The organism is Micromonospora sp. URMC 105, assembly GCF_051386295.1.
Taxonomy (GTDB): domain Bacteria; phylum Actinomycetota; class Actinomycetes; order Mycobacteriales; family Micromonosporaceae; genus Micromonospora.
Genome location: NZ_JBPQTL010000036.1, coordinates 1 through 53098, shown reverse-complemented (window position 1 = coordinate 53098; position 53098 = coordinate 1). Strand labels below are relative to the sequence as shown.

Here is a 53098-nt window from a genome sequence, read left to right as displayed (position 1 = left end):
CCCCCCCCCCCCCCCCCCCCCCACGTCCGTTTCCGGGACCTTCCTCCCCCCGTCGGTGTCGCCCACCGCGCAACTCGCCCACCGACGGGTGGACACGCAGGAATAACCCGCGCCAGCCGGGTATCCGTGCGGTCCAACGTCAACGGGGAGGAAACATGTTGGGAATCAAACGCCTCGGCCTGCTGGCCGCGCTGGTGCTGGTCGGGCTGGCGCCTGCCGCGGCCGTGCAGGCCGCGGCACAGCCGTCGACGCAGGACACCCAGTACCTGCAGGCGGTGCACCAGTCGAACCTGTTCGAGATCCGGGCGGGGGACCTGGCGGAGGAGAAGGGCCAGAACCAGGAGGTCAAGCGACTCGGCCAGATGTTCAAGACCGACCACACCCAGTTGGACCAGACGGTCCGGCAGACCGCCTCCCAGCTCGGTGTGCAACTGCCGGACGAGCCGACCGCCGACCAGCGGCAGATCCTCGACCAGCTGCGGAACGCCAGTGGCGAGGAGTTCGACCGCCAGTGGGTGACCGCGCAGCTCAACGCGCACGTCCAGGCGATCCAGGCCACCCAGACGGAGATCTCGCAGGGGCAGGAGCAGTCGGTGATCCAGCTGGCGCAGAACGCGCTGCCGGTGCTCCAGGCGCACTACGACGAGCTGGTGAACCTGGCCCAGCAGCTGGGTGTCCCGGTTCCGCAGGCCAGTGTGACCGGCACTCCCGGCCCGGGCGGCACCACGCCGCCGGCCCCGGCTCCGGGCGGCACGAACGGGTCCCCGGCTCCGGGCAACACCGGGACGCCGGCTCCGGGTACCAGCTGACGCGTCCGCACGGCTGACAGTGGCCGGTCCGTCCTCCGGGACGGGCCGGCCACCGCGCGTACGCCGATCAGTCGGCGCCGCCCAGCCCGATCGCGAACGCCTCCTCCAGGTCGTGCTGGGAGTACGCGCGGAACGCGATGTGCGACTCGGTGTTGAGCACGCCGGGCACCTTCGAGATGCTGCCGGCGATGACCTGGGCGATCTGCTCGAACTCCCGGACCCGGACCATGGCGATCAGGTCGACGTGCCCGGCCACCGAGTAGACCTCGCTGACGCCGGGCAGGTTGGCCAGGGTCTCGGCCACCTCGGGAATCGAGTCGGTGGCGCAGTCGATCAGGACGATCGCGGTGATCACTGGACGATTCTCCGTTCGTCGTGCCCGGCGCGACGCCGCGTGGCGTCGATGACCATGCTAGAGGCCCGCCGGATCACCCGGAGTGGGACTGCGGCGCGGGCTCGGACGGCCCCGCCCGGTGCGCCGGGTCAGCCGATGGCCGCCGGCACGGTGCGCCCGTCGTCGGCCCGGACCACGTCGCGCAGCCGTTCGCCCTCCTCGACGGTCGCACCCGGCCAGACCACCGCGCGCTCCACGTCGCCGCGGACCACCGCGCCCGCCCCGACCACCGACCGGCGCACCCGGCCGGTCACGGTGGCGCCAGGGTCCACCAGTTCGCCGTCGCCGGCCGCGTGCAGGTTCGCCGCCAGGTAGTCGGCGGGCGTGCCGGTGTCGTAGAACGTGCCCGGATAGGGGATCACCTCCAGCGCGCCCGCCGCCTCCGCCGGCCGCCACATCGCGCGGACCAGATCGCCGAAGGTGGCCGGCAGCTCGCGGACCAGCCGCCAGGGCAGCAACGAGAACCCGACGAAGCCGTGCCCGTCGAACGTGCCGGGAGCCGCCGGGTCCGCCGCGGGCTGGCCGAGCAGGCGTACGCTCCGCCCGTCCCAGCCGTCCAGCAGCGCGGCGACGTCCGGCCCCGGGGCCGCGGCCGGGTCGGCGAGGTACGCGTCGGCGTTGCCCACCAGCACGCCGCGCCCGGCGATCCAGTCCCGCAGGTTGCCCACGCCCCCGGCGGTGCCCAACGGGTCGCCCGGCTCGACGGAGAGGTGGGCCCGCCCGCCGACGTGGGCGACCACCTGGTCGGCGAGGTAGCAGGCGTTGACCGCGACCCGCTCCGGGCCGGTGAGGCCCAGCCCGGCGAGCCGGGCCAGCGCCCGGTCCAGCAGCGGCACGTTGCCGACCGGGCAGAGCGCCTTGGGCACCCGCTCGGTGAGCGGCCGCAGCCGGGTCCCCTCGCCGGCGGCGAGCACCACGGCGCAGATCCCCTCCGGCGGGACCGGTGCCGGGCCGCCCGGCGGCGGGGGCGCGCTCACGCCGGCCGGCCGGGGGGCGGGACCTTCCCGGCCAGCGGCCCGATGCCGTAGTGGCCGAGCAGGAAGGCGGTCGCCCGGCTGAGCCGGGGCAGGTCGTCGAGGGGGTGCCAGGCGGCCTCGAACACCTCCGCGCCGTCCACCGTCAGCGCGGTGGTCGACGCCGGCACCTCCGTCTCGAAGACCATGTCGACCCAGCCCTTGGCGTGCACCAGGGCGTTCGGCACGGCCGGGCGGAGCCGGTCGGGGGAGAGCCGGATGCCCGACTCCTCGTACAGCTCGCGGGCCGCGCCGACGACCGGGGGCTCGGCGCGGTTGAGCAGGCCGGCGGGGAGCGTCCAGCTGTAGCCGGGCGGCTGGCGCAGCAGCAGGAGCCGGCCGGTCCCCTCGGCCTCGCTGTCCCGGACCAGGGTGACCGCGCCGACGACGTACTTCGGCACGGCGAGCCGGACCAGGCGGCGGCGCATCCCCACCGGAAGCCGGTAGAAGACCTTGTAGGCGACGGCCCGGCCGGTGGCGCGCGAGCGGGGGATCATGGGTCCAGGCTAGGCCCTCGGCCCTCCGGCCGCCCTCCGGCCCCGCCATCGGCGAGGCGGGCGGGCGGCGCCGGTCACTGGCGGTGGTCGACCAGGTCGATGAGTTGTTGGACGACGGCGTCCGGCTCGACCGCCCGGTCGAAGACCGCCACCAGCAGGGTCTCCAGGTCGGGGTAGCCGAGTTCCTCGGAGAGGCGCAGCAACGGCAGGTCGCTGGCGAGCCCCCGGTCGTGCTTGCGCAGCGCCAAGCCGATGGTGGCCCGGCCGAGGCGTACCTTGTCGGCGATCGAGATGCCCGGCTCGGTGTGCTCGGCGAACCAGCGGCTGATCTGCATCTGCGCGTGCGGCGACTTGACGAAGCCGAGCCACTCCCGGCGCGGGCCGCGCGGCGCGGCGTCGGCCTCGAAGCCGCTCTCCGCGTCGTTCTCGGTGAAGATCTCCACCACGTCGCCCTCGTCCAGTTCGGACGAGAGCGGGGCCAGCCGGCCGTTGATCCGCGCGGCCAGACAGTGGTCCCCGCGCTCGGTGCCCAGTTCGTACGCCAGGTCGACCGGGGTGGCCCCGGCCGGGAGGACGACCTGCCGGCCGTCGGCCACCACCTGGATCTGGGTCTCGGCCAGGTCGCAGCGCAGCGACTGAAGGAACTGGGCCGGGTCGGGTGCCTCCTGCTCCCAGTCGAGCACCCGGCGCAGCCAGCCCAGTTGCTCGGTGCGCGCGGAGTCGGTGGAGTGCGGGAAGCGGAAGTCGGCGACGACACCGTACTCGGCGGAGCGGTGCATCTCGCGGGTGCGGATCAGCACCTCCACCGTGCGGTCCTGCGGGCCGAGCACGCTGGTGTGCAGCGACCGGTAGAGGTTGTTCTTGGGAGAGGCGATGAAGTCCTTGAAGCGGCCGGGGACGGGCCGCCAGCGGCCGTGCACCGCGCCCAGTGCCGCGTAGCAGTCGGTGGCCGGGCCGTCCACCACGAGCACGATCCGGGGCAGGTCGAACGGGGCGGTGTGGCCGCCGGCGACGGTGTCCTTCCAGATCGAGTACAGGTGCCGGGGCCGGGGGCTCACCTCGGCGTCGACCCGGCTGCGGCGCAGCGCCGTCCTGGTCTGGGCGACCACGTCGTCCAGGTAGGCGTCCCAGCCGGGCCGGTCGTGCACGTGCCGGGCGATCCGGGCGTGCTCCTCGGGGTGCAGGTGCAGCAGCACCACGTCGTCCAGCTCGCGCTTGAGGGTCTGGATGCCCAGCCGGTCGCAGAGCGGGACGAGCACCTCCTGGGTCTTGCCGGCGATCCGCTCGCGCGACGCCGCCGAGCGCACGCCGAGGGTGCGCATGTTGTGCAGCCGGTCGGCCAGCTTGATGATCAGCACCCGGACGTCCTTGCCCGCCGCGATGATCATCTTGCGGATCGTCTCCGCCTCGGCGGCCTTGCCGTAGAACTCCTTGTCGAACTTGGTCACCCCGTCGACCAGGTGGGCCACCGCGTGGCCGAAGTCCTCGCTGAGCGCCTGGAGCGTGTAGCGGGTGTCCTCCACCGTGTCGTGCAGCAGCGCCGCCACCAGGGTGGTGGTGTCCATGCCGAGGTCGGCGCAGATCTGGGCGACCGCCAGCGGATGGGTGATGTACGGCTCGCCGCTCTTGCGGAACTGGCCGCGGTGCATGTTCTCCGCGATCGTGTACGCCCGGCGCAGCACCGACGCCTCGGCGCTGGGGTGGATGGTGCGGTGGGTGCGGACCAGCTGGTTGACCGGGTCGGTGTCGTTGGTCGGCCAGGTGAGCAACGACCGCAGCCGGCGGGCCAGCGGCAGCTCCCCGGGCTGGGTCGGGAGCGCGCCCCCCAGGGCGGCGCCGTGTCCGGCGTCGACGTCCACGAGGGACACCTCCTCACCCCGGCTCCGCGATCACCCTCCCAGGTAACCGGAAGCAGGCCCACGAAACGGGCAGGACTGCACTCCCTTAACAGACTAGGTCAGTCACGGTCGTCCGATCGGTCACTTGCTCATGAGCGTTCGGTCGAGAGTTGGTGGGATCCGCCGTTCTCGGCCTTGGCCAGCAGGTCGCGGAAACGCCCCGCGCCGGACACCGGCGACGACCACTCGGAGGACATCTCCACCAGCCGCGTCTCCGGCCGCTCCAACCAGGACAGGATGCGTTCGGTCTCCTCCGCGGAGGCGCGCGGCACCGGCCCGTGGCCGGGCTCCACCGTCTCGGCGGTGGCCCGGATGGCGGTGATCGTCGGTCGCGGGTGGACCCCGGGCGGCGAGACCCCGGCGCCGGCGAGCCGGCCGTGCCGGACCAGGGCCAGCTCCCAGCCGCCGCCGGGGGCGGGCCGGGCCGCGGTCAGCTCGGCGATCCGGGTCAGCCCGGCCAGCCGCTGCATGCGTACGGCCGCCCGGAGCACCGCCGCCAGCCGGGAGCGCACCACCGCCGCCTCCTCGTAGCGCCGGCTCGCCGACAGCGTCTCGATCCGGGCCAGCAGGGCGTCGACCACCACCTGCGGGTCGCTCGCCGTCGCGGTGCGGAACGGGGCGGCGGCGCGGTGGTCGTACTCCTCGGGGGTGATCCGGTGCTCGCAGGGCGCCGGGCAGCGACCGAGCTCGGCCAGCGCGCAGGCCGGCGTGACCGTGCGCAGCGAGAGCCGGTGGGTGCACTGGCGCAGCGGGACGGCGTCGTGAAAGCCGGCGGCGGCCAGCTCGGCGGCCTGTTTGGAGCGGAACGGCCCGAGGTAGGCGGTGTCGCCCGGGGCGAGGCTGCGCACCACCGACAGGCGCGGATAGGGACCGTCGGTCAGCTTCAGCCAGACCATCCGCTCCGGGAACTTGGAGCGGCGGTTGTACGGCGGGGCGTGCGCGGCGATCAGCCGCAGCTCGCGGACCTCGGCCTCCAGCGGATGGGCGCACTCGACCGCCTCCACCCGCTCGGCGGCGGCGAGCATCTCGGAGATCCGGGCCCGCTTCTCCGCCGCGGTGAAGTAGCTGCGCACCCGGGTGGCGATGTCGCCGGAGGTGCCGACGTAGAGCGGCCGGTCGTCGGCGGCCCGGAAGATGTAGACCCCGGGCACCTTGGGCAGCCCCTCGGCGAGGTGCCGTTTGCGCCGCTGGGTGGGGGTGACCGCGCGGGCGAACTCGATCGCCTCGCCGACCGTGTCCACCCGGTGCCCGCCGAGCCGGGCGATCAGCCCGTGCAGCACGTCGACGGTGGCCTTGGCGTCGTCCAGCGCCCGGTGGGTGGGCTGGGTGGCGGTGCGGAAGTAGGCGGCCAGCGTGCCGAGCTTGCGGTTGGGCACCTCGTCGCGGGTGAGCACCCGCCGGGCCAGGGCGGCGGTGTCGAGCACCCGGGGGTTCGGCCAGCGGTAGCCGTGCTTGGCGCAGGCGGCCTTGAGGAAGCCCACGTCGTAGGGGGCGTTGTGGGCCACCAGCACGGCGTCGGAGATGAACTCCAGGAAACTCGGCAGCACCTGCTCGATCGGCGGGGCCGGGAGCAGCATGGCCTGGGTGATGCCGGTCAGCACGGTGATGAACGGCGGGATCGGCACCCCGGGGTTGACCAGGGTGGCCAGCACGCCCAGCTCCTCGCCGCCGCGCACCTTGACCGCGCCGATCTCGGTGATGCCGCCGCCGTCCGGGGCGCCCCCGGTCGTCTCCAGGTCGACCACCACGAAGGTCGTCGCGTAGAGCGGCAGCGCCGGGTCCACCCCGCCGCCCGCTGTCGGATCCAGACCGGCCAGCGTCTGCTGGACGTACTCCCCAGGTGCCACGCGCGGCAGGCTAGCGGGCCGGTCCGACACTCCCGTCGCAGCGGTACCAACCGTCACGCTCCGGTCTAGGATGAGAGATCGGCTCACTCAACCGGCGGTGGGCCCGGTCGCGGTGGGAGACTTGCCCCATGCCCCTCACCGAGCCGTACGACGATCACCTCCCCGAGGAGGGGTCGTCCGCCGCCGCGCCCGAGGCCGGCGCGGGACCGGGTGCGGGGGCGCCCGAGCCGGAGCCCACCCTGCCCGAGCCGGTCCGGCAGCGCATCGTCGCGCTCACCGCGGCGGTGCTGCCCGGGCTGCCCGCCGACGAGGTGCCGGTGCCGCTGCGCCGGGTGGCCAAGTTCGCCCCGAACCGCCGCGCCCGGCTGGGCGCGCCGGTGATCGCCGCCCAGCTCACCGCCGACCCGCTGTTCCGCCAGCGGGTCACCGCCCGGGTGCTGGCCGACGCCGGCGACCTCGGTGCCGCCGTGGTCGAGGGCACCGCCCCGGGCGCCGCCGACCCGGTCGAGGTGGCCGCGCTGGCGTACCTGGCCCGGCCCCGGGGCTGGCGGGAGCTGATCGAGGCCAGCGGGGCGGCAGTGCGCGCCGAGGCGGACAGCGCGGTGGTGGCCGAGCTGGTCCGGGAGGCCGAGCAGCGGGCCGGCCGCGCCGAGCACGACCGGGCGGTGGCCCGGGTCGAGGCCGAGAAGCTCCGCGACGAGCTGTCCCGGGTCCGCGAGGAGCTGGGGCAGCTGCGGGAGGAGAACCGCCAGCTCCAGCGGACGCTGCGGGAGACACAGGCGCGCGAGCGCCGGGCCAACGAGCTGCTCGCCACCGAGCGGGGCCGGGCCGCCCGGGCGGCCGCCGACACCGAAGCCGAGCTGCGCCGCGCCCGCGCCCGGCTGGCCGAGGCCGAGGCGGCGGCCGGAGTGGCCCGGGCCAGTGCGAAGGAGGCCCGCTCGGTCGACGACGCCCGGCTCTGGCTGCTGCTGGAGACCATCGGGCAGGCCGCCGTCGGGCTGCGGCGGGAGCTGGCGCTGGACCCGGTGGAGAAGCTGCCGGCCGACTTCGTGGCCGACGCCTTCGCCGACTCGTCGGCCACCACGCCGGCCGGCGCCGCCGCCCGGGCCCGGGACACCGACGACCCCGCCCGGCTGGATCAGCTGCTCGCCCTGCCCCGGGCGCACCTGGTGGTCGACGGCTACAACGTCACCAAGCGCGGCTTCGGCGAGATGTCCCTGGAACAGCAGCGCAAACGGCTGATCACCGGGCTGGGCGGGATCGCCGCGCAGACCGGCGACGAGGTCACCGTGGTCTTCGACGGCGCCGAGCGGATGCACGGGCTGCCGCCCACCCCGCGCGGGGTGCGGGTGCTCTTCTCCCGCAAGGGGGAGACCGCCGACGAGCTGATCCGCCGCCTGGTCCGGGCCGAACCGGCCGGCCGGCCGGTGGTGGTGGTCTCCTCCGACCGGGAGGTCGCCGACGGGGTACGCCGGCACGGCGCGTACCCGCTGGGCGCGGACTCGCTGCTGCGCCGGCTGGCCCGTTCCTGACTCTTGATCACTGTTGTCCGTTTCTGTCGTACCCGGTGACTAGTGTCCGACCTGACCGACGGTGCCCGGGCGGTGACGTGAGCCTCGCCCCCCGCGCACCGCACTCCGTCAGGGAGGCACGATGCTCATCGACTGCGGCAGGTGCGGGATCCGGGGCGCGGGCTGCGCCGGCTGCCTGGTGACCGCCCTGCTCGACACCGACTCGCCGGCCGCGAGCCTCGGGGACGCCGAGCACCGGGCGCTCGAGGTGTTCGCCCGGGCCGGATTCGAGGTGGAGGTGCTGGCCCACGAGAGCGCCCCGGCCCGTCCCGCCCGCCGGCGCCGGGTGGCCTGACCGGGCACGCGGGGCCGGCCCTCGTGACGGTCGACGTCCGCCGTCCGGCACGCGCCCGGCACCGCGCCGGACCCGGCGGCGGGGGGCACTAGGATGGTCGCTCACGGCGGGAGGAGCGGCGGCATGACGCGGTTACGGCGTGGTGGCGGCGGGCCGGCGGAGGTGCCGGCGTGACCCCCCGCGGGTGGGCGGTGCTGACCCTCGGCGGGCTGGTGCTGGCGCTGCTGGTCGCCGGCGTCGTGCTGGTGCCGTGGAGCCGGCCGCCGGCGCCCCGGGCCGACCAGGTCGCCGCGCTGGGCGACCTCCCCGCCGACCAGGTGGCCCGGGCGCGCGAGTTCCGCGCCGCGCTGCGCCCCGGCGCGTACGGCGGGCTGGCGATCGGGCTGCTGACGGCGCTGCTGCTCGGCCTCACCCCACTCGGCGCCCGCCTGGTCGAGCTGGCCGGGCGCCCCTTCGGCGGCCACTGGACGGCCCGCGCGGTGCTCGGCGGGCTCGCCGTGGTGCTCGTCGCCGACCTGCTCACCCTGCCCTTCGCCGCCTGGCGGCAGTCCGTGCTCACCCGCTACGGGCTGAGCACGCACGGCTGGAGCGGCTGGGCCGTCGACCTGCTCAAGTCGTACGCGGTCAGCGCGGTGATCGGCGCGATCGCGCTGCTCGGCTTCTACACCGTGACCCGGCTGGCTCCGCGCTGGTGGTGGGCGTTCGGTGCGGCCGGGGCGGCCGGGCTGGTCGTGCTGCTGTCGTTCGTGCTGCCGGTGCTGGTGGAGCCGGTGTTCAACCGGTTCACCCCGATGGAACAGGGTCCGCTGCGTACCGAGCTGATGACGATGGCCGCCCGGGACGGGGTGCCGGTGCGCGACGTGCTGGTCGCCGACGCCTCCCGGCGGACGAAGGCGGTCAACGCGTACGTCTCCGGGCTGGGGCCGACCCGGCGGGTGGTGGTCTACGACACCCTGCTGCGCGAGGCGACCCCGGCCGAGGTGACCAGCGTGGTCGCCCACGAGCTGGGGCACGCGAAGGACCGGGACGTCTGGACCGGCACGCTGACCGGCGCGCTCGGCGCCGCCCTGGCGGTGGTCGCGCTCTACCTGCTCGGCTCCTGGGGGCCGCTGCTGCGGCTGGCCGGCGTCGACTCGGTGGCCGAGCCGCGCGCGTTCGCGCTGCTGATCGCCCTGGTGACGGTGGCCGGGTTGATCGCCGCGCCGGCGCAGGCGCTGGTCTCCCGCCGGGTCGAGGCGCGCGCCGACGCGCACGCGCTCGCGCTGACCGGTGACCCGGCCACCTTCGAGGCGATGCAGCGCCGGCTGGCCGGGATCAACCTGGCCGATCCCGACCCGCCGCGCTGGGAGTACCTCTGGTCGGCCTCGCACCCGTCCACCGTGGAGCGGATGGCCGCCGCCCGCGCCTACGCCAGGGAGGCCGGCGGATGAGCCGGACGCTGCTGATCACCAACGACTTCCCGCCCCGTCCCGGTGGCATCCAGTCCTTCGTGCACAACCTGGCCGTGCGCCAGCCCACCGGCTCGGTGGTGGTCTACGCCTCCAGCTGGCGCGGGTCGGCCAAGTTCGACGCCGACCAGCCCTTCGAGGTGGTCCGGGAGCGGACCAGGGTGCTGCTGCCCACCCCGCTGGTGGCCCGCCGGGCCGCCCGGCTGGCCCGCGCGCACGACTGCGACACCGTCTGGTTCGGCGCCGCCGCCCCGCTGGGCCTGCTCGCGGCCGGACTGCGCCGCCGGGCCGGCATCCGCCGGGTGGTCGCGCAGACCCACGGCCACGAGATCGGCTGGGCGGCGCTGCCCGCCGCCCGGGCCGCGCTGCGCCGGATCGGCCGCGGCACCGACGTGATCACCTACCTCGGCGACTACACCCGGGTACGCCTGGAACGGGCGCTGCACGGGGTGACCGACCTGCGCCGCCTGGCGCCCGGCGTCGACGTGGACACCTACCACCCGTCGGTCGACGGCGAGCCGGTCCGCCTGCGGTTGGGCCTGGCCGACCGCCCGGTGGTGGTCTGCGTGTCCCGGCTGGTGCCCCGCAAGGGGCAGGACATGCTGATCCGGGCCATGCCGGAGATCCGCCGCCGGGTGCCCGACGCGGCGCTGCTGGTGGTCGGCGGCGGGCCGTACCGGGCGACGCTGGAGAAGCTGGCCCGGCAGACCGGCGTGGAGCGGGACGTGGTCTTCACCGGCTCGGTGCCCTCGGCGGAGCTGCCCGCGCACTACGCCGCCGGTGACGTGTACGCGATGCCCTGCCGCACCCGCAACCGGGGCCTGGACGTCGAGGGGCTCGGCATCGTCTACCTGGAGGCCTCCGCCACCGGCCTGCCGGTGGTCGCCGGTGACTCGGGGGGCGCGCCGGACGCGGTCCGCGAGGGCGAGACCGGGTACGTGGTGCGCGGCCGGGACGTGGCCCAGCTCGCCGACCGGGTGGCCACCCTGCTCGCCGACCGGGACCTGGCCCGGCAGCTCGGCGCGGCCGGCCGGGCCTGGGTGGAGCGGGAGTGGCGCTGGGAGACCCAGGCGCAGCGGATGGCCGCCCTGCTCGCCGGCTGAAACGACCGACCCGGTCGCGCCGGTCCGGCGGGACACCACCGCGAGCGTGACACCTCGGAGGCATCAGGATGACTCCGAGGTGTCACGCTCGTGCAATTGCCGCCGGCACGACGACCGCGTGGCGGTTCGCCAGGTGCGGTAGCGGTCAGACTCCGGCGGGGACCGGCTCGGCCGGGGCGGCCGGGGCGCTCCCACCGGCCCCGCGGGACAGCTTCCCGGGCCACCAGGTGCGGGCGCCCAGGTCGAGCGCCAGCGCCGGGATGAGCAGGCTGCGGACCAGCAGCGTGTCGAGCAGGATGCCGACGGCCACGATCACCCCGGTCTGCATCGACGGCACCAGCGGCAGCACGCCCAGCGCGCCGAAGGTGGCCGCCAGCACGACGCCCGCGCTGGTGATGACGCCGCCGGTCACGGTCAGCGCGCGCAGCACACCCGGCCGGTGCCCCAGCCGCGCCGTCTCCTCCCGGGCCCGCGTCATCAGGAAGATCGTGTAGTCGACGCCGAGGGCGACGAGGAACAGGAACGCCTGCAACGGGATGCCCACGAAGAGCTTGGTGTAGCCCAGCGCGTCCAGGATCAGGCCGGCGGCCCCCATCGCGGCGGCGTACGACAGGACCACGCTCACCATCAGCAGCAGCGGCGCGACCAGCGCCCGCAGCAGCAGCACCAGGATGACCAGGACGACGGCGAGGATGAGCGGGATGACCACCCGGTTGTCCCGGCCGACGATGCGCTCCTCGTCCACCAGGACCGCCGTCCTGCCGCCGACCAGCGCCTGGGCGCCGGGAACCTCGTGCACCGCCGTGCGGAGCCGCTGCACGGTGGCCAGGGCGGCGTCGCTGTCCGGGGTGTCGGCCAGCACCGCCGGGATCCGCACCCAGGCGCCGTCGGCGGAACGCTCCGGTTCGTCGACCCGGGCGACGCCGGGCACCGCCCGGGCGGCGGTGATCACCTGGTCGGCCGTACCGGCCGTGGCCAGGATCTCGGCCGGGGACGCGGAACCGCTCGGGTAGTGCGCGGCGATCAGCCGCTGGCCGGTCACCGAGCCGACCTCCGAGGTGAAGGACTCCTCGTTGGGCAGACCGATGCTCAGGTTGCCGATGCCGAAGGTCAGCGCGACGAGCGCCGCCGCGGTGCCGATCCAGACCGCGCGGGGCCGGCCCCCGACCAGCGCCGCGATCCGCCGCCAGATCCCGTGGTCGGTGGTCACGTCGGCGGTGACGGCGGTCGGCGTGTAGCGCGGCACGAACGGCCAGAAGAGCCACCGTCCGCACAGGACGAGCACCGCCGGCAGCAGGGTGGTCATGGCGAGCAGGGCGGCGCCGATGCCGACCGCACCGACCGGGCCCAGGCCGCGGGTCGACGGCAGCTCGGCGGCGAGCAGGCAGAGCAGCCCGATCGCGACGGTCGCCGCCGAGGCGCAGATCGCGCCGAACGACCGGCGTAGCGCCACCTGCATCGCCTCGTGCCGGTCGGCGTGCCGGCGCAGCTCCTCCCGGTACCGGGCGATCAGCAGCAGGGCGTAGTCCACGCCGACGCCGAAGACCAGCACGGTCAGGATAGTCTGGCTCTGGAAGTCGACCGTCACCCCGCCGTACCTGGCCATCAGGTAGACGATGCCGCCGGCGAACTGGTTGGCGATGCCGACGGTGATCAGCGGAATCAGCCAGAGCACCGGGCTGCGGTAGGTGACCAGGAGCAGCACCGCGACGGTGGCCGCGGTCGCCAGCAGCAGCGTGACGTCCATCCCGCCGAACGCGTCGAGGACGTCGCTCTCCGCCGCCGCGTCACCGGTCAGTGCGGTGCGCAGGCCGGCCGGCTGGTCGACGGCGAGCCGCTCCTTGACGTCGGTCACCGCCTCCGGGCGCTGGGTGTCGTCGCCGGCGACCGGGAAGGACACCAGCAGCGCCTTGCCGTCCGCACTGGGTACCGGGGGCGACACCGCGCCGCCGTCGGCGTACCGGGCGAACACGGCACGGTCCGCCTCGGCCTTGGCCCGGTCGGTGTCGGTCAGGCCGCTGTCGCGGACGTAGACGGCGATCGCGACCGGCTTCTCCGACTCCGGGAAGGCCGCCTCGGCCCGCGCGACGGCCCGGCTGCTCTCCACGCCGGCGGGGAGCAGGCCGAGGGTGTCGTTGTCCTGCACCTCGCTCAGCTTGATGGAGAGCGGGCCGGCCACCGCGACGAGGACCAGCCAGAAGACGATCAGGGCGTACTTGCTGCGTCGGCCGGATGGCAGACCGGCCAGTCGTTGCCGGGACATGTCGGGTTCCTCCGAGGATCGGGTTCGCTTCCTGCCCTCGATCCTTCTGGCCCACCGGCGCGTAATCAGGAGTGTCACGTCCCCGACGCCGGTGGTCCTAGCACCACCGAACCCGCGGCGGTCGTGCCCGAGAATGGGACTCGTGGACACCCCCGTACGAGAGTTCGCCCGCCAGACGCTCCGGCCCGGCGCGACCGCCGCCCTGCAGGGCCTGGCCGTGGCCGTGCTCTCCCTGACCACCAACCTCGCGCTGTTCGCGCTGTCGCTGGTGTCCCTGCTGCTCATCCCCGCCTTCGGCATCGGCTTCGCGCTGTTCCCGATGGCGACCGCGCTGGTCCGGCTCTCGACCGGCGCGCAGCGCCGGCTCGCCCGGTGGGCCGGCCTGCCCATCGCCACCCCGTACCGGCTGCTGCCGCCGGAGGCACAGTTCGGCACCTGGCGCCGCTTCCGGTGGGTGGTGGGCGACCCGGCCACCTGGCGGGACTTCGCCTGGCTGGTTCCCGGCGCGATCACCGGCGGGGCGTGCCTGCTCGCCTTCGCCCTGCCGCTGTACGGGCTGGAAGGCTCGCTCGGGGTGCCGCTGCTGCTCTACCTGATCGCCGACTCGTACGGCTACGGCCTGTTCTGGCCGATGACCAACCTCGCCGAGGCGCTGGCCGCGCTGCCGCAGGGCTGGCTGCTGCTGCTCGGCGGCCTGGCCGTCGCCCCCTGGCTGGTCTGGCTGCACCTGCGGTTCGCCCGGCTCTTCCTGGCCCCCACCCGCGCGGCGGAGCTGGCGCTGCGGGTCCGCCAGCTCACCGTCACCCGGGCCGACACCGTCGACGCCCAGGCGGCCGAGCTGCGCCGCATCGAGCGGGACCTGCACGACGGAGCGCAGGCCCGCCTGGTCGCGTTGAGCATGAGCATCGGCCTGGCCGAGCAGTTGCTGGCGCAGGACCCGGTCGCCGCCGGGAAGCTGCTCGCCGAGGCGCGGGAGACCAGCGGCCAGGCCCTGGTCGAGCTGCGCGACCTGGTACGCGGCATCCACCCGCCGGTGCTCGCCGAGCGCGGTCTCGACGGCGCGGTCCGCGCGCTCGCGCTGGCCGTGCCGCTGCCGGTGGAGGTCGAGGTCGACCTGCCGGGCCGCCCGGAGGCGCCGGTGGAGTCCGCGGCCTACTTCGCGGTGGCCGAGGGGCTGGCCAACATCACCAAGCACAGCGGCGCCACGCGCGCCTGGATCCACCTGGACCACGACGACGGGCGGCTGACCATCGTGGTGGGTGACGACGGCCGGGGCGGCGCCGATCCGGCGGCGGGCAGCGGACTGGCCGGTATCGGACGACGGCTCGCGGCCTTTGATGGAACGATGGTGGTGACCAGTCCGCCCGGCGGGCCCACAGTCGTGACCATGGAGCTGCCTTGCGAGTTGTCATCGCCGAAGACCTCGCCCTCCTCCGGGACGGGCTGACCCGCATCCTCGAGGCGTTCGGCTTCGAGGTGGTCGCGGCCGTCGACAACGGACCGTCGGTGCTGTCGGCCCTGGTGACCCACCGCCCGGACGTGGCGGTGCTCGACGTCCGGCTCCCGCCCACCTTCACCGACGAGGGGTTGCAGGCGGCCATCGCCGCCCGCACCGAGATCCCCGGCCTGCCGATCCTGGTGCTCTCCCAGCACGTCGAGCAGCTCTACGCCCGGGAGCTGCTCTCCGACCGCGCCGGTGGCGTCGGCTACCTGCTCAAGGACCGGGTCTCCAACGTGGCCCAGTTCGTCGACGCGGTACGCCGGGTGGCCGGCGGCGGCACGGTGATGGACCCGGAGGTGGTCTCCCAGCTGCTGGCCAGCCGCTCCGGGGCCGAGCCGTTGCAGGAGCTGACCGCCCGGGAGCGCGAGGTGCTGGGCCTGATGGCCGAGGGGCGGTCCAACGCGGCGATCGCCGCCCGGCTCTTCGTCACCGAGAAGGCGGTCAGCAAGCACATCAACAACATCTTCAGCAAGCTGCGGATGCCGCCGTCGGACGACGACAACCGGCGGGTGCTGGCGGTGCTGACGTACCTCAACGGGGACGACGGCCAGCTGCCGGTGCCGGGCCGGGCGCCGCGTCGTGCCGCCGCCGGGCCGTCGCTACCCGCCTGAGCCGACCGGCCCGGCGCCGGCCACGGTGGACAGCGCGGGGGAGCGGCCGAGGCAGCGCTCGGCCGGGCCCGGCCGCCCGAAGTACCAGCCCTGGCCGGCGTCGCAGCCGATCGCCCGCAGCCGGTCGGCCTGCCCGGCCGTCTCCACCCCCTCGGCGGTGACGGTCAGGTCCAGCGCGTGGGCCAGCGACACCAGCGAGGCGAGGATCCGCTCGTCGGTACGCCCGGCCGGGTCGACCGCCGGCGCACGCAGCCCGGTGACGAACTCGCCGGCCACCTTCAGCTCGGTCACCGGCAGGTCCCGCAGGTACGCCAGGTTGCAGTAGCCGGTGCCGAAGTCGTCGATGGCGATCCGCACGCCGAGGTCGGCCAGGGCCCGCAGCGCCCGGACGGGCTCCTCCGCGGTGCTCATCATGGTGCTCTCGGTGATCTCCAGCTGGAGCCGTTCCGGCGGCAGGCCGGTGGCGGTCAGCAGGCCCCGCACCTCCTGCACCAGGTCGGGTCGGTGCACCTGGCGGACCGCCAGGTTGACGCTGACGAAGGGGGCCCCCGCGCCCCAGCTCTCCGCCTCGCGGCACGCCTCCGCGAGCACCCAGCCGCCGAGCCGGACGATCAGGCCGGTCTCCTCGGCCAGCCCGATGAAGCTGCCCGGCCGGAGCACCCCCAGCTCCGGGTGGCGCCAGCGGACCAGCGCCTCCACGCCGAGCATCGTGCCGTCGCGCAGCGAGGTCAGCGGCTGGTAGTCGAGGAAGAACTCACCCCGGTCGATCGCGGCGGGGATGGCCGCGGCGAGGGCGTACCGGGCCAGGTCGGCGCGGTGCCGGTCCGGGTCGAACACCGACCAGCGGGCGCCCCCGGCCGCCTTGGCCCAGTGCAGGGTGCTGTCCGCCGCCCGCATCAGCTCACCGGGGGTGGTGCCGGCCACCGGGCGCTCCACGATGCCGATGCTGGCGGTGACGGTCAGCTCGTGCCCGTCGACCGACGCCGGCTCGGCGAGCGCGGCCAGCGCCGCCTCGGCGACCGCGACCGCGTCGTCGACCCGGGCGGTGCGCTCGATCAGGATGACGAACTCGTCGCCGCCGAGGCGGGCCACCAGGTGCTCGCCGAGCGCCGCGCGCAGCCGCCGGCCCACCGACACCAGCAGGGCGTCGCCGACCTGGTGCCCGAGCGAGTCGTTGACCACCTTGAACCGGTCCAGGTCGAGGAAGCAGACGCCCACCCGGTCGGCGCCCCGGCCCGGCGCGCCGATGGCCGCGGTGAGCCGCTCGGTGAACAGGACGCGGTTGGGCAGGCCGGTCAGCGGGTCGTGGGTGGCCTGGTGGCGGAACCGGGCCTCGCTGTCGCGCAGCGCCCGCTCGGCCTGGGCCCGGGCCACCATCGCGGCCCGCCGGATCGACTCCTGCTCGTCGAGCGTCCGGTCGCGCAGCGCCCGGGCGTAGCCGGTGGCGACGGTGGCCAGCAGCCGGGCCATCCGGTCCTCGACGTCGTCGGCGACCAGCCCCAGGTCGCGGATCAGGCGCAGCTGGATGACCTCCACCGTGCGGCCGAGCCCCTCGGCCGAGGCGATGTGCGCGGCGACCAGCTCCGCGCCCACCTGGTGCCCGACCCGCGGGTCGAACGGTTCGGCCCGCAGGGCCCCGGCCAGCCGCTCGGTGAGCTGTTGCAGCAGCAGCTCCAGCTGCGCCTGGGTCATCGGCAGGTAGCTGGTGCCGGAGACCGCCTTGGCCCAGGCGCGGGCGAACGTGCCGGGGCACGACGGGCGGCCCGGCACGTCCGGCGTCTCAGCCACCGAGGCGTCCGACGCCACCGATGAAGACCGCCTGCGCGGCGTCCTCGGCGCTCTCCGGCGACTCCGGCCGCCACTGCGGCACCCAGACCACGCCCGGGTCGAGCAGGGTGAACCCGTCGAAGAGGGCGGTCAGCTCGGCCCGGCTGCGGATCGACAGCGGGTTGTCGGTGCGGCGGTAGACCCGCTCGGCCTCGGCCCGTTCGCCGGTGTGCCCGCGGTCCTCGTCGCTGGCCTGCGACATCACCAGGTAGCTGCCGGGCGCCAGCGTCTCGCGCAGGTACCGCACGACCTCCTCCGGCCGGTCCGAGTCCGGGACGAAGTGCAGCACCGCCACGATCAGCACGGCGACCGGCTGAGAGAAGTCGAGCAGCCGGGTCACCTCGGGGTGGCTGAGGATCGCCTCGGGCCGGCGCAGGTCCTCCTGGACGATCGTGGCGCCGGTGCTGCCCTGCAGGATCTCCCGGCTGTGGGCCACGGCGACCGGGTCGACGTCGACGTAGACCACCCGGGAGTCGGGCGCGGCCCGCTGGGCGATCTCGTGCACGTTGCCGACGGTGGGGATGCCCGAGCCGATGTCGAGGAACTGGCGTACGCCGGAGTCGACCAGGTACTGCACCGCCCGGCGCATGAACGCCCGGTTGGCCTGGGCCATCAGCGGGGCCTCGGGCACCGCCTCCATCATCGCCCGGGCCGCCGCCCGGTCGGCCGCGAAGTTGTGCGAGCCGCCGAGGTAGTAGTCGTACATCCGGGCGACGCTGGGGCGCTCGATGTCGATGTCGTCGGGTGCCCAGTCCGGCCGCTGCATGCCCACCCCTTTGATACGGCAAACGCGAGGATCGTCGCCCGCGCGGGCCACCCGGGTATTCTGCCCCCGCTTCGCCGCAGTGCAAAGACCACCGTCGTTGCGCGACGGCGCGCTCACTCAGGGCGCTCGCGGCGCCGCCGCCGGTGCCCGGACAGGCGAGAGGTCCGCGCCGCAGCGGGCGGGCGCGGACCTCTCGACCAACGGGCGGAAGCCCTCAGAACTTCGGCGCGTCCGGGGCCTCGAGCAGACCCAGCCGCAGCGCCGTCATCAGCGCCTGCGCCCGGTTGGCCGCACCCAGCTTCTCGTAGAGCTTGGAGATGTGGGTCTTGGCGGTGGACTCGCTGACGAAGAGCTGCTTGGCGATGCCGGCCACGCTCATGCCGTCGGCCAGCAGCCGCAGCACCTGCCCCTCGCGGGGGGAGAGCTGCGGACCGGACGGCGCCAGCCGGCGCTTCATCGCCTCGGCCAGGTCGGCCGCGGTGAACGCGCTGGGGGAGGAGGCGGCGTGCCGGGCGGCGGCCACCACCTCGTCGGCCGGTGCGGTCTTCGGCACGAAGGCGCTCGCCCCGGCCTCCAGCGCACCGAAGAGCTGGTCGTCCCCGGCGTACATGGTGAGCACGACGATCCCCATCGACGCGCTGGACTTGCGCAGGGCGCGGGTGGCCTCCAGGCCACTGCCGTCCGGAAGGCGCAGATCCATGATCACGACGTCCGGCTGCAGCGCGCCAGCCTGGCGTACGCCCTCCGCCGCCGTGGCGGCCTCGCCGACGACCTCGAACTGCCGGTCGCGCTCGAAGGCGTGCCGAAGGCCCTTCCGGATCAGGTCGTGATCGTCGACAAGGAGGACCTTGGTACGAGTTGCCGGTGTCGGACTTGTGGTCATCCTCGGGTTACTCCCCTTCTGCTGCTGCGCTGCCACGCACGTTATCGCGCCGGGGCGAGGAACCGACCACCACCGCCACGGTCGTGCCGCTGGGCTGCCGCGGCCTGATCTCCAACCGGCCCCGGATACGTTCCGCCCTCTCGGCCATGATCGCAAGACCGTAGTGCCCGTCGGTGCGCTGGTCACCAATGCCGTGACCGTCATCCGACACTTCGATCTGCGCGTACGGGGGGTCCACCTCGCAGGTGACCCAGAGATTCGAGGCCCCCGCGTGCTTGCGCGCGTTGGTGACCGCCTCCTGCGCGATACGCAGCAACTCCGCCTCGGTGGCCGCGGGGAGCCGGGCGGTCGACTCGTCCAGCGACAGGTGCACCCGCAGGCCGCCGGAGGCGCCGACGGTGCGGGCGTACTCGGCGATCGCGGCGGCCAGGCCGCCGTGCCGGTCCACCTCGCTGCGCAGCTCGAACAGGCTCAGCCGCAGCTCGGTGATCACCCGGGTCACCTCGCCGCGCAGCGTGCGCAGCCCCTCGGCGGTCTCCTCGGCGTCGTCGTAGACGGTGGCCAGGGCGTTGTCGATGCCGTAGCCGACCATCACCAGCTCCTGGGCGACCCCGTCGTGGATCTCCCGGGCCAGCCGCTGCCGCTCCTCGTTGGTGGCCAGCGAGCGCACCTCGTCGAAGAGCAGCGCCGCCTCCAGCCGCAACGCGGCGGGGCCGGTCAGCGCGGTCACCCGGGACACCACCGGCGGCGGGTACGCCTGCGCGGCGTCCGCCTCCAGCACCACCAACCCGACCGTACGCACGCCGGCGACCAGCGGCACGATCAGCGCGGACACCTCCCCGCCCCGGTGCGAGCGGGCCTGCGACCGGGCGGCGGTCTGCGGCTGCTGGCTGGCCCAGGCGTCGGCGATGGCCGAGTCGGCGTCGAGCGTGGTCTCCCAGTCGACCCGGTCCACGCCCACCTGGGCGAGCACCACCAGCCGCCCGCCGCCGCTGGCGGAGAGCACCGCGGCGCGGTTGTTGGGCGCGACCGTGCGCAGCTCCTCCAGCAGGTGCTCGGCGATGCCGCCCGGGTCCAGGGTGGCGCCGGGCAGCTGCCGCGCCACCGTACGGAGCTGGGTCAGCAGCCGGGTCGCCTCCGCGTACGGCTGGGGCTTGCCCTCGCCGCGGACCCGCATCACCTGGTGCAGCGTGCCGGCCGCGTAGAGGCCGAGCCCGGCCAGGATCAGCCACTGCGCGCAGACCGCCAGGTAGCCGGGCTGGCCGAGCTGCCGCCCGCCGTCGGTCTCGGTGAACGCCCCCGCGATCAGCAGGGTGGCCGCGGTGACGCCGAGCAGCGCCGCTCCCTCGCGGAAGCGGCGGCGCAGCGCCGTCACCGTCACCGGCACGGCCAGGTAGGGCAGCACCGCGGAGGCGCCGAGCCCGCCGACCGACCCGCCGAGGGCGGACTCGACGGCGACCTGGCTGGCGGCCAGCCCCAGCACCACCGCCTCGGCGACCCGGCTGAGCGGGCCGAGCAACCGGTGCTCGGGGGCGAGCACCGCCGGCAGCCCGGCGACCGCCAGCAGGGCGATCCACCAGAGCTGGGCGGGATCGCGGGTGGCGATCAGGGTCAGGGCGGCGACCAGCGCCAGCATCACCCCGCGCGCCGCTGCGGCGAGGGGATGCGGCTGGGGCCGGGCAGGTGTGGAGGCGGGCACGTGACGGATCGTAGTCAGCCTCGGTAGATCTCGGCGATCTCGGACGCGTACGTCTTGTGCACGACCTGGCGCTTGACCTTGAGCGAGGGGGTCAGCTCACCGGTGGCCTCGGTGAAGTCCCGGGGCAGGAGCCGGAAGACCTTGATCGCCTCGGCCTTGGAGACCGACTGGTTGGCCAGATCGACCGCGACCTGGATCTCGGTGCGCAGCGCCGCGTGCTCCTGCAGCCGCTCGACCGGGGTGTCCTCCGGCAGGCCCTGCGCGGCCAGCCACTTCGGCAGCGCCTCCTCGTCGACGGTGATCAGGGCGGCGATGAACGGCTGCCGGTCGCCGACCACCACGCACTGGCTGACCAGCGGGTGCGCCCGGACCTGGTCCTCCAGCACGGCCGGGGCGACGTTCTTGCCGCCGGCCGTCACGATGATCTCCTTCTTGCGGCCGGTGATGCTGACGAAGCCGTCGTCGTCGATCCGGCCCAGGTCGCCGGTGCGGAACCAGCCGTCGGCGGTGATCGCCTCGGCGGTGGCCGCCTCGTTGCGCCAGTAGCCCCGGAAGATCAGATCGCCGGAGATCAGGATCTCGCCGTCGTCGTCGATCCGGATGGTGACGCCGGGCAGCGGACGGCCGACCGTGCCGATCCGGGTGGCGCCGGGCAGGTTGGCCGCGGCGGCGGGGGAGGTCTCGGTCAGGCCGTAGCCCTCGCAGATGGTCACCCCGATGCCCCGGAAGAAGTGCCCGAGCCGGGCGCCGAGCGGGGCGCCGCCGGAGATGGCGTCGCGGCAGCGGCCGCCGAGGGCGGCGCGCAGCTTGCGGTAGACCAGCCGGTCGAAGAACGTGTGCTGGGCGCGCAGGCCAAGGCTCGGGCCGTCGGCGGTCTCCAGCGCCTCGCTGTAGGCGATCGCCACCTGCTCGGCCCGGTCGAAGATCTTGCCCTTGCCGGCCGCCTCGGCCTTCTGCCGGGCGCCGTTGTAGACCTTCTCGAAGACCCGCGGCACGGAGAGCACGAAGGTCGGCTTGAACTCCTGGAGCTCGGCGACCAGGTTCTTGGTGTCGGCGCAGTGCGCCATGGTGGCCCGGGCCTGCACGACGCCGATCTGGATGAGCCGGGCGAAGGCGTGCGCCAGTGGCAGGAAGAGCAGGGTCGACGCGCCGGGCCGGAACAGGTTCGGCAGCACCGGGACGGCGTTGGCGATGTCGGCGTACATGTTGCGGTGGGTCAGCACGCAGCCCTTGGGCCGGCCGGTGGTGCCGCTGGTGTAGATGATCGTGGCGACGTCGCCGGCGTGGACCGCCTTGCGGCGCCGCTCGACCTCCGCCGGGTCGACCGACGCGCCGGCCGCGACGATCTCGTCCACCCCGCCCAGCTCGATCTGCCAGACCTGGCGCAGCTCGGGCAGCCGGTCGTGAACGCCGGCGACCAGGGTGGCGTGCGCGTTGGACTCGACCACGACGGCGACCGCGCCGGAGTCGGCGAGGATCCAGGCGGCCTGCTCGGCGCTGGAGGTCTCGTAGATCGGCACGGTCACCGCGCCGGCCGCCCAGATGGCGTAGTCGAGCAGGGTCCACTCGTAGCGGGTGCGGCTCATCAGCCCGACCCGGTCACCCGGGTTGATGCCGGCGCCGACCAGGCCACGGGCCACGGCGACGACCTCGTCGCGGAACTGCCGGCAGGTCACCTGCACCTGCGGCGGGCCTCCGGGGGTGGCGGGCCGGACGAACTGCACCGCGTCCGGCGCGGCCTCGGCGTTGTCCCAGACCGGGTCGGTCAGGTTGGCCGCGTCGCCGACGGTGACGATCGGCGGAACGGAGAACTCGCGCACCTGCACTCCCTCGTGCTCGCACTGGCCGGGCCGGCCGCCGTGGCGGATCGGCTTTGTCGAAACCTACCCGCATGCCCTGGTGGCTGAGGTAGGGAGGTTGCCCGCCCGTCTGGTGGGACGCCACCCCGCCCGCCACCGGCGTCCGCCGCGCCGGGCGGGGGGCGGGGTGGAGCGGCACACGCCGCGGTGGCTCCGGGTAGCCTCCCCCCATGGCGGACTCCTCCACCCAGTCGATCATCATCGGCGCGTCACCGGACCGGGTGGCGGCGGTCATCTGCGACTTCCCGAGCTACCCCGAGTGGACCGAGGCGGTGCGCCGCGTCGAGGTGGTCGAGGAGTACGAGGACGGCTACGCCAGCCAGGTCCACTTCACCATCGACGCCGGCGTGATGGCCGACGAGTACGTGCTGGCGTACGAGTACGCCGAGGACCTGTCCCGGATCGAGTGGCACCTGGTCGCGCCGTCGAAGATGCAGCGGTCCCAGCGCGGGTCGTACGACATCGCCGGCAACCCCGACGGGACGTCGACGGTCACCTACACCCTCGAGGTCGAGCTGTCGGTGGGCATGCTCGGCATGTTTCGCCGCAAGGCCGAGAAAATGATCATGGATACGGCGTTGAAGCAGCTCAAGCGCCGGGTAGAAGCATCCGGTGCGGCACAGTGACGTCGCAGCCGGCGGCACGGTAGAGGAGCCGACCATGGCGGGTACGCAACCGGGTTCCGCCCGGGAAGAGGCCGAGCGGCTGGTCGCCACCCTGCTCGCCACCGCGCGGCTGGCCGACGCCGGGCCCGGCGGCGGACCGTGGGGTCCGCTCGGTGGGATTCTCTCCGGTGTCCTCGGTCACAGTGGCGGCGCTGCCCGCCCCGGCGGCGACGGCCGGGGGGCCGGAGGATTCGCCACCGGATCCCCCGAATGCTGCGTCTGCCCGGTCTGTCGCGGTATCGCGGCGTTGCGCGATCCGAGTCCGGAATTCGCCGAACGCCTCGCCACCGGCGCCGGTGACCTGGCCGCCGGGATCGCCAGCCTGATGCGCGCGTTCGCGCCGGCCGAGGGCGGGGAAGCCCCGGACCGGACGGCCGGACCGGCCGGACCGGCCGGCGCACCCGGGCCCGCCGCCCGGCCGGACGCCGACGCCGACCACGTGTGGCGCGAGGCGACCCGTACCGGGCATGATTCTCCGTCGGCGCCGGAGCGGGACGTCTGGTCCGCCGCCACGCGGGCGGAGGACGCGGTCGTGCCGGCCGCCGCCGCCCCGCCCGGCGACGACGCCGGGCCGGTCGCACCGGCCCAGGTCCGGCCGACGGCCGACCACCCGGTGGTGCCCGCCTCGCGCGTGCCGGCCGATGCGGGCGGGGACGCACCAGGCGACGGGGCCTGAACACCGGACATCCGACAGCGCACGGCCGGTCCGGCCGATGTCGGGCAGCACAGCAGAGGGGAGTGGCAGCGGTGACGCTGACCATCGGAGTCGACGTCGGTGGCACGAAGGTGGCCGGCGGTGTCGTGGACGACACCGGCACGGTTCTCGTGCAGGCCCGACGGGACACCCCCGCGGACGACGTCGGCAAGACCCGGGACGTCATCACCGAGCTGGTCACCGAACTGGCCACCGGGCACGAGATCGGCGCGGTCGGCATCGGCGCGGCCGGCTGGATCGACGCCTCCCGCTCCACCGTGCTCTTCGCCCCCAACCTGGCCTGGCGGGACGAGCCGCTGCGCGAGTACGTCAGCACCGCGACCGGCCTGCCGGTGATCGTGGAGAACGACGGCAACGTGGCCGCCTGGGCCGAGTTCCGCTACGGCGCGGCCCGGGACGCCGACGACTCGATGGTCATGTTCACCATCGGCACCGGCGTCGGCGGCGGCATCGTGCTCGGCGGTGAGCTGCTGCGCGGCGCCAACGGCATCGCGGCCGAGCTGGGCCACATGCTCACCGTCCCGGACGGCCACCAGTGCGGCTGCGGCCGGCTCGGCTGCATCGAGCAGTACGCCAGCGGCAGCGCCCTGGTCCGCTTCGCCCGGGCCGCCGCCCGGCAGGAGCCGCAGCGCGCCACCGCCCTGCTGGAGCTGGCCGGCGGCGACGCCGAGGCGGTCACCGGCCCGATGGTCACCGCCGCCGCGAAGGACGGCGACCCGGTCTCGGCCGAGGCGTTCGCCCAGGTCGGCCGCTGGCTCGGCACCAGCCTCGCCGACATGGCCCAGATCCTCGACCCGCAGGTGCTGGTGGTCGGTGGCGGCGTCGTCGAGGCCGGCGACCTGCTGCTCGGCCCGACCCGGCGCTCGTTCACCGACGCCCTGGCCCAGCGCAGCCGGCTCCCGGTGGCCGAGGTGCGCCCCGCCGAGCTGGGCAACACCGCCGGCGTCATCGGCGCCGCCGACCTCGCCCGCCGGCTGTGAGCGCGCCGCCGGCCCCCGGCGGCGGAGTGCGGCTGCGGGTGGTGTCGTACAACATCCACAGCCAGCGTGACGACACGGCCGCGCTGGCGGCGGTGGTCCGCGAGGCCGCCCCAGACGTGGTGATCGTGCAGGAGGCTCCCCGCCGGTTCCGCTGGCGGCAGCGCTGCGCCGGCCTCGCCGAGTCCTTCGGCCTGGTGGTCGCCGCCGGCGGCCTGCCGTCGCTGGGCAACCTGCTGCTGACCAGCCTCCGGGTGCGGGTGCTCGCCACCCGCTGCCAGCGGTTCCCGCTCACCCCCGGCCGGCACCTGCGCGGCGCGGCGTACGCCGAGTGCGGTGTCGGTGGGGCCCGGTTCCTGCTGGCCGGCTCGCACCTGTCCACCGATCCGGCCGAGCGTCCCGGCCAGGCCGCCCTGCTCAAGCGGGAGCTGGCCGGTACCGACCTGCCGGTGGTGCTCGGCGCGGACCTCAACGAGGGCCCGGACGGCGAGGCCTGGCGCACCGTCGGCATGGGACTGACCGACGCGGCGGTCGCCGCCGACGCCGCCGACCGGCACACCTACTCCTGCGCGAATCCCCGGCGGCGCATCGACGCGCTCTTCGTCGACCCGCGGGTGACGGTGCTCGGGTACGACGTGGTCGACACCCCGCTCACCCGCCGCGCCAGCGACCACTTCCCGGTCCTGGCCGACCTGCTCCTGCCGACCGCCGGCTGAGGCCCGTCCGCAGGTCGGCCCAGGCCCCGCCCCCGCGGTGACCCGGGCCGGTCCCGCGCCCGGAGTGCCGGGCTGGACAACCGGCTCCGGGTACGGGGAGGATGCCCGTCGAACCGGCGTTCGTGCCGCACATAAGGAGATACCCCGGTGCCCCCCTCCACCGAGCACGGCCGGCCCGAGCCGGAGACCACGCTCGCCCTGAGCCGGGACGGCCGCCCGGTCTCCGACCGGGGCGACACGGTCTGCGTCATCGGCGCCGGCGCCAGCGGCCTGACGGCCGTGAAGAACCTGAAAGAGCACGGCTTCGGCGTCGACTGCTACGAGCGCGAGACCGGCGTCGGCGGCGCATGGAACTGGCGGCACGACCGCAGCCCGGTGTACGCCAGCACCCACCTGATCTCGTCGCGGCCGTTCACCCAGTTCCCCGACTTCCCGATGCCGGACTCCTGGCCGGACTACCCGCACCACAGCCAGCTGCTGTCCTACTTCGAGCGCTACGCCGACCACTTCGACCTGCGCCAGCACGTCTGGTTCGGCACCGAGGTCGTCCGGGTCGAGCCGGTGGCCGGCGACCGCTGGGACGTCACCACCCGCAGCACCGGCGGGTACGGCCCGGAACGCACCTCCCGCTACGCCGCCGTGGTGGTCGCCAACGGCCACAACTGGTCGCCGAAGCTGCCCCGGTACGAGGGGCTGGAGGAGTTCCGCGGCGAGGTCATGCACGCCTCGTCCTACAAGGACCCGGCGCAGCTGCGCGGCAAGCGGGTGCTGGTGGTCGGGGCCGGCAACACCGGCTGCGACATCGCGGTCGAGGCCGCCCAGCAGGCGTCCCGCTGCTGGCACTCCACCCGCCGCGGCTACTGGTACGCCCCGAAGTACGTCCTGGGCCGCCCGGCCGACCAGGTCAACGACGCGCTGCTCGCGCTGCGGGTGCCGCTGCGGGTCCGGCAGTGGCTCTACCACTGGACGCTGCGGCTGACCGTCGGCGACCTGACCCGCTTCGGCCTGCCGAAGCCGGACCACCGGGTCTACGAGACCCACCCGATCGCCAACAGCCAGCTGGTCTACTACGTCGGCCACGGCGAGATCACCCCGGTGCCGGAGCTGGCCCGCTTCCACGCCGGTGGGGTGACCCTCACCGACGGGCGGGAGATCGACCCGGAGCTGGTCGTCTTCGCCACCGGCTACCTGCCCCGCTTCGAGTTCCTCGACCCGAAGGTGCTCGGCGACGACGACGCCTCGGGCCGCCCTCGGCTCTGGCTCAACGCCTTCGTCCCCGGGCATCCGACCCTCGCGGTGGCCGGCCTGGTGCAGCCGGACTCCGGCATCTTCACCCTGTCGCACTGGCAGACCGTGCTCTTCGCCCGGCTGCTCCAGGCCCGGCTGGGCCGCCCGGAGCGGGCCGCCGCGTTCGCGTCCCGGGTGGAGGCCGGCGCCGGGGAGCGGTACTCCGGCAAGGTCAAGGACAGCAGCCGGCACTGGTTCGAGGTGGGCCACGCCGACTACCTGCGGGCGGTGCAGCGCGCCCTGTACGAGCTGGAGGGTTCCCGGTGAGCGCGAGGAACGCAGCGCAGCGGAGTCCCGCAGTCGCGAACGAGAGGCAGGCCCGGTGAGCGCGAGGAGTGAGCCGGGCCTGCGAGCCCGCAGTCGCGAAGAAAGGCAGGCCCGGTGAGCGCGAGGAACGAGCGGCTGCGGATCATGCGGGGCCGGGAGTGGGCCCGCCCGGTCCGGCCGGCCCGCCGGGAGGTGCTGAGCGCCGCCCCGGAGCTGGAGGAGGGGCGGCCGCCGCTGCTCTTCGTCCCCGGCTTCGGGCACGGGGCCTGGGCGTTCGCCGAGCACTGGCTGGAGCACGCCGCGTCGCGCGGCTTCGCCGCGTACGCGCTGAGCCTGCGCGGGCACGGCGGCAGCGAGCCGGCGCCGGAGGCGACGCTGCGGGCGTACACCCATGACGTGGTCCAGGTGGCGGCGGGCCTGCCACGCCAGGCGGTGCTGGTGGGGCACGGCGCCGGGGCGCTCGTGGTGACCCACGCGCTGGCCCGCTACCCGGCGCGGGCCGCGGTGCTGGTCGCGCCGGTGCTGGGCGGCTGGTCGACGGCCGGGGTGGCGCTGCGCCGCAACCCGGTGGGCACGCTGCCCGCGCTGTTCGGCGGCGGCCTGCGGCTGCACCGCCGGCAGTTGTTCAGCGGGGAGCTGCCCGAGGCCGACGCCCGGCGGCACGTGGCGCGGCTCGGCCGGGCCGGGCGGCGCGCGCAGTGGCAGCTGCTGGCCGGGCGGGAGGCGGAGCCGGCGGTGGGCCGGCCGCCGGTGCTGGTGCTGGGCAGCCCGGACGACCGGGTGGTCCCGCCGGCCGCGCTGACCCGGGCGGCGCGCCGGTACGGCTCGGCACCGCTGCTCTTCCCCGGCATGGGACACGACATGATGCTCGACGCCCGGTGGCGCGAGCCGCTGGACGCGATCCTCGACTGGCTGGTCAAGGACCCGCAGCGGGTGTGACCGGCCGGCTCAGCCGGTGCTGCCCAGCCGGGTGACCAGCGAGCCGGTCTGGTCCAGGGCGCTGAGGTAGGAGCGGGCCCAGGCGCGGATGTCGTGGCGGTGCAGGTGCGCCCGCATCGCCCGCATCCGGTCGCCGATGTCCTCCGGGCCGGCCCGCAGCGCCTTGAGCAGCATCTGCTTGAGGCCCTCCAGGTCGTGCGGGTTGACCAGGTACGCCTGCTCCAGCTCGGCCGCCGCGCCGGCGAACTCGCTGAGCAGCAGCGCGCCCGTGTCGTCGACCCGGGCGGCGACGTACTCCTTGGCGACCAGGTTCATCCCGTCGCGCAGCGGGGTCACGGCCATCACGTCGGCGACCCGGTAGAGGGCGGCCAGTTCGGCGCGGTCGAAGGGCTGGGTGAGGTAGTGGATGGCCGGCTCGCCGACCCGGCCGAACTCGCCGTTGATCCGGCCCACCTCACGTTCGATCCGTTCCCGCAGGATCTGGTACTGGCCGACGCGTTCCCGGCTCGGCATGGCGACCTGGACCAGCACGGTGTCCCGGACCTTCACGTCACCGCTGGCCAGCAGCTCGCTGTAGGCCTTGAGCCGCTGCTCGATGCCCTTGGTGTAGTCCATCCGGTCGAGGCTGAGGATCACCTGCTGCGGGTCGCCGAGGTCGCGGCGCAGCCGGCGGGCCCGGGCGGTCACGTCGGGCCGCGCGGCGAGCGCGGCCATCTCGGCCGTGTCGATCGAGACCGGGTACGCCCCGACCCGGACCACCCGGTCGTCGACGCCGATGCGTCGGTCGGTGGCGGGCAGGCCGAGCACCTTGGCCACCAGTTGGGCGAAGTTGTGCGCGGCCTGGGCGCGCTGGAAGCCGATCAGGTCGGCGCCGAGCATGCCGCGCAGCAGTTCGGCCCGCCGGGGCAGCTGCATGAACAGCTCCGGCGGCGGGAACGGCACGTGCAGGAAGAAGCCGATCCGCAGGTCCGGCCGGAGCGCCCGGAGCAGGCCGGGGACCAGTTGCAGGTGGTAGTCCTGCACCCAGACCAGGCCGCCCGGCTCGGCCACCGCCGCGGCCGCCTCGGCGAACCGCTGGTTGACCCGCTGGTACGCCTCCCACCAGCGACGGTGGTACACCGGCTGCTCGACGGCGTCGTGGTAGAGCGGCCAGAGCGTGGCGTTGGCGAAGCCCTCGTAGTGGTCGCGCAGGTCCTCGGTGGTGAGCGCGACGGAGTGCATCCGGACGCCGTCGACGTCGGGCAGCCGGGGGGCGGGGCCGGTGCCGCCGGCCCAGCCGACCCACGTGGCCGGGGTGTGCCGGAGCAGGGGGTGCAGCGCGCTGACCAGCCCACCCGGGCTGCGGCGCCACTCGCAGGCACCGTCGGGCGCCATGCTGTCGTCGATGGGCAGCCGGTTGGCCACCACCACGAGGGAACTGGACTTGGGTCGCATCTCGGGCATTCCGATCCGCAGCGGGCCGACCACCGCGAGGGAGGAACAACCGGGCAGCCGGAGGGGGAAGTGACGGACAGCGGTATTCCTACTGACCGTAAGTTACACCACTGTTACGTCGGAGGCGGGGCCGTGCCCGTCCCGGGATGCGGGCGGAGCGTGCCCGATCGGCCGGACGACGTCAGACGACCGCGCCGTCGTCGGGGTCCTGGTCGTCCTCGTCGCCGGGGCGCAGCCGCCAGATCAGCGTGACGAAGCCGGCCAGGATGCCGGTGAAGCCGAGCAGGGTCACCACCGAGGCGTCCGCCGGCAGCAGCGCCGGGTTGAGGAAGAGCAGGAAGCCGAGCACGATCGCCAGCACGCCGACCACCGCGTACTTCGACACCCGGGGCAGCGGCGGCGGCGGAGGCGGGACGTAACCCTCGTCCGGGTCGCCCGGCAGGTCGGCGCCGAAGGTGTCCAGGCCGTCCAGCAGCGACGGCTCCTCCGGCCGCGCCCGCTCCACGGAAACCCCGGAGATGTCCGCCGCGTACGGCAGTCGCCGCACGTCGGTGGCGGTCGGGCCGGTGGCCTCGTCGGTGCGGGTGGCCGGTGCGCCGGTGTGGCCGGCCGGGTCGTCGTCGACGTCCTCGGCGGCGGGCCAGGGGTGGCTGCCCGCGGCCGGGGCGGTGTGGAACCCGGCCACGATCCGGTCCCACTCGGCGTCGACGTCCGGCTCGGCGCGCGGCGGCTCCGGCGTCGACTCCTCGGCGAGCTGGGTGAGGTAGTCCCGGGCGGTCCTCAGGTGCGAGCGGTCCACGTAGAGCCGGTCGACCGGGCGGGCCGGGACGGTGGTGGTGCGGGTGACCGGGTTGAGGTCGGCCGACGGCTGCAGGTAGGCGGCGATCCCGCCCGCGGCGAGCACGTCGAGCAGGTGCTCGCCGACGCGCGGATCGACGTCGCCCGCGACGGCGTACTCGCTCGCGTCGAGCCCGTTGTCCCGCCGTCCCCGGCGGGCCCCACCCGCTGACACCGGACATCCTCCTCGGCGCACCTCACGGTGCGGTTGCGTCGGCGCCCCGTACGCCGTGCCCTGAATCGTGACACGTCCGGACCCGGTTCCGGGAGTGCGTTGTGGCGTGCCGCTCCCGGTTCGTAGGCTCATGGGCGACGATCCCGCCCGTCGACGGACCTGACGGCCGGTTCGCCGGGTTCGCCCGGCGCCCCGCCGACCCCCGCTCCACGGTGGTGTCGCCCACCCCTGCTTCCGGAAGGACACCGTTGCTGTACTGGCTGATGAAGTACATCATCCTCGGCCCGCTGCTCAGGCTGATCTTCCGTCCCCGGGTGGAGGGGCTGCACCACGTGCCGGAGAGCGGTCCGGTGATCCTCGCCAGCAACCACCTCTCCTTCTCGGATTCGATCTTCACCCCGCTGATCGTGCCGCGAAAAGTCACTTTCGTGGCCAAGGCGGAATACTTCACCGGTAAGGGCATCAAAGGCTGGCTCACCAAGGCGTTCTTCGCCGGCACCGGCTGCATCCCGGTCGACCGCTCCGGCGGACGTGCCGCCCAGGCGGCCCTGGACACGCAGCTCACCGTGCTGCGGGCCGGTGGCGTCGCGGGGATCTACCCGGAGGGGACCCGCTCCCCGGACGGGCGGCTCTACCGGGGCAAGACCGGGGTGGCCCGGCTCGCCCTGGAGAGCGGCGCCCCGGTGGTCCCGGTGGCGATGCTCAACCTCGACGAGATCCAGCCGCCGGGCAAGCTCATCCCCAAGATCGCCCGGGTGCGGATCCGGTTCGGCCCGCCGCTGGACTTCTCCCGCTACGCCGGGCTGGCCGGCGACCGCTTCGTCGAGCGCGCGGTGACCGACGAGATCATGTACGAGCTGATGGAGCTCTCCGGCCGCGAGTACGTCGACATGTACGCCGCGAAGCTGAAGAACCAGCCCCCCGCCGAACCCGTCGCCCGCGAACCCATCGCCGCCTGACCCCACCGCTCCGCCCCCCGCCACGCGCCCGAGCGTGAGTCTGCAGTTTCACGGAAAGAGTGGCTATTCCACGAGGAATAGCCACTCTTTCTCCGGAAGTGGGCGGATCTTGGGGCGGGCCGGGGCGGGGTCAGGAGGCTAGGGCGGGGCCGGTCTGTGGGACCGGGCCGCGGGCCAGGTCGAGCAGGCCCGGGGCGTCGTTGCGCAGGGCGAAGGTGCGCACCTCGGCCAGCGGCGCCCGGGCCGCCGGGTCGTCGGCCAGCCTCAGCTCCGCCGCGGCCAGCGCCAGGGCCAGCACCCGGTCGGTGACGTCCGGGATGCGCGCGTAGATCTCCGCCCCGGCCAGGTGCAGCTCGCCGGCGCGGCGGTGGTCGCCGTCCGCCCCGGCCAGCGCCCCGGTCACCGTGCGCAGCGCCGCCTCCGACCACGGGGTGCGGTGACCGACCTGGTCCAGCATCGTCCGGACCCGCACGGCCGCGTCCCGGCCGGCGAGCGTCGCCGCGTACGCCGCCGCGGCGATCCACTCGCCGCTGGCCAGCGCCGGCACGGCCGTCCACGCGTCGGCCAGCTCGTCCACCAGCGTGGCCGCCTCGTCGAGCCGGCCCTGCAACGCCCGGCAGAGCGCGGCCATCCCCAGCATCGTCCAGTACGGCCGGTGGAAGCCGCTGCGGCGGGCCGTCTCCAGCGCCGCCGCCACGTCGTCGCGGTGCCGCTCGGCGGCCAGGGTGGCCGACGTGTCGGCGGCCGGCAGCGGGCGCGGCGCCGGCGGCACCGCCTGGCCCCGCAGCACCAGCAGGCACGAGCGCAGCCCGCGCACCTGCATGTCCCAGCCGCCGGTGGGGGTGTCGACGAACGCGTCGGCGGCGGCCAGCAGCCGGCCGAAGTCCCCGTCGAAGTACGCCCGCATCGCCTCGCCGGAGTAGCTGGTGGCCAGCGTCTGCCCGCTGCCCCGGGCGGCCGGCGCGGTCGACAGCAGCGCGTCGGAGCGCAGCCAGTCGCCCTCCTCGCGCAGCGCGTAGGCGAGGTTCTGCAACGCCCGGGGCAGGGCCAGCAGCTGCTGGGCCCGGCTCGCCTCGACCAGCGCGTGCAGCTCGTCCAGGCCGGCCCGGTCACCGGCCTGGTAGCGGGCGGTGGCCGCGGTGATCCGGGCGTTGGTGCGGGTCTCCGCCAGCCCCAGCCGCTCGCCGATCCCGGCGGCCGTCTCGGCCGCGGCCACCGCCGCGTCCCGCTCGTAGTTGAGCATGTGCAGCCGGCCCAGCTCGGCGTGCGCGTCCGCCTTCTGCGCGCTGTCCGGTAACGGCGCGAAGAGCGCGACCGCCCGGTCCAGGCAGGCCACCGCGGCGCTGCGGTCGGCGCGCAGCCAGGCCGCCTGGCCCAGCAGCGTCCAGGCCCGCGCGGCGCAGGCGTCGTCGCCGTGCGCGAGCAGCCGGTCGGCCAGCGCGTGCAGCTGCTCCGGGCCCCCGCCGGAGAGGAACGCGTTGCCGTCTCGGTAGAACGAGATCTCGGTGCTCAGCAGCTCCAGCTGCAGCCGGTCGACCGGGTCGCTGTCGTCGGCCAGGCCGAGCGCCCGGCCCGCGTGGCTGGCCGCGGCATCCAGCCCGTGCAGGGCGTACGCGCGGCGGGCCGCCCGGTGCAGCGCCGCCCGGGCGGGCCCGGCGTACCGCTCGATCGGCATGCCCAGCGTCCGGGCGATCTCGTGGGCCGCCCAGCGGTGGTGCGCCAGCACCTCGGCCAGGTCGGTGTCGCGGCTCTGCGACAGCGCGTCCAGCCAGCCCGCCGTCCGCTCGTGCCGGGCGACCCGCTCGGTACGCGGCAACCGCTGGTAGCAGACGTCCCGCACCAGCACGTGCCGGAACCGGAACTCCGGTTGCCCGGCCATCGTGGACGCGGCCTGCTCGTGCACGAAGTCGCGCTGCTCAAGCCGGCGCAGCGACCGCTCCACCGACTCGACCGGCTGGCCCAGCGCGGCGGCCACCGCGCCCGGCCAGAACTGCACGCCGACCACCGAGGCGGCCAGCAGCACCGCGCGGTCCTTGGCGTCGAGCAGGTCCACCCGGTTGGCGATGACCGCGTGCACGCTCTCCGGCATCGGCAGGTCGAGGTGCTTCTCCAGCGACCAGCCGCGCCCGGACTGGCGCAGCGCGCCCTGCTCGATCAGCATCCGCACGTACTCGTGGGCGTAGAGCGGGTTGCCGCCGGCCACCTCGATCAGCGGGCTGAGCATGTCGGCGGAGAACGCGGCCTGGCCGAACATGTGCGCGTAGAGGGTGGCGATGCCGGTGTCCCGCAGCGGCGGCAGGGTGATCGTCACCGAGCCGGTGATGGTGCCCGCCCAGTGCGGGTCGCGGTCCACCAGCTCGGGGCGGGCGGTGCAGAGCAGCAGCAGCGGCACCTCCCGGGCGGCGGCGCCGAGCAGCTCGACGAAGCGCAGCATCGCGTCGTCGGCCCAGTGCAGGTCCTCGAAGACCAGCACGGTGGGGCGGCGGGCGGCCAGCGCCAGCAGGAACCGGCGCCAGGCCGACTCGGTCTCCTCGGCGGGCAGCGCGACGCCGGGGAGCCCGACCAGCGGGCGCAGCGCGTCGACCAGGCGCTCCCGCTCGCCGGGGCCGACCAGCTCGGCCACCGCCGCTGCCAGCCGGCGCGCCGCGGTGGGCGCCGGGTCGGTGTCCAGGATGCCGGCCTCGGTCTTGACGATGTCGGCCAGCGCGGCGAACGTGACGTTTTCGCCGAACGGCGGGCAGCGCCCGGTACGCCAGCTCAGCGGCTCGTCGACCAGCCGGCCGGCGTGCTGGTACAGCTCGCGGATCAGCCGGCTCTTGCCGATGCCGGCCCGGCCGAAGAGCGTCACCACCTGGGGGCGGCGGTCCCGCAACGACCGGTGCAGGGCGTTGACCAGCAGCCCCAGCTCGTGTTCGCGGTCGATCAGCGGGGTGGTGTCCGGCTCCCGGTCGGTCGGCTGCCGGCGTACCGGGGACAGGGCCAGCCAGACCTCGGTGGGCGAGGAACGGCCGCGCAGGGTCACCGGCGGCTGCTCGGCGTAGCGGATGGCGTCCTTGGTCAGCGCGTGGGTGGTGCCGCAGACCAGCACCCCGCCGGGCGGCGAGACCGACTGCATCCGGGAGGCGGTGTTGACCACGTCGCCGGCCACGATGGCCTGCCCGCCGTCGCGGGCGGCGGCCACGTCGACCAGCGCCTCGCCGGTCGCCACGCCCACCCGGAACCGCAGCTCGTCGGCGCCGGTGGGGGCGAAGCGGGTGAGCACCCGTTGCAGCTCCAGCCCGGCCCGGACGCAGCGCAGCGCGTCGGTCTCGGTGGCGACCGGGGCGCCGAACAGCGCCATCACCGCGTCGCCGATGTACTTCTCGACCACGCCGCCGTACTGCCCGACGACCCGCTTGGCGGCGGAGAAGAAGCCGGTCTGCATGCCGCGGACCTGCTCGGGGTCGGCGCGTTCGACGTACGGGGTGAAGTCGATCAGGTCGACGAAGAGCACGCTGACCCGGCGCCGGTCCTCCTGGGGCGTGGCGACGGGCCGCCCCGATCCGGCGCGGGGTGCTCCGCAGGAGGTGCAGAAGACCGCGTCGGCGGCGAGCGGCCGCAGGCAGTGCGGGCAGAGCGCGCCCAGTTCCGTCCCACAGCCACCGCAGAAGCGGTCGCCGTCGGCGGCGGTACGTCCACATCGGTCACACTGCGCGGAGATGACGCCCTCCACTGGATGGGTGTGCTGCCGGTCGTCGTCGTCCGGCGTCCACCGCGAGTATCGCGGTTGCCGCCGCTGTCAGGTACCGGGCTGTTGGCTTGTGGACACTCGTCCGGCCGGTTGGGAGAGCTACATTCAGGCGGCCGAAAATCCATCAATGATCAAGGGGAGAGATCATGGTGTACGTCAAGCTCGAGAGCGCCTGGACCGACGGTGACGGCGTCGCCCACTCCGCGGGGGAGTCGGTCGACGTCGACGCGGCCACGCTGGCCGTGCTGCAGGCCGAGGGCATCGTCAGCGAGCAGTCCGGTGACGGCAAGGAGGGCACCGACTGGGCCGGGCCGACCGGCACCAACTGGGCGGGGCCGACCAGCACCACCCCGTGAGCCGGAGGCGGTGAGGCGACGACGCGGCCGGCGCAGCAGCGCCCGGCCGCGTCGTGCGGTCAGCGGTCGTTCATCCCCGCCCGGCGGCGCAGCGCCGACACGTCGGTGACCACGATCCGGCGACCCTCGGTACGCAGCCAGCCCCGGCTGGCGAAGGAACCGATCGCCTGGTTGACGCTCTGCCGCGAACCGCCGGCCATCTCGGCCAGCTGACTCTGGTTGAGCTCGATGGTGATCATCGGAGCCTGGCTCTCGCCGGCCAGCCGGACCAGGGTCTTGGCCACCCGCCCCGGCAGGTCGAGGAAGACGTGGTCGGCGTTCTGCTCGGTCAGCCGGCGGATCAGGGCACCCAGCGAGCGCATCACCGCGTCCAGGATGCGCGGGTTGGAGTGCACCAGCTCCATGAAGGCGGGCCGGGACAGAGCCAGCGCGGCGCAGTCCTCGATCGCCTCGGCGGAGGCCGAGCGGGTGGAGGCGTCCAGCAGCGAGACCTCGCCGAGCACGTCCGGCGGTCTGATCACCGACAGCACCGCCCGCTCGCCGGTCGGCGCGGTGCGGAAGACCGCCACCGCCCCCCGGCGCAGCACGATCAGCGACTCACCCGGGTCGTTCTCCACGAAGAGCAGTTGGCCCTTGCGGTACGTGCGCGGCACCGCCGCGGCGATGACCCGTTGCCGCACCTCCGGCTCCAGCCCGGCGAACATCTCCACGCCTGTGAGGGCGTCACCCGGCTCCGGCAGGCGCATCTCCACGGCCCAACCCCTCCCCGGTCAAGGACCACAACTCGCTCACCGGGTGAACCTGACGGCCCCTGAAGAGGTGAACTGACACCGGGTTCGGCGTCCGGTAGCGGTACACATCAGATCATGACGGTCCAGTCGCTTGCTGTACACCCCTCAAATCGTCTGCGTGACGCCGCCGGTGGGCATCGGCCACCCTGCTGAGGTGCGGTTTCGTCCGCCGGCAGAGCAGCGGTAACGGCCGGCGACGCCACCCGGGCGGCGGGCGCCGCCGGCCGTAGGCGAGGATTGAGGCGATGGTCTACCGCTATTTCTACGACTGCGAATTCATCGAGGACGGCCAGATCGTCGACCTCGTGTCGATCGGTGTCGTCGACGAGTACGGCCGCGAGTTCTACGCGGTCTCCACCCAGTTCGACGACTCCCGCGCCGTGCCCTGGGTACGGCGCAACGTGCTCGACAAGCTGCCGTCCCCGGCCGATCGCGCCTGGCGGTCCCGCGAGCGCATCCGCGACGACCTGTACGACTTCCTGCTGGAACCGATCCGCGACCGCCCGGGCGAGCAGCTCGAACTCTGGGCCTGGTACGCCGCCTACGACCACGTGGTGCTGGCCCAGCTCTGGGGAGCGATGCCCGCGCTGCCCCGGGAGATCCCCCGGTTCACCAAGGAGCTGCGTCAGCTCTGGGACGACCGGGGCCGGCCGAAGCTGCCCGACGCCGACGCCGACCGGCACGACGCCCTGGTCGACGCCCGGCACAACCTGGCGCGCTGGCGGGCGATGACGCGCCGGTGAGGCTGCCGCGGGTTTGACCCGTTCTGTCCTGGGCACCGGTTCGACCAGCCGATGTGAGGGAGAGTCCGATGTCCAGTGACCCGACCGATGTCGCCGACGCCCGCCGCCGGGTGACCGAGCTGATCCGCCGCGCCCGGATCTGCATGCTGACCACCACCGGAGTGGACGGCCGGCTGGTGAGCCGGCCGATGGGGCTGCAGGAGGCCGAGTTCGACGGCGACCTGTGGTTCTTCGCCTACGCCAACTCCGCCAAGGTGCGCCAGATCCGGGTCAACCCGGAGGTGAACGTCGCCTTCTCCGACCAGAAGCACCACTGCTGGGTGTCGCTCTCCGGCACCGCGCAGGAGGGCTACGACCGGGCCCGGGCCGAGCGGCTGTGGACCCCGATCCTGAAGACCTGGTTCCCGGACGGCGTGGACACCCCCGGCCTGACCCTGATCAAGGTGCACGCCGGCTCCGCCGAGTACTGGGACTCACCGGGCGGCGCGGTGGTCAACCTGCTCGGGTTCGCCAGGGCGGCGGTCACCGGCAGGCCGCCGAGGGTGGGCGAGAACCGCGAGGTCAGCTACTGACCGGTAGCCGGTTCGGCGGATGGGACGGGCCGGGGTGCGGTGTCGGCGGACCCCCGCGCCGACTACAGTGCGCAGTGACGGCCCGCCCCGGGCCGGCAACGGCGCCGATGGTCTGATCTGACACATATCCTGGGGCTTATCCGGGCTTCACCCTGATCCTCCAGGAGGATGAGCAGATCATGCGTATCGGCGTGCTCACCGGCGGCGGCGACTGCCCAGGTCTCAACGCGGTCATTCGGGCGGTGGTCCGCAAGGGCGTCGCCACCTACGGTCACGAGTTCGTGGGCTTCCAGGACGGGTGGAAGGGCCCGCTGGAGGGCCTGTCCAGGCCGCTGGGCATCGCGGAGGTCCGCGGCATCCTGCCGCGCGGCGGCACCATCCTCGGCTCGTCCCGGACCAACCCGTTCAAGATCGAGAACGGCGTCGAGCGCATCAAGGAGAACCTCGCCGCCCAGGGCGTCGACGCCCTGATCGCGATCGGCGGCGAGGACACCCTCGGCGTGGCCACCAAGCTGCACGAGCTGGGCGTCAACGTGATCGGCGTGCCGAAGACCATCGACAACGACCTCGGCGCCACCGACTACACCTTCGGCTTCGACACCGCGGTCAACATCGCGATGGAGGCCATCGACCGGCTGCACACCACCGCCGAGAGCCACCACCGCACCCTGGTGGTCGAGGTCATGGGCCGGCACGCCGGCTGGATCGCCCTGCACGCCGGCCTCGCCGGTGGCGCCAACGTGATCCTGCTGCCGGAGCGGCAGTTCGACGTCGACCAGGTCGCCGGCTACGTCGAGAAGCGCTTCCAGCACCAGTACGCCCCGATCGTGGTGGTCGCCGAGGGCGCCCAGCCGCTCGACGGGCAGATGATCCTGCACAACCAGGAGCTCGACTCGTTCGGCCACGTCCGCCTCGGCGGCATCGGCCAGTGGCTCGCCGAGCAGCTGGAGGCCAAGACCGGCAAGGAGGCCCGCACGGTCGTGCTCGGCCACATCCAGCGCGGCGGCACCCCGACCGCCTTCGACCGGGTGCTCGCCACCCGGCTCGGCCTGCAGGCGATCGACGCCGTGCACGAGGGCGACTGGGGCAAGATGGTCGCGATGCAGAGCACCGACATCGTCCGGGTGCCGCTGGCCGAGGCCACGGCCGAGCTGAAGACCGTGCCGCTGGAGCGGTACGCCGAGGCCGAGGTCTTCTTCGGCAGCTGATCGCTGGGACCGGCGGCGCGGCCTGCTGCCGCCCCCCCCCCCCCCCCCCCCCCCCCCCCCGCCCCGTCCCGCCCCGCGTCGACGTCCCGTCGATCCAGGGCGTTGCTGTTCGCGAGGATCATCAGACGACGATTCGCCCTGGACCGACGGACGGACCGGAGGTACGGGCGGGGCGGGAGGAGAGCCGGGATGGCGGCTAGGCACACCGTGGCGGTGATCGGCGCCGGCAAGATCGGCGAGTTGATGCTCTCCGGGCTGCTGCGCTCCGGCTGGCCGGTGGAGCGGCTGCTGGCCACCGCCCGGCGTCCGGCCCGCGCCGAGGAGCTGACCGCCCGCTACGGCGTACGGGTGGTCGACAACCTCACCGCGGTCGAGGAGGCGGCGGTGCTGGCGGTCTCCGTCAAGCCGCAGGACGCGGCGACCCTGCTCGACGAGATCGGCCCCAAGGTCCCGGCGGACAAGCTGGTCATCTCGCTCTGCGCCGGCCTGCCCACCACCTTCTTCGCCCGCCGGCTGCCCGAGGGCACCCCGGTGGTCCGGGTGATGACCAACACCCCGGCCCTGGTCGACCAGGCGATGACCGCCATCTCGGCCGGCGCGCACGCCACCGGCGCGCACCTGGCGCTGGCCGAGGAGATGTTCACCCCGCTCGGCGCCACCATCCGGGTGCCCGAGTCCCAGCAGGACGCGGTCACCGCGCTCTCGGGTTCCGGACCCGCGTACTTCTACCTGCTGGTCGAGGCCATGATCGACGCGGGCATCCTGCTCGGCCTGCCCCGGCAGGTGGCGCACGAGCTGATCGTGCAGACCGCGATCGGCTCGGCGGTGATGCTGCGCGACTCCGGCGAGCACCCGGTGAAGCTGCGCGAGGCGGTCACCTCGCCGGCCGGCACCACCATCTCGGCGATCCGGGAGCTGGAGAAGCACGGCGTGCGCGCGGCGCTGCTCGCCGCCCTCGAGGCGGCCCGCGACCGGGCCCGCGAGCTGGCCGCCCAGGCCGACTGAGACCCGCCGGGGGCACCGGGCCGCGGCCGGCCTGTTCAGGGCGCGAGCCCAGGCATGCCGGCCGTGCTCGGCCGCCGTCTCAGGTCGGTCGGGAGCGGTCCCGGTGGCCCATACTGGCCGGGTGTTCACACTCGCCCAGGCCCGGCACCTGGTGGCCACCCTGCGTCCCCGCGTCGACGAGCTGATCCGGCTCCGCGCCGACCTCGCCGAACTCCGCGCCGACCTGGCGGGCCCGGGTGTCTCGGCGCTCGGCGGCCGGGCCGAGGTGAAGGCGCTGGAGGCGCGGCTGCACGCCGTGCTGGAGGAGCTGAACGGCCACGACATCCAGATCAAGGGCATCGCCCCGGTGCTGCTGGACTTCCCCGGCGAACGCGACGGCCGGGCGGTGCTCTGGTGCTGGCTGGAGGGGGACACCGACGTGCGCTGGTACCACCGGACCGAGTGCGGCTTCGCCGGCCGCCGACCGGTCTGACGCCCTACCGCTCTGCAGCGTCCGCTGAGTCGTTCACGTCATCAGCTCCACAGCGTCCGGACGAGCGCCCTGCCGTCGTTGTCCAGGCCAAAGGAAGCCCGCCGATGCCCGTCAGCCGGCCGCCGAGCGGGGCAGCGGGTTCCTCGGCGCCTCGGCGACCGCGAAGACCACCACGTTGTCCCGGTAGTGGCCGGTGCGCCGGTCGAAGTCGCCGCCGCAGGTGACCAGTCGCAGCTCCGGGCCGGGGGTGGGACCGTAGACCCGCGCGGTGGGGAAGGCGTCCTTGCGGGTGCGCAGCGACCCGGTGACCCGGAATAAGACCGGCCGCTCGCCGCGCCGGACCTCGATCCGGTCGCCCGCGCGCAGCTCCCCGAGGCGGGCGAAGACGGCCGGCCCCCGGCGGGAGTCGAGATGGCCGGCGATCACCGCGGGCCCCGGGTCGCCCGGTGCGGGGCCGCCGCCGTACCAGCCCGCGCGGTCGTGGTCGGCCGGCGGCACCAGTTCACCGGCCGGGTCCAGCCCGAGCACCGCGAGGTCGGCGTCGACGCCGATCCGCGCGACGCGTACCCGGGTGGGTGGACCGTGCGGCGCACGCGGCGGGGCGGCGGTCGTGGCGCAACCGTCGGCGCAGCCGGGCCGCCAGCTCGCCGGTGGCACCGGCCGGGCCTCGCCGGCCAGCCCGCCCCCGGTGCCGGCGGCGAGGCAGGCCGCCACGCCGGCCGCGACCAGCGCGCCCAGCGGCGCCCGCCGGTCGCGGTGCCGCCGGATCGCGAAGCCGGGCCGGGTGGTCACCAGACCGGCCGCCGCCGGCGCCGCACCAGCAGCGCCGCCCCGACCACCACGGCCGCCGCGAGCAGGCCGCCGGCGATCATCGGGTACGCCCCGAGCCCGCGCCCGGCCAGCCCGCCGGCCCCGGCCGGCACCCCGCCGGCGGGGGCGACCACCCCGCCCCGGGCGTCCTCGCGCAGCTCGGTGGCGAGTCCGCCGCGCTCGGCGTCCAGCACCAGCAGCGAGTAGACCCGGCCGCCGTCGAGGGTGACCTCGGCGTTCGTGGTCGGGCCGTGGTCGCCGCCCAGCCGCAGCCGCCAGCGTCCCGGCTCGACCTCGCGGTAGTCGGTGGTGGTGGCGAAGCGGACCGCGTCGGCGATGGCCGGTCCGTCGGTCGCCGCGACGTCGATCACCGGTGCCCGCACCGACGCCTGCACCACGCGGAGCTTGGCCTGCCCGGGCGGCGGGGCGCTGAGGTCGTCGACGAGCACCCGCAGGCCGAGGTCGGCGTGCCGGCCCACCCCGGCCACCGTGTACGCCGCGCCGGCGTCGACGGCCACCTCGGTGGTGAGCACCGGCGGCTGGTCGGCCGGTGCGCCCGCCTCGCGCATCGCCACCGCGTAGCGGCCGGCGGGCAGGGTCAGGTACTCGGAGACCACGCCGTAGCCGACGGCGGGGAAGACCCGGGGTTCGGCCGCGCCCGGCGCGGAGAGGTAGACGTCCACGGCGGGCGTGTCGGGGGAGAGGTGCGCGAGGCGTACGTACCCGACATCCGGTGCGGTGGCGGCCCGGGCGGGCGGCGTGACGGCGGCGGTCAGTGCCGCGCCGAGCAGCAGCGCCCCGGCGGCGGCGACGAGTCGGCGGGGCACATTACGGAGCGTGGACATGTCGCCTCCGAAGTGTCAGGGAACCGGGGGTAGAGTCTCGCGGGCGGGACCTCGGCGCAACCATGGGCGGGCGTGTCGCCGCGTGTCCGATCGCCGGGGATCGGCTGCCCGGCCGGGCCGGCCCGGTGCGGTACCGTCCGAGGATGATCAAGGTGCGGCGGGCCGGACCGGAGGACGCGGCGGAGATCGTCCGGCTGCGCGGGGTGATGCTGGCGTCGATGGAGGGTGCGGAGCCGGCGCCCGGGCCGTGGCAGCCGGCCGCCCGGGAGGTGTTGCGCGAACGGCTCGCCGACCCGGCGGAGCTGATGGCCGTGTACGTGGTGGACGCTCCCGACCGGCCCGGCGTGCTCGCCGCCTGCGCGACCGGCACCATCGAGCGCCGCCTGGGCGGACCGGGCAACCCCAGCGGCCTGACCGGGTACGTCTTCAACGTCGTCACCGACGCGGAGTACCGGCGGCGCGGCTACTCCCGGGCTTGCCTGACCGGGCTGCTCGACTGGTACCGGGACCGGGGCGTACGCAAGATCGATCTGCGGGCGTCGATGGCCGGCGAGCCGCTCTACCGCTCGCTCGGCTTCCGGGACACCCCGGGCCCCACCCTGCGCCTGAGCCTGCCCGCTCCGTCCTGAGGAGTCACCGTGTTCGCCCTGCCGTTGACCGCGATCGCCGAGTTGCGACCGCTGTCGCCCTGGCACGCGGAGGAGTTCCTCTCCCACCTGGACCGGGCCCGGGAGCACATCTCGCCCTGGGTGGGGGCGTCCTTCGTGGCCACCGACCTCGACTCGGCCCGTGCCGTGCTGCGCCGCTACGCCGAGCTGTGGGCCCGTGACGCCGGCGGCATCTGGGGCATCTGGGCCGACGGCGTCCTGGTCGGCGGGGTGATGTTCGTGTCGTTCGACGCCGCGCTCGGTGTCTGCGAGGCGGGCTGCTGGCTGGAGCCGGCGGCCGAGGGCCGGGGGCTGGTCACCCGCGCGGTCGGCCGGATCGTCGACTGGGCGGTCGGCGAGCGGGGCATCCGGCGGGTGGAGTGGCGCACCAACGCCGACAACGCGCGCAGCATCGCCGTGGCCCGGCGGCTGGGCATGCGCCGCGACGGCACGCTGCGGCAGCTCTATCCGGGGCCGGCCGGGCGGATCGACATCGAGGTCTGGTCGGTGCTCGCCGACGAGTGGCGCTCCCCGGCCTGACCGGGCCCCGCCTGCCGGCCGCGGTGGCCGGTGCCGCGCAACCCGGGTCGCGTGGCACCGGCCAGGCCGGTCGGCTCAGGCCGGCAGGACCTTCTCGATGCCGGCCCGCAGCTCGGCGGCGTCCGGGGTGACCGTGGGGGCGAACCGGGCGGCGACCGTGCCGTCCGGCGCGACGAGGAACTTCTCGAAGTTCCACCGCACGTCCCCGGTGTGCCCCTCGGCGTCGGGGGTGGCGACCAGCTCCGCGTAGAGCGGGTGCCGGGCCGGGCCGTTGACGTCGACCTTCTCGGTCAGCGGGAACGTCACGCCGTAGTTGACCTGACAGAACTCGCCGATCTCGTCGGCCGTGCCCGGCTCCTGCCCGGCGAACTGGTTGGACGGCACCCCGAGCACGACCAGACCGCGGTCGGCGTAGTTGGTGTACAGCTCCTGGAGCCCGGCGTACTGCGGGGTCAGGCCGCAGCGCGAGGCCACGTTCACCACCAGCAGCGCCTTGCCCCGGTATGCGGCCAGGTCGGCCGGGCCGCCGGTCAGGGCGTCGATCTCGATGTCGAAGACGGTCATGCCGCGAGGCTACGCGTCCCGGCCGGTGTCTCGTCGCGGCCCACGGCAAATCGATAAATGCACATCTTGACGAAGTGATGACAGCGTGAGTAGCGTCTCCCCATCTTCTGGAAAGTTTCCTAACTGTTGGAGGAGGTGCCACATGAACAGATCGCTCCGCCGCGCCCTCTGGGCCGGCGCCGTGGTCGCGCTGACCGTCGCTGCGGTGCCGGTGACCTCGGCGTTCGGCGCCGGCAGCGTGACCGCCACGTTCGCCAAGGCGCAGGACTGGGGGACCGGCCACGAGACGCGGGTGACCGTCGCCAACGGCTCCAGCACCGGCGTCGACACCTGGCGCATCGAGTTCGACCTGCCGGCGGGCACCACCATCAGCAGCTCCTGGGACGCCGACGTCACCAGCAGCGGCAACCACTACGTCGCGGTCAAGAAGAGCTGGGCGGGCCCGCTCGCCCCCGGCGCCAGCATCAGCTGGGGCTACAACGGCACCGGGGCGTACAAGGCGCCGCTGAACTGCACCATCAACGGCGCACCGTGCGGTGGCGGCACCCCGCCGCCCACCACGCCGCCGCCCACCACCACGCCACCGCCGACGACCCCGCCGCCCACCACTCCGCCGCCCACCACGCCGCCCCCGACCGGGGACAAGAAGATCGTCGGCTACTTCGCCGAGTGGGGCGTCTACCAGCGCAACTACCACGTCAAGAACATCCAGACCAGCGGCTCGGCCGCCAAGCTGACCCACATCCTGTACGCCTTCGGCAACACCACCGGCGGGCGCTGCACCATCGGTGACAGCTACGCGGCGTACGACAAGGCGTACACCGCGGCCGACAGCGTCGACGGCGTCGCCGACACCTGGGACCAGCCGCTGCGCGGCAACTTCAACCAGCTGCGCAAGCTCAAGAAGTTGAACCCGCACCTGAAGGTGATCTGGTCCTTCGGCGGCTGGACCTGGTCGGGTGGCTTCACCCAGGCCGCGCAGAACCCCGCCGCGTTCGCCGACAGCTGTCACGCCCTCGTGGAGGACCCGCGCTGGGCGGACGTCTTCGACGGCATCGACGTCGACTGGGAGTACCCGAACGCCTGCGGCCTCTCCTGTGACACCAGCGGCCCGAACGCCTTCAAGAACGTGGTCAGCGCGCTGCGGTCGAAGTTCGGCTCGTCGGCCCTGGTCACCGCCGCGATCACCGCGGACGGCAGCAACGGCGGCAAGATCGACGCCACCGACTACGCCGGGGCCTCGTCGTACCTCAACTGGATCATGCCGATGACGTACGACTACTTCGGCGCCTTCAACGCGCAGGGCCCCACCGCCCCGCACTCCCCGCTCTACTCCTACACCGGCATCCCGCAGCAGGGCTTCAACTCCGACGCGGCGATCCAGAAGCTGAAGAGCAAGGGCATCCCGGCCAACAAGCTGCTGCTCGGCATCGGCTTCTACGGCCGGGGCTGGACCGGCGTCACCCAGACCGCACCGGGCGGCACCGCCACCGGTCCCGCGCCGGGCACCTACGAGCAGGGCATCGAGGACTACAAGGTCCTGAAGAACACCTGCCCGGCCACCGGCACCATCGCCGGCACGGCGTACGCCAAGTGCGGCAGCAACTGGTGGAGCTACGACACCCCGTCCACCATCGGCGGCAAGATGACCTACGCGAAGAACCAGGGCCTCGGTGGTGCCTTCTTCTGGGAGCTCTCCGGTGACACCGGCAACGGCGAGCTGATCGGCGCCATCAAGGGCGGTCTCGGCTGAGCCGAGTGCCGACGCACCACCCACAAGGCGGGGAGGGACACCCACGGTCCCTCCCCGCCCCGCGTGCGCTCACCGCCCCGCGGCCCGCTCCCGGTGCTCGCGGGGCGACATCCCGTACCGGGCGCGGAAGGCCCGGCTGAAGTGGGCCCGGTCGCGGAACCCGCACCGCGCGGCCACCTCGTGCACGGCCAGGTCGCGCAGCCGGGGATCGGCCAGGTCGCGCAGGCAGCGCTCCAGGCGGCGGGCGCGGATGAGACCGGCGACCGTGGTGCCGCTGCCCTCGAAGAGCCGGTGCAGCGCACGCAGCGACAGGTGGTGCGCCGCGGCCACCGCGGCCGGGTCCAGCTCCGGATCGGCCAGGTGCGACCGCACGAACGCCTCGATCCGGGTACGCAGGCCGGTGACGCGGACCTCCACCGGCAGGGCGTGTTCGTCGTCGAGCCGGCCGGCCAGGGTGCCGGCGATCAGGGCCAGCGCGACCTGGTCGAGGTGGGCGGCGTCGCCCGGCGCGTACTGCTCGGGATGGTCGACGACCTGGCGCAGGAAGCGGGCCAGCAGCAGCCCCATCCCCGTGTCGGCGGGCAGCTCGGCGGCGAGCAGCCGCTCGATCCGGTGCGCCGGGATCGGCAGCGCCGCGTGGGGCACCAGCGCGGTCAGCGTGCGCAGCGGGCCGGCGGTCCCCTCGGCCCGGTGCGACGAGCCGTGCGGGCGGACGGTGTCGACCAGATTGAAACCGGACGGGACGAGCGGCGCCTGGCGCCGCTGCTGCGACATCGCGCCGTGCCCGGACAGCGGCAGGGCCAGCTGGTACAGCTCGGGATCGGTGCTGCGGATCATCCGGCGCGCCCGGTCCAGCTCCAGCGAGGGGTAGCGCCACCCGCCGAGCCGGACCACGCCGAGGTCGACCACCCGCGCCGAGGCGGTGAAGTCGGCGGCGTGATCACTGCTGATCCGGGCCGGCGCCGACTCCCGGGCGACCAGGTCCTGCCAGAAGTCGAACCGCTCGGCCGGGGGCAGCCACGCGGTGTCGACCGACGCCACGGGAAGGATGGCGTCACCTCCTGCGCTGCCGGGGGCGGCTGGTTCATCGCCCGTCCATGATTGTGAATGATGTGCCCGAGGTCATGGGCATGACGGCATGGTATGCAGCCTTGTCGATGTGACAGACTCGCCGCTCGGCATCTGGTGATGTCCGCAGCGAGGGGAGGACCCATGCGCTCGAGGCACCGCGCCGCCGGCGTCGCCGCGCTGGCACTGCTGCCGCTGTCCCTGCTCGGCTGCGGGATCGGCGGGGACGACGACGCCGGCTCCGGCCCCGCCGTCGGGCGCGCCCCCGCCGAGGAGGCGGCCGGCAAGTCCCGCGAGCGGGTACAGGCCTACCTCGACGCGATGACCGCCAAGGACGTCGCGGCCGGCCGCAGCCAGCTCTGCGCCCCGATGCAGGAGGCCTTCGACGCGGCGGCCACCGGCCCGAACGGTGACTTCGCCGACCACTTCGAGGTGCCCAAGGCGACCATCACCGACGTCCGCTCCGGCCCGCGCGGGCAGGAGGTCAGCGCCACCGTGACCGTTTCGGTCGGTGCCCGCGACGTGACCCGGCCGCTGCTGTTCACCGTCACCCGCAGCGGCGCCGACTGGTGCATCTCGGGCGAAGCACCCGGCGGGCACACTCCGGAGCCGTCGGTCAGCCCCTGACCCTCCCATCTGCCGGAACCGTCACCCTCGACGGCGGGTCGCCCCGACCGTCGCCGTACGCTTTCTCTCATGCGCCATGAGTGGCATCAGCTGAGCTACCCCGCCGTGAGCAGCCCCGGGCTGCAGACCAGCCGACCCACCGTCGACTCCGCCGAGGACGCGGCCCTCGGCCTGGACCGCTGGCGGGACCTGCCCCGGGCGCAGACCCCGCCCTGGCCCGACCCGGCCCAGGTGGCCGAGGTCTGCAAGGTGCTCGACGTCGTTCCCTCGGTGGTCGCGCCCTACGAGGTCGACCAGCTCCGGCAGCGCCTCGCGCTGGTCTGCGAGGGCAAGGCGTTCCTCCTGCAGGGCGGCGACTGCGCCGAGACCTTCGCCGACAACACCGAGAGCCACCTGCTGGCCAACGCCCGCACCCTGCTCCAGATGGCGATCGTGCTCACCTACGGCGCGTCCCTGCCGGTGGTCAAGGTCGCCCGGGTCGCCGGCCAGTACACCAAGCCCCGGTCCCTGCCGACCGACGCCCGCGGCCTGCCCGCGTACCGGGGCGACATGATCAACGCCCTGGAGGCCACGCCGGAGGCGCGCGTCGCCGACCCGCAGCGCATGATCCGGGCGTACGCGAACTCGGCCGCCGCGATGAACATGCTCCGCGCGTACCTGGCCGGCGGGCTGGCCGACCTGCACGCCGTGCACGACTGGAACAAGGGCTTCGTCAAGAACTCCCCGGCCGGCGAGCGCTACGAGGCGATCGCCCGGGAGATCGACCGGGCGCTGGCCTTCATCCGCGCCTGCGGGATGACCGAGGACGAGGCGCTGCGCACCGTCACCCTCTACTGCTCCCACGAGGCCCTGGCCCTGGAGTACGACCGGGCGCTCACCCGGGTCTCCGACCGCCGGGCGTACGGGCTGTCCGGGCACTTCCTCTGGATCGGCGAGCGGACCAGGCAGATCGACGGGGCGCACATCGACTTCATCTCCCGCATCGCCAACCCGATCGGCGTCAAACTGGGCCCGACCACCAGCCCGGACGAGGCCATCGAGCTCTGCGAGAAGCTCAACCCGGACAACGTTCCCGGCCGGCTCACCCTGATCAGCCGGATGGGCAACCACAAGGTCCGCGACGCGCTGCCGCCGATCGTGGCCAAGGTGACCGCCGCCGGCGCCAAGGTCGTCTGGCAGTGCGACCCGATGCACGGCAACACCCACGAGTCGTCCAACGGCTACAAGACCCGGCACTTCGACCGGATCGTCGACGAGGTGCTCGGCTACTTCGAGGTGCACCGCGGCCTGGACACCCACCCGGGCGGCCTGCACGTCGAGTTGACCGGCGAGGACGTCACCGAGTGCCTCGGCGGCGCCCAGGGCATCGAGGACCTCGACCTGCCCGACCGGTACGAGACCGCCTGCGACCCGCGACTGAACACCCAGCAGTCGCTGGAGCTGGCCTTCCTGGTGGCCGAGATGCTCCGTGGCTGACGCGAGGAGTGAGCTTGCGAGCCCCGCAGTCGGCAGCCGAAAGGATGACTGTGGCTGAGCGTTTCATCGACCTGCGGTCCGACACGGTGACCCGGCCCACCGCCGGAATGCGGGAGGCGATGGCCACCGCCGAGGTCGGCGACGACGTCTACGGCGAGGACCCGACCGTCGCCGCGCTGGAGGCCGAGGTCGCCGCGCTCTTCGGGCACGAGGCGGCGCTGTTCGCCCCGACCGGCTCGATGGCCAACCAGATCGCCCTGCAGCTCGTCGTGCCCCCCGGCGACGAGTTGCTCTGCGACGCCGACGCGCACGTCGTCACGTACGAGATCGGTGCCGCCGCCGCGTACGGCGGAATCTCCTCGCGGACCTGGTCGGCGGCGGGCGCGGACATCGACCCGCACGTGGTCGCCGGCATGGTCCGGCCCGACGGTTACTTCGCGGTGCCGACCCGGGCGATCGCCGTCGAGCAGACCCACAACCGGGGCGGCGGCGGGGTGATCCCGCTGGCCACGCTGCGCGAGCTGCGCCGGGTCGCCGACGAGCACGGGCTGGCGCTGCACTGCGACGGCGCGCGGATCTGGCACGCCCACGTCGCCGACGGGGTGCCGCTGGCCGGGTACGGCGCGCTCTTCGACACCCTGTCGGTCTGCCTGTCCAAAGGGCTCGGCGCCCCGGTCGGCTCGCTGGTGGTCGGCAGCGCCGAGAAGATCGAGCGGGCCCGGTTCCTCCGCAAGCGGATGGGCGGGGGCATGCGCCAGGTCGGCGTCCTCGCCGCCGCCGGCCGGTACGCGCTGGCCCACCACGTCACCCGGCTGGCGGAGGACCACGCGAAGGCCGCCCGGCTGGCCGAGGCGGTGGCCCCGTTCGGGGTGCTGGCCGCGCCGGTCCGGACGAACCTGGTCCCGTTGGACCTGACCAAGCACCCGCTGGACGCGAAGGCCCTCGCCGCCGCCGCCCGCGCCGAGGGGCTCCTGGTCTCGGTGCTCGGCCCGCGCACCGCCCGCCTGGTCACCCACCTGGACGTCGACGACGCGGACATCGACCGCGCCGCGCAGATCCTCCCCACCCTCCTGCGCGCCTGACCCACCTCCCGGCTCCCCGCCTCAGCCCTGTTGATCAAGAAGTTTGTGTCCGGATCCGGCTCGGAACTGACGCAAACTTCTTGATCAACGAGGCGAGACCCGGCGCAACCGAGGCAGGCCGGTGGGTCAGGGGTGGAGGCGTTTGAGGGTGGCGATGTCGGCGGCATGGCCCTCGTGCTTCTCCGTGGGGGTCTCCACCACCACGGGGACGCCGGCGGTGGCCGGGTGGGCCATCAGCTCGGCGAACGCGGGCTCGCCGATGCTGCCCTTGCCGATGCTCTCGTGCCGGTCCCGGGTGGAACCGCAGAGGTCCTTGGAATCGTTGGCGTGCACCAGCCGCAGCCGGTCCGCCCCCACGGTCGCCACCAGGGTGTCCAGGGTCGCCGTCATGCCGCCCTCGGCGGCCAGGTCGTGCCCGGCCGCCCAGGCGTGGCAGGTGTCGAAGCAGACCCCCAGGCCCGGGTGCCGCTCCACCGCGTCCAGGTAGGGGCCCAGCTGCTCGACCCGGGAGGCCAGCGAGCGGCCGCCGCCCGCGCTCGGCTCGACCAGCAGCATCGGCCCGCCGGCCGCCGCCGCCTCGTCCAGCAGCGGCAGCAGCGTCTCGCGGACCTGCCGCATGGCGGTCTCGGCGTACCCCGCGTCGACCGCGCTGCCCGCGTGGAACACCACTCCCCGGGCGCCGATCGCCCGGCCCCGGCGCAGCGCGTGCGCCAGGGTCTCCGCCGACCGCTGCACCGTCGCCTCGGTCGGGGAGCCGAGGTTGACCAGCAGCGAGGCGTGGATGAAGACCGGTACGCCCCGCTCGGCGCAGCCGTCGGCGAAGAGCGCGTCCTGGGCCGGGTCGCCGGCCGGCAGCGCCCACCCGCGCGAGTTGGAGACGTAGACCTGCACCACCTCGGAGCCGGCCGCGTCGACGTACGGCAGGGCCGCCCGGGCCAGGCCGCCCGAGGTAGGAGTGTGCGAGCCGACCGGTCGCCTGGTCACAGGCACCCGATCGTGACCGGTGTCGCCGGCGGCACCGGGGAGTTCTCCGGCGGGTTCTGGAACCGGACGATCCCGTTCGGGTTGAACTGCACGGTCACCGGGAAGCCCTGGCTCTCCAGCTGCTGCTTGGCCTGCGGGCACGGCAGGTCGACGACCCGCGGCATGATCACCTGGGCCGGCCCCTTGCTGACATCGAGCCGGACCTGGGCGCCCTTCTCGACCCCGGTGCCGTTGGCCGGGCTCTGCCCGAGGATCTCGTCCTTCGGCTTGTCCGAGTCCTTGTACGTCTCCACCGGCACCAGACCGAGCTGGGCCAGCGTGGTCCGCGCCTCCGCGAGGTTCTTGCCGAGCAGGTTCGGCACGGTGATCGGAGCCCGGCCCTTGCTCAGGATGACGGTGATCTTCGTACCCGGCTTGACCTCGGCGCCGACCTCCGGGTTGGTCGCCAGCACCACCCCGGCCGGCAGGTCGTCGTCGTAGCGCGGGGTGCCCTTGGCCACCACCAGCTTCGCGCCGGTCAGCTCCGCCTCGGCCAGCTCGAACTCCTTGCCCACCACGTCCGGCACCGGGAACCGCTCCGGGCCCAGCGAGAGGGTGAGCGTGATGGTGCCGCCCTTGAGGATCTTGGCAGCCGAGACCGGGTCCTGCGCCACCACGCTGTCGCGGGGGGTCTGCTCGTCGTAGCGCGGCTCGGCGTAGGCCAGGGTGAAGCCGGCCTTGTCCGCCTGCGCCTGCGCCTGCGCCTTGCTCAGGCTCACCAGCTCCGGGGCGACCGTGTAGCGGCCCACCCCGACCCACCAGCCGCCCATCGCGGCGAGCAGGCCGAGCGCCACCACCGCGGCGGCGATCGAGAGCCGGCCCCGCGGGCTGCCCATCACCCGGGTGCGCAGCGCCGCGAGCCGCGCCTTCAGGTCCGACTCGGGGGCGGCCCGGCGGCGGTGCCGCTGCTGGCCCCCCTCGGGCAGCCGGGCCCAGGTGGGCCGCTCGGCCGGGCGGACCGCCGCCACGACCATGGTCGGCTGGGCCACCGGCGAGTTCTCGTCGCCCACCGGGCGCAGCACGGCGGTGTGCGCGTTCGGGTTGCCCAGGTCGTCCCGGGCCACCTGCACCTCGGCCAGCAGGGCGCCGGCGTCGGACGGGCGCGCGCCCGGGTCGCGCCGGGTGGCCCGCGCGACCAGGTCGTCGAGCGCCGTGGGCAGCGCGGGCACCAGGGTCGACGGCGCCGGTACGTCCCGGTCGACGTGCTGCCAGGCCACATCCACCGGCCGGTCCCCGTCGTACGGGACCCGCCCGGTGAGCATCTCGAACAGCACGATGCCAGCGGAGTAGACGTCGGTGCGCGGGTCGGCGTGCCCCTCGGTGACCAGTTCCGGCGCCACGTACGCGACGGTCGCCATCAGCTGGTTGCCGCTCTCCTCCTCGGAGCTGGCCTCGACCGCGCGTGCCAGGCCGAAGTCCGCGACCTTCACCACGCTGTCGACGAGGTTCGCCACCCCGCCGGTAGGCGCCTCGGCGACCAGCACGTTCTCCGGCTTCACGTCCCGGTGCACCAGCCCGGCCCGGTGCGCGGCGGCGATCGCGGCGAGCATCTGCTCCATGATCGCCAGCGCCTCGTCCGGGTTGAGCCGGCGCCGCTCGGCCAGCACGTCGCGCAGGGTGCGGCCGCGGACGTACTCCATCACCAGGTACGGCAGCCCGCCGTGGCTGCCCTGGTCGTAGACCGCCACCACGTTCGGGTGGGTCAGCCGGGCGATCGTCTTCGCCTCGTCGGTGAACCGCGCCATGAAGCCGGCGGCCCGGTTGCGGGCCTCCGACGCCTGGGACGGGTGAATGATTTTGACCGCCACGGTGCGCTCGAGGCGCTCGTCGGTGGCGGTGTACACGGTCGCCATGCCGCCGCGCGCGACGCGCCCGCGAATGCGGTAGCGCCCGTCGAGCAGCGAGCCCAGCAACGTGTCGGCGACCTGTGTGTCCATCGGCAGGCAGTCTATGTGTCCGGAGGGTGAAGGTTGAACAGGATGCTACAGCCGGTGGCCGATCCGATCCGTCCCGCCGCGCTGCCGCAGGCCAACCGGGGTGCCGCTGCACCCCGGCCCGGACGACGTGGCAGGGTGGTCGGGTGACCGATTCCGTACCCGCCGACCAGGCTTCCGGCGCCGCGCCCGCCGGCCCGACCGACTGGCTGACCCTGCCCGACGTGGCCGAGCGCCTCGACCTCTCGATCACCAAGATCCACCAGATGATCCGCGACCGGGAGTTGATCGCCGTCCGCCGCGACGGCGTCCGCCGGATCCCCGCCGACCTGGTGGCGAACAAGACGGTGCTCAAGCACCTGCCCGGCGTGCTGAACCTGCTGGCCGACGCCGGCTACGACGACGAGGCCGCCCTGCGCTGGCTCTACCAGCCCGACGACACCCTCACCGGCGGCACCGCCGCCGCCACCCTCGGCGGCGACCACGCCCGCGAGGTCAAACGCCGCGCCCAAGCCCTCGGCTTCTAACCCCCCGCCCCCGCCCCCCGGGCTCTCCGCGTTGATCATGAAGTTGGCGGCAGTCGTGGATCTCCTGACT

General features: G+C 74.3%; 48 protein-coding genes. 27 read left to right on the top strand and 21 right to left on the bottom strand.

The annotated features are described in order from the left end of the window. The first annotated feature begins 155 nt into the window (after positions 1-155). Positions 156-809 (top strand): DUF4142 domain-containing protein, encoded by a 654-nt coding sequence (locus ACSNN7_RS14515; protein WP_436681277.1) that lies wholly within the window; start codon positions 156-158, stop codon positions 807-809. Positions 810-876: 67 nt separating this feature from the next. On the opposite strand, the gene ACSNN7_RS14510 is transcribed toward ACSNN7_RS14515, so the two are convergent. The 5 genes from ACSNN7_RS14510 to ACSNN7_RS14490 all read right to left on the bottom strand — a co-directional run bounded on the left by ACSNN7_RS14510 (position 877) and on the right by ACSNN7_RS14490 (position 6458). Then, complete coding sequence (locus tag ACSNN7_RS14510; protein ID WP_436681276.1) at positions 877-1164, bottom strand: Lrp/AsnC family transcriptional regulator; 288 nt, start codon at positions 1162-1164, stop codon at positions 877-879. A 128-nt stretch (positions 1165-1292) separates the two neighbouring features. After that, a complete protein-coding gene (locus ACSNN7_RS14505; RefSeq protein ID WP_436681275.1) occupies positions 1293-2180 on the bottom strand; it encodes a sugar phosphate nucleotidyltransferase in 888 nt (295 codons plus the stop codon). After that, a complete protein-coding gene (locus ACSNN7_RS14500; protein ID WP_436681274.1) occupies positions 2177-2713 on the bottom strand; it encodes an NUDIX hydrolase in 537 nt (178 codons plus the stop codon). Before ACSNN7_RS14500 ends, ACSNN7_RS14505 begins: the two co-directional genes overlap by 4 nt. Positions 2714-2787: 74 nt before the next feature. After that, on the bottom strand, positions 2788-4572 hold the full coding sequence (locus tag ACSNN7_RS14495) for a RelA/SpoT family protein (protein ID WP_436681281.1): 1785 nt from the start codon (positions 4570-4572) through the stop codon (positions 2788-2790). Between the two features lie 128 nt (positions 4573-4700). Next, positions 4701-6458: a DEDD exonuclease domain-containing protein gene (locus ACSNN7_RS14490; protein ID WP_436681272.1), complete on the bottom strand. Its 1758-nt coding sequence runs from the start codon at positions 6456-6458 to the stop codon at positions 4701-4703. A 128-nt stretch (positions 6459-6586) separates the two neighbouring features. Here ACSNN7_RS14490 and ACSNN7_RS14485 point away from each other — a divergent pair, with 128 nt between their 5' ends. The 4 genes from ACSNN7_RS14485 (at position 6587) to ACSNN7_RS14470 (ending at position 10875) form a co-directional block, all read left to right on the top strand. Continuing rightward, a complete protein-coding gene (locus ACSNN7_RS14485; protein ID WP_436681271.1) occupies positions 6587-7990 on the top strand; it encodes an NYN domain-containing protein in 1404 nt (467 codons plus the stop codon). A gap of 121 nt (positions 7991-8111) precedes the next feature. Continuing rightward, on the top strand, positions 8112-8324 hold the full coding sequence (locus ACSNN7_RS14480) for a hypothetical protein (protein ID WP_436681270.1): 213 nt from the start codon (positions 8112-8114) through the stop codon (positions 8322-8324). Between the two features lie 170 nt (positions 8325-8494). Then, entirely contained in the window at positions 8495-9754 is a 1260-nt protein-coding gene (locus tag ACSNN7_RS14475) for a M48 family metallopeptidase (protein WP_436681269.1), read from the top strand. Continuing rightward, positions 9751-10875 carry a glycosyltransferase family 4 protein gene (locus ACSNN7_RS14470; protein ID WP_436681268.1) on the top strand — a complete coding sequence of 375 codons (1125 nt, stop codon included), beginning with the start codon at positions 9751-9753 and terminating at the stop codon, positions 10873-10875. Before ACSNN7_RS14475 ends, ACSNN7_RS14470 begins: the two co-directional genes overlap by 4 nt. 145 nt (positions 10876-11020) lie before the next feature. On the opposite strand, the gene ACSNN7_RS14465 is transcribed toward ACSNN7_RS14470, so the two are convergent. Further along, positions 11021-13138 carry an MMPL family transporter gene (locus tag ACSNN7_RS14465; RefSeq protein ID WP_436681266.1) on the bottom strand — a complete coding sequence of 706 codons (2118 nt, stop codon included), beginning with the start codon at positions 13136-13138 and terminating at the stop codon, positions 11021-11023. A gap of 133 nt (positions 13139-13271) precedes the next feature. Between ACSNN7_RS14465 and ACSNN7_RS14460 the strand changes: the two genes are divergently transcribed. Together ACSNN7_RS14460 and ACSNN7_RS14455 are read left to right on the top strand one after the other, a co-directional pair. Next, a complete protein-coding gene (locus ACSNN7_RS14460; protein ID WP_436681265.1) occupies positions 13272-14585 on the top strand; it encodes a sensor histidine kinase in 1314 nt (437 codons plus the stop codon). Continuing rightward, entirely contained in the window at positions 14537-15250 is a 714-nt protein-coding gene (locus ACSNN7_RS14455; protein WP_436681264.1) for a response regulator, read from the top strand. The genes ACSNN7_RS14460 and ACSNN7_RS14455 overlap by 49 nt, the downstream gene beginning before the upstream one ends. On the opposite strand, the gene ACSNN7_RS14450 is transcribed toward ACSNN7_RS14455, so the two are convergent. The 5 genes from ACSNN7_RS14450 to ACSNN7_RS14430 form a co-directional block, all read right to left on the bottom strand. After that, a complete protein-coding gene (locus ACSNN7_RS14450) occupies positions 15239-16942 on the bottom strand; it encodes a putative bifunctional diguanylate cyclase/phosphodiesterase (protein ID WP_436681279.1) in 1704 nt (567 codons plus the stop codon). The two genes, ACSNN7_RS14455 and ACSNN7_RS14450, sit on opposite strands and share 12 nt — an antisense overlap. Before the next feature lie 88 nt (positions 16943-17030). Next, on the bottom strand, positions 17031-17843 hold the full coding sequence (locus ACSNN7_RS14445) for an SAM-dependent methyltransferase (RefSeq protein ID WP_436681263.1): 813 nt from the start codon (positions 17841-17843) through the stop codon (positions 17031-17033). Positions 17844-18057: 214 nt separating this feature from the next. Beyond that, complete coding sequence (locus ACSNN7_RS14440; RefSeq protein WP_007072219.1) at positions 18058-18726, bottom strand: response regulator transcription factor; 669 nt, start codon at positions 18724-18726, stop codon at positions 18058-18060. A 7-nt stretch (positions 18727-18733) separates the two neighbouring features. Beyond that, the gene (locus ACSNN7_RS14435; protein WP_436681262.1) at positions 18734-20425 is read right to left on the bottom strand and encodes a GAF domain-containing sensor histidine kinase; all 1692 of its coding nucleotides are present in this window, start codon (positions 20423-20425) and stop codon (positions 18734-18736) included. 14 nt (positions 20426-20439) lie between these two features. Then, positions 20440-22245, bottom strand: a complete 1806-nt coding sequence (locus tag ACSNN7_RS14430; protein ID WP_436681261.1) for an AMP-dependent synthetase/ligase — start codon at positions 22243-22245, stop codon at positions 20440-20442. Between the two features lie 209 nt (positions 22246-22454). Here ACSNN7_RS14430 and ACSNN7_RS14425 point away from each other — a divergent pair, with 209 nt between their 5' ends. The 6 genes from ACSNN7_RS14425 (at position 22455) to ACSNN7_RS14400 (ending at position 27850) form a co-directional block, all read left to right on the top strand. Next, a complete protein-coding gene (locus ACSNN7_RS14425) occupies positions 22455-22910 on the top strand; it encodes an SRPBCC family protein (RefSeq protein ID WP_436681259.1) in 456 nt (151 codons plus the stop codon). Between the two features lie 34 nt (positions 22911-22944). Next, entirely contained in the window at positions 22945-23625 is a 681-nt protein-coding gene (locus ACSNN7_RS14420; RefSeq protein WP_436681258.1) for a hypothetical protein, read from the top strand. A 71-nt stretch (positions 23626-23696) separates the two neighbouring features. Next, on the top strand, positions 23697-24644 hold the full coding sequence (locus ACSNN7_RS14415) for an ROK family glucokinase (RefSeq protein WP_436681257.1): 948 nt from the start codon (positions 23697-23699) through the stop codon (positions 24642-24644). Continuing rightward, positions 24641-25357 (top strand): endonuclease/exonuclease/phosphatase family protein, encoded by a 717-nt coding sequence (locus tag ACSNN7_RS14410; protein WP_436681256.1) that lies wholly within the window; start codon positions 24641-24643, stop codon positions 25355-25357. The genes ACSNN7_RS14415 and ACSNN7_RS14410 overlap by 4 nt, the downstream gene beginning before the upstream one ends. A 147-nt stretch (positions 25358-25504) precedes the next feature. Next, entirely contained in the window at positions 25505-26911 is a 1407-nt protein-coding gene (locus ACSNN7_RS14405) for a flavin-containing monooxygenase (protein ID WP_436681255.1), read from the top strand. A gap of 144 nt (positions 26912-27055) precedes the next feature. Further along, positions 27056-27850, top strand: a complete 795-nt coding sequence (locus ACSNN7_RS14400; RefSeq protein ID WP_436681278.1) for an alpha/beta hydrolase — start codon at positions 27056-27058, stop codon at positions 27848-27850. 9 nt (positions 27851-27859) lie between these two features. Here ACSNN7_RS14400 and ACSNN7_RS14395 read toward each other — a convergent pair whose 3' ends face one another. Further along, complete coding sequence (locus ACSNN7_RS14395; protein WP_436681254.1) at positions 27860-29293, bottom strand: alpha,alpha-trehalose-phosphate synthase (UDP-forming); 1434 nt, start codon at positions 29291-29293, stop codon at positions 27860-27862. A gap of 172 nt (positions 29294-29465) precedes the next feature. Continuing rightward, positions 29466-30296 carry a DUF308 domain-containing protein gene (locus tag ACSNN7_RS14390; RefSeq protein ID WP_436681253.1) on the bottom strand — a complete coding sequence of 277 codons (831 nt, stop codon included), beginning with the start codon at positions 30294-30296 and terminating at the stop codon, positions 29466-29468. Positions 30297-30544: 248 nt separating this feature from the next. On the opposite strand from ACSNN7_RS14390, the gene ACSNN7_RS14385 reads away from it, so the two are divergent. Next, positions 30545-31255: a lysophospholipid acyltransferase family protein gene (locus tag ACSNN7_RS14385; RefSeq protein WP_436681252.1), complete on the top strand. Its 711-nt coding sequence runs from the start codon at positions 30545-30547 to the stop codon at positions 31253-31255. Between the two features lie 130 nt (positions 31256-31385). Here the strand turns inward: ACSNN7_RS14385 and ACSNN7_RS14380 are convergent, their stop codons facing one another. After that, complete coding sequence (locus ACSNN7_RS14380; RefSeq protein WP_436681250.1) at positions 31386-34967, bottom strand: ATP-binding protein; 3582 nt, start codon at positions 34965-34967, stop codon at positions 31386-31388. A 164-nt stretch (positions 34968-35131) separates the two neighbouring features. On the opposite strand from ACSNN7_RS14380, the gene ACSNN7_RS14375 reads away from it, so the two are divergent. After that, positions 35132-35341 carry a hypothetical protein gene (locus ACSNN7_RS14375; protein WP_436681249.1) on the top strand — a complete coding sequence of 70 codons (210 nt, stop codon included), beginning with the start codon at positions 35132-35134 and terminating at the stop codon, positions 35339-35341. A gap of 59 nt (positions 35342-35400) precedes the next feature. On the opposite strand, the gene ACSNN7_RS14370 is transcribed toward ACSNN7_RS14375, so the two are convergent. Continuing rightward, positions 35401-36093: a Crp/Fnr family transcriptional regulator gene (locus tag ACSNN7_RS14370; RefSeq protein WP_334450305.1), complete on the bottom strand. Its 693-nt coding sequence runs from the start codon at positions 36091-36093 to the stop codon at positions 35401-35403. A 284-nt stretch (positions 36094-36377) separates the two neighbouring features. On the opposite strand from ACSNN7_RS14370, the gene ACSNN7_RS14365 reads away from it, so the two are divergent. From ACSNN7_RS14365 to ACSNN7_RS14345, 5 genes are all read left to right on the top strand, one after another. After that, positions 36378-36875, top strand: a complete 498-nt coding sequence (locus ACSNN7_RS14365; protein ID WP_436681248.1) for a polyadenylate-specific 3'-exoribonuclease AS — start codon at positions 36378-36380, stop codon at positions 36873-36875. Between the two features lie 68 nt (positions 36876-36943). After that, on the top strand, positions 36944-37447 hold the full coding sequence (locus ACSNN7_RS14360) for a pyridoxamine 5'-phosphate oxidase family protein (RefSeq protein ID WP_436681246.1): 504 nt from the start codon (positions 36944-36946) through the stop codon (positions 37445-37447). Between the two features lie 179 nt (positions 37448-37626). Next, complete coding sequence (locus ACSNN7_RS14355; RefSeq protein WP_334450610.1) at positions 37627-38655, top strand: 6-phosphofructokinase; 1029 nt, start codon at positions 37627-37629, stop codon at positions 38653-38655. Positions 38656-38844: 189 nt separating this feature from the next. Then, on the top strand, positions 38845-39660 hold the full coding sequence (gene proC / locus ACSNN7_RS14350; RefSeq protein WP_436681245.1) for a pyrroline-5-carboxylate reductase: 816 nt from the start codon (positions 38845-38847) through the stop codon (positions 39658-39660). A 121-nt stretch (positions 39661-39781) separates the two neighbouring features. Then, positions 39782-40132, top strand: coding sequence for a DUF2203 domain-containing protein (locus tag ACSNN7_RS14345; protein WP_436681244.1), 351 nt, complete (start codon positions 39782-39784; stop codon positions 40130-40132). Between the two features lie 111 nt (positions 40133-40243). On the opposite strand, the gene ACSNN7_RS14340 is transcribed toward ACSNN7_RS14345, so the two are convergent. Together ACSNN7_RS14340 and ACSNN7_RS14335 are read right to left on the bottom strand one after the other, a co-directional pair. Then, on the bottom strand, positions 40244-40924 hold the full coding sequence (locus ACSNN7_RS14340) for a class F sortase (protein WP_436681243.1): 681 nt from the start codon (positions 40922-40924) through the stop codon (positions 40244-40246). Beyond that, entirely contained in the window at positions 40921-41787 is an 867-nt protein-coding gene (locus ACSNN7_RS14335) for a DUF4397 domain-containing protein (RefSeq protein WP_436681242.1), read from the bottom strand. The genes ACSNN7_RS14340 and ACSNN7_RS14335 overlap by 4 nt, the downstream gene beginning before the upstream one ends. Before the next feature lie 143 nt (positions 41788-41930). On the opposite strand from ACSNN7_RS14335, the gene ACSNN7_RS14330 reads away from it, so the two are divergent. Next, positions 41931-42416 (top strand): GNAT family N-acetyltransferase, encoded by a 486-nt coding sequence (locus tag ACSNN7_RS14330; protein ID WP_436681240.1) that lies wholly within the window; start codon positions 41931-41933, stop codon positions 42414-42416. Between the two features lie 9 nt (positions 42417-42425). Next, positions 42426-42974 carry a GNAT family N-acetyltransferase gene (locus ACSNN7_RS14325; protein ID WP_436681239.1) on the top strand — a complete coding sequence of 183 codons (549 nt, stop codon included), beginning with the start codon at positions 42426-42428 and terminating at the stop codon, positions 42972-42974. Positions 42975-43049: 75 nt separating this feature from the next. Here ACSNN7_RS14325 and ACSNN7_RS14320 read toward each other — a convergent pair whose 3' ends face one another. Beyond that, the gene (locus ACSNN7_RS14320; protein ID WP_436681237.1) at positions 43050-43538 is read right to left on the bottom strand and encodes a glutathione peroxidase; all 489 of its coding nucleotides are present in this window, start codon (positions 43536-43538) and stop codon (positions 43050-43052) included. 142 nt (positions 43539-43680) lie between these two features. Here ACSNN7_RS14320 and ACSNN7_RS14315 point away from each other — a divergent pair, with 142 nt between their 5' ends. Continuing rightward, on the top strand, positions 43681-45291 hold the full coding sequence (locus ACSNN7_RS14315; RefSeq protein ID WP_436681236.1) for a glycosyl hydrolase family 18 protein: 1611 nt from the start codon (positions 43681-43683) through the stop codon (positions 45289-45291). Positions 45292-45360: 69 nt separating this feature from the next. Here the strand turns inward: ACSNN7_RS14315 and ACSNN7_RS14310 are convergent, their stop codons facing one another. After that, entirely contained in the window at positions 45361-46332 is a 972-nt protein-coding gene (locus ACSNN7_RS14310; RefSeq protein ID WP_436681235.1) for a helix-turn-helix domain-containing protein, read from the bottom strand. Between the two features lie 171 nt (positions 46333-46503). On the opposite strand from ACSNN7_RS14310, the gene ACSNN7_RS14305 reads away from it, so the two are divergent. The 3 genes from ACSNN7_RS14305 to ACSNN7_RS14295 all read left to right on the top strand — a co-directional run bounded on the left by ACSNN7_RS14305 (position 46504) and on the right by ACSNN7_RS14295 (position 49544). Next, positions 46504-46986 carry a hypothetical protein gene (locus ACSNN7_RS14305; protein ID WP_436681234.1) on the top strand — a complete coding sequence of 161 codons (483 nt, stop codon included), beginning with the start codon at positions 46504-46506 and terminating at the stop codon, positions 46984-46986. A 69-nt stretch (positions 46987-47055) separates the two neighbouring features. Continuing rightward, the gene (locus ACSNN7_RS14300) at positions 47056-48462 is read left to right on the top strand and encodes a class II 3-deoxy-7-phosphoheptulonate synthase (protein WP_436681233.1); all 1407 of its coding nucleotides are present in this window, start codon (positions 47056-47058) and stop codon (positions 48460-48462) included. A gap of 44 nt (positions 48463-48506) precedes the next feature. Further along, on the top strand, positions 48507-49544 hold the full coding sequence (locus ACSNN7_RS14295; protein WP_436681232.1) for a threonine aldolase family protein: 1038 nt from the start codon (positions 48507-48509) through the stop codon (positions 49542-49544). A gap of 126 nt (positions 49545-49670) precedes the next feature. Here ACSNN7_RS14295 and ACSNN7_RS14290 read toward each other — a convergent pair whose 3' ends face one another. Together ACSNN7_RS14290 and pknB are read right to left on the bottom strand one after the other, a co-directional pair. Further along, a complete protein-coding gene (locus tag ACSNN7_RS14290) occupies positions 49671-50534 on the bottom strand; it encodes a deoxyribonuclease IV (protein WP_436681231.1) in 864 nt (287 codons plus the stop codon). Continuing rightward, positions 50525-52504 carry a Stk1 family PASTA domain-containing Ser/Thr kinase gene (gene pknB / locus ACSNN7_RS14285; RefSeq protein WP_436681229.1) on the bottom strand — a complete coding sequence of 660 codons (1980 nt, stop codon included), beginning with the start codon at positions 52502-52504 and terminating at the stop codon, positions 50525-50527. Before pknB ends, ACSNN7_RS14290 begins: the two co-directional genes overlap by 10 nt. A 143-nt stretch (positions 52505-52647) precedes the next feature. Here pknB and ACSNN7_RS14280 point away from each other — a divergent pair, with 143 nt between their 5' ends. Next, positions 52648-53028 (top strand): Rv2175c family DNA-binding protein, encoded by a 381-nt coding sequence (locus ACSNN7_RS14280; protein ID WP_436681228.1) that lies wholly within the window; start codon positions 52648-52650, stop codon positions 53026-53028. Positions 53029-53098: the final 70 nt, after the last annotated feature.

Excerpts from the sequence above, each read along its gene's own strand:
- ACSNN7_RS14515 (WP_436681277.1), top strand. The coding sequence starts at position 156 with ATGTTGGGAATCAAACGCCTCGGCCTGCTGGCCGCGCTGGTGCTGGTC.
- ACSNN7_RS14500 (WP_436681274.1), bottom strand. The coding sequence starts at position 2,713 with ATGATCCCCCGCTCGCGCGCCACCGGCCGGGCCGTCGCCTACAAGGTC.
- ACSNN7_RS14485 (WP_436681271.1), top strand. The coding sequence starts at position 6,587 with ATGCCCCTCACCGAGCCGTACGACGATCACCTCCCCGAGGAGGGGTCG.
- ACSNN7_RS14480 (WP_436681270.1), top strand. The coding sequence starts at position 8,112 with ATGCTCATCGACTGCGGCAGGTGCGGGATCCGGGGCGCGGGCTGCGCC.
- ACSNN7_RS14470 (WP_436681268.1), top strand. The coding sequence starts at position 9,751 with ATGAGCCGGACGCTGCTGATCACCAACGACTTCCCGCCCCGTCCCGGT.
- ACSNN7_RS14465 (WP_436681266.1), bottom strand. The coding sequence starts at position 13,138 with ATGTCCCGGCAACGACTGGCCGGTCTGCCATCCGGCCGACGCAGCAAG.
- ACSNN7_RS14460 (WP_436681265.1), top strand. The coding sequence starts at position 13,272 with ATGGGACTCGTGGACACCCCCGTACGAGAGTTCGCCCGCCAGACGCTC.
- ACSNN7_RS14450 (WP_436681279.1), bottom strand. The coding sequence starts at position 16,942 with ATGACCCAGGCGCAGCTGGAGCTGCTGCTGCAACAGCTCACCGAGCGG.
- ACSNN7_RS14445 (WP_436681263.1), bottom strand. The coding sequence starts at position 17,843 with ATGCAGCGGCCGGACTGGGCACCCGACGACATCGACATCGAGCGCCCC.
- ACSNN7_RS14440 (WP_007072219.1), bottom strand. The coding sequence starts at position 18,726 with ATGACCACAAGTCCGACACCGGCAACTCGTACCAAGGTCCTCCTTGTC.
- ACSNN7_RS14425 (WP_436681259.1), top strand. The coding sequence starts at position 22,455 with ATGGCGGACTCCTCCACCCAGTCGATCATCATCGGCGCGTCACCGGAC.
- ACSNN7_RS14420 (WP_436681258.1), top strand. The coding sequence starts at position 22,945 with ATGGCGGGTACGCAACCGGGTTCCGCCCGGGAAGAGGCCGAGCGGCTG.
- ACSNN7_RS14400 (WP_436681278.1), top strand. The coding sequence starts at position 27,056 with ATGCGGGGCCGGGAGTGGGCCCGCCCGGTCCGGCCGGCCCGCCGGGAG.
- ACSNN7_RS14395 (WP_436681254.1), bottom strand. The coding sequence starts at position 29,293 with ATGCCCGAGATGCGACCCAAGTCCAGTTCCCTCGTGGTGGTGGCCAAC.
- ACSNN7_RS14375 (WP_436681249.1), top strand. The coding sequence starts at position 35,132 with ATGGTGTACGTCAAGCTCGAGAGCGCCTGGACCGACGGTGACGGCGTC.
- ACSNN7_RS14365 (WP_436681248.1), top strand. The coding sequence starts at position 36,378 with ATGGTCTACCGCTATTTCTACGACTGCGAATTCATCGAGGACGGCCAG.
- ACSNN7_RS14360 (WP_436681246.1), top strand. The coding sequence starts at position 36,944 with ATGTCCAGTGACCCGACCGATGTCGCCGACGCCCGCCGCCGGGTGACC.
- ACSNN7_RS14355 (WP_334450610.1), top strand. The coding sequence starts at position 37,627 with ATGCGTATCGGCGTGCTCACCGGCGGCGGCGACTGCCCAGGTCTCAAC.
- proC (WP_436681245.1), top strand. The coding sequence starts at position 38,845 with ATGGCGGCTAGGCACACCGTGGCGGTGATCGGCGCCGGCAAGATCGGC.
- ACSNN7_RS14335 (WP_436681242.1), bottom strand. The coding sequence starts at position 41,787 with ATGTCCACGCTCCGTAATGTGCCCCGCCGACTCGTCGCCGCCGCCGGG.
- ACSNN7_RS14330 (WP_436681240.1), top strand. The coding sequence starts at position 41,931 with ATGATCAAGGTGCGGCGGGCCGGACCGGAGGACGCGGCGGAGATCGTC.
- ACSNN7_RS14320 (WP_436681237.1), bottom strand. The coding sequence starts at position 43,538 with ATGACCGTCTTCGACATCGAGATCGACGCCCTGACCGGCGGCCCGGCC.
- ACSNN7_RS14315 (WP_436681236.1), top strand. The coding sequence starts at position 43,681 with ATGAACAGATCGCTCCGCCGCGCCCTCTGGGCCGGCGCCGTGGTCGCG.
- ACSNN7_RS14305 (WP_436681234.1), top strand. The coding sequence starts at position 46,504 with ATGCGCTCGAGGCACCGCGCCGCCGGCGTCGCCGCGCTGGCACTGCTG.
- ACSNN7_RS14300 (WP_436681233.1), top strand. The coding sequence starts at position 47,056 with ATGCGCCATGAGTGGCATCAGCTGAGCTACCCCGCCGTGAGCAGCCCC.
- ACSNN7_RS14295 (WP_436681232.1), top strand. The coding sequence starts at position 48,507 with ATGACTGTGGCTGAGCGTTTCATCGACCTGCGGTCCGACACGGTGACC.
- pknB (WP_436681229.1), bottom strand. The coding sequence starts at position 52,504 with ATGGACACACAGGTCGCCGACACGTTGCTGGGCTCGCTGCTCGACGGG.